Source organism: Cellulomonas gilvus ATCC 13127, assembly GCF_000218545.1.
GTDB classification, from domain to species: Bacteria; Actinomycetota; Actinomycetes; order Actinomycetales; family Cellulomonadaceae; genus Cellulomonas; species Cellulomonas gilvus.
The window spans coordinates 2,166,004-2,223,674 of sequence record NC_015671.1; the positions used below are offsets into that span (position 1 = coordinate 2,166,004).

The window sequence follows — 57,671 nt, forward strand, 5'->3', positions numbered from 1 at the left end:
GAGCGTGTCGACCTCGGCACGCAGCGCGTCGATCCCGGCGTCGGCCTGCACCGAGCGCCGGCGACCCTCGAACGTGAACGGCCGCGTGACGACGCCGATCGTGAGCGCGCCGAGCGAGCGGGCGATCCGCGCGACGACGGGCGCGCCGCCCGTGCCGGTGCCGCCGCCCTCGCCCGCGGTCACGAACACCATGTCCGCGCCGCGCAGGACGTCCTCGATCTCCTCCGCGTGGTCCTCGGCGGCCTTCTTGCCGACCTCGGGGTCCGCGCCCGCGCCGAGACCGCGCGTGAGCTCGCGGCCCACGTCGAGCTTGACGTCGGCGTCGGACATGAGCAGGGCCTGCGCGTCGGTGTTGACGGCGATGAACTCGACACCCTTGAGGCCGACCTCGATCATGCGGTTCACGGCGTTCACGCCGCCGCCGCCGATACCGACGACCTTGATGACCGCCAGGTAGTTCTGCGGAGCTGCCACGGTGGGTGCCTCTCGTTTCGTGCGGGTCCGTCCTGCGGCCGGCTCGCGCCGGTCCCGGGACCGTCGTCCGCGACACGCGAGCGACGGGCTGCAACCTTCACCCTCTAGTTGAGGGTTATAGTTATGTCAGGTGATGCTGTCAGGGCGTGACGCTAGGTCGCGCCCCGCCCTCGATCAACGACCACGCGCGCGTGTCGCGCGCGAGTTCGCCCGCGCCCGGACGGACGTCACTTGATGATCGGCATGCGGGGCGCGGACACGTCGATCACCTTGGCCTTGCGGCCCTGCTCCGACTCGAGCAGCGCGGTCAGGACCGCCGCCTTGAGGTGCGTCTCGGCTGCGCTCCCCCACGCGATCCGCGCGCCCTTGCGCAGCTTCATCGAGATCGTGTCCTGCGTGCGCGCGGACACGCCCCCCACCTGCGCGAGCAGGTCCGGGTCGAGCTGCTCCACGACCGTCAGGACACCGCGCAGCGTGCGGCGGTCCCCCACCGGCACGTCCACGACGGGCAGCTCGGCGGGCGCCTTCGCGACGTGGCCGACCTGCACCCCGTCCTGGTCCAGCAGCGAGTATCCCGAGCGCCCGTCGGCCGGGACGGCCGCGACGGGCTCGCGCGCCACGAGCGTCACCGTGAGCCCGTGCGGCCAGTCGCGCGTGACCGTCGCCTCCCGCACCCCGGGCACGTCGAGCAGGTCGGCCCGCAGCGCACCCGTGTCCAGGCGCGGGAGCGGTGTGCCGTCCCGCTCGTCGACGACGGCCCGCACCGCGTCCACCGCGACGACCGTCCCCGCGCCGTCGACCCGCACGGTCGCGGCGTCGAGCGCCAGGACGGGCGAGCCGAGCAGCAGCCAGCCGATGCCGGCCACCAGGGCCGCGCACACCGAGAGACCGATCACCTGGCGACGCGCGAGCGTCCGGCGGGCGCGCGCACGTTCGGCGAACCGCGCGGCCGACGTCGGCGAGACCACCGGCGCGGTCCGGATCGAGCCGCGGACCGCGGGCGGCGCGACGTCGTCGGGAGCGACCACGCGCGCCGGGGCGAAGGACCGGGGCGCCCCGCCGGCCGTGGGCGGACCCGGCGGCGGCAGGATCTCGGGGCTGATCTCGGCCCGCGCGGCGACACGCGGGACGTCGTCCTTCCCGTCCCCGGGGGCCGGTGTGCCGCGTTCCTGCGGTCCTGCTGCACCCCGCTCGGCAGGGCGCGACGAGGCGGACCGCCGCGGCCGGGCGGGCCGGGCCGCCTCCGGACGCGGCGCGGGAGGGCGCGGCGGCCGGGAGGAGGTCACGCCTGCTCCTGCTCGCGCCGTGTCAGCTCGTCGAGGATCTGCGGCCCGAGCGCGGTCACGTCGCCCGCACCGACCGTGAGGACCAGGTCCCCGGGCCGCGCCTGGGCCGCGAGCGTCGCGGCCGCCTCGTTCCGGTCGGCCACGAACGTGGCGCGCCCCGGCGTCGGGACCCGGTCGACGATCGTCGCGCCCGACACGGTCGGGTCCGGGTCCTCGCGGGCCGCGTACACGTCCGTCACGACGACGAGGTCCGCCTGGTCGAGCGCGGCGCCGAACTCGGCCGCGAACGTCCGGGTGCGTGAGTACAGGTGGGGCTGGAAGAGCACCAGCACGCGGCCGTCCCCGACCACGGCACGAGCGCCGTCGAGCAGCGCCCGCACCTCCGTCGGGTGGTGGGAGTAGTCGTCGACCACGCGCACGCCCGCGGCGGTGCCGCGCAGCTCGAACCGTCGACCCGTGCCGCGGAACGTCCCGATCGCCTCGGCCGCCTGTGCCGGCGCGACGCCCAGCCGCACGCACGCGATCCACGCGGCGGTCGCGTTGAGCGCGTTGTGCGCGCCCGGGAACGCGAGCCCGATGGTCTGCGGGCCCGCCTCGTCCCGCGTCGTGACGTCGACGTCCCAGCCGCCCTCGGTGGGGCGCATCTCGCCGACGCGCACGTCGGCGTCCGGCGTCCGGCCGTACGTGCGGACGGCCACGTCCCGCGCCGCGAGCTCGTCGCGCACGCCCGCCACCAGGCGCGCCGCACCCTCGTCGTCCGCGCACGCGACGAGCAGGCCGCCCGGACGGATGCGCCGTGCGAAGGCCACGAACGCCGCCTCGAAGGCCTCGCGCGTGCCGTAGTGGTCCAGGTGGTCGGGCTCGACGTTCGTCACCACGGCCACGAGCGGCGCGTACGCGAGGAACGAGCCGTCGGACTCGTCGGCCTCGGCGACGAATGCGCGCCCCGCTCCGTCGCGCGCACCGCCGGCCGGCCCGCGCTCGGTGAGCACGGTGCCGCCGATCGCGTACGACGGGTCCGCTCCCGCGGCCAGCAGGCCCGTCGCCGTCATGGCCGACGTCGTCGTCTTGCCGTGCGCGCCCGCGACCGCGACCGCGTCACGGTCCGCCATGAGCGCCGCGAGCGCCTGCGACCGGTGCAGCACGCGCAGGCCCGCCGCTCGCGCGGCCGCGAGCTCGGGGTTGGTCTCGCGCACGGCCGACGAGACGACCACGGTGTCGACGCCCTCGACGAGCGCGGCGTCGTGACCGACGGTCACGGTCACGCCCGCCTCGACCAGGCCGGGCAGCGCCGGGCCCTGCGCCGCGTCCGAGCCGCTCACGTCGAGGCCGCGCGCCGCGAGCAGCAGCGCGACCGCGGACATGCCCGCACCGCCCACCCCGATCAGGTGCACCCGCCCGAGCGACGCCACGGCGGGCGGCTCGTCGGGCGTGCCGGCCGGCGCGTGCGCGTCGGGGCGTCGCTCGTCGGACGACGGCGCGGACGCGGCCGGGACGTCGGCGACGACCGCGCGCGGCCCGGCGGGGGCCGGAGGTCTGCCGGGCAGCTGCGCGAGCACGAGGTCCGCGACGCGAGCCGCCGCGTCCGGAACCCCGACCGACGCGGCTGCCGCGGCCATGCGGGAACGCGTGACCGCGGCCTCCGCGCCCACCAGCAGGGGCAGCACGTGCGAGCGCAGCCACGCCGCGTCGAACGCCGAGTCGGCCACCAGCAGCGCACCCCCGGCCTCGACGACGCCTGCCGCGTTGCGCCGCTGCTCGCCGTTGCCGACGGGCAGCGGCACGTACACCGCGGGCAGCCCGAGCGCGGCGACCTCGCACACCGTCCCCGCACCGGCTCGGCCGAGCACCAGGTCCGCCGCGGCGAGCGCGAGGTGCATGTCGTCCAGGTACTCCCGCACGTGGTACCGCGCGGCCAGGCCGCGGTCCAGGCGACCGACGGCCGCGAGCACGGGCGTCGACTTGTCCCGTCCCGTGAGGTGCAGGACCTGCACGCCCTCGGCCATGAGCTCCGGCGCGGCGGCGGTCACCGCCGTGTTGATGCTGACCGCTCCGAGCGACCCTCCGGTCACCAGCAGCGTGGGCAGCGCGGGGTCGAGGCCGAGCGCCGCGGCGGCGCGGGTGCGCGCCCCGGCGGCGTCGCGCCGACGTTCGGCGACCAGGTCCGCGACCGCACCCCGCAGCGGCAGCCCGGTGAGCTGTGCGCCGCGCAGTCCCGAGCCGGGGAACGTCACCGCGACCGCACGTGCCCAGCGTGCGCCCAGCCGGTTGGCGAGCCCCGGACGCGCGTTCTGCTCGTGCACCACCACGGGCACACCCCGGCGCCGAGCCGCGAGGTACGCGGGCGTGGCGACGTAGCCGCCGAACCCGACGACCACCTGGGCCCCCGACTCGTCGATCGCGCGGCCCGCGGCCTCGACGGCCGCGCGCAGCCGACCCGGCAGGCGCAGCAGGTCCAGCGAGGGCCGGCGCGGCAGCGGGACGCGCGGCACGAGCGCGAGCGGGAGCCCGTGCTCCGGCACGAGACGTGACTCGAGGCCCTGCGCCGTGCCCAGCACCGTGAGCGTCGCGTCGGGGTGCACGTCGCGCAGCGCGTCCGCGACCGCGAGGAGCGGGTTGACGTGGCCGGCCGTCCCGCCGCCCGCGAGCAGGAACGACGGCGGACGGGTCTGGTCAGGCACGTGCTGCTCCTCGACGTGGGGTGCGATCGGCCCGCCGGGCCGACCGGGTCAGGCCGACGACGGCCAACGAACGGCGGACGACGCTCGGCCGCGTGGCGAGCGCCTGTGCGGCTCCCGGCTCGTCGCGCGCGAACGCGACGACGACGCCGAGCGCGGCCAACGTCATGATGAGCGCGGAGCCGCCCGCGGACACCAGCGGCAGCGGCACCCCGATCACCGGGGCGAAGCCGATCACCACGGCGATGTTGATGAGCGCCTGCCCGATGATCCAGGCGACGATCCCCGCGGTCGTGACCTTGACGAACGGGTTCGGGTGGCGCCGGATCACGCGCAGCATCGCGACCGCGAGCAGCCCGAACAGGCCGAGCACGACGAGCGTGCCGACCAGCCCGAGCTCCTCGCCGAGGATCGCGAAGATGAAGTCGTTGTGCGCGGCCGGCAGGTAGGACCACTTCTCACGGCTCTGGCCGAGCCCGAGACCGCCCAGCCCTCCGCTCGCGAGCCCGTACGTGCCGTGCAGCGTCTGGTAGCAGTCCGACGACGCGTTGCAGTCGTCCGACAGCCAGCTGGTGATGCGGTCCATGCGGTTGCTCGAGGTGAGCGCGAGCGTCGCGGCCGCGCCGACAGCCATCGCCGCGGCCACCGCGAACATCCGCAGCGGGACGCCCGCCACGAACAGCGCGCCCGCGACCAGGAGCAGCAGCACCATCGCCGTCCCCAGGTCGTGGCCGATCAGGACCACCCCGACCGCGAGCCCGGCGACCGGGACGGCCGGGATGAACACGTGCTTCCACGACTGCAGGTACGCCTGCTTGCGTGCCAGCACGGCGCCCAGCCACACCGCGAGCGCGAGCTTGACCACCTCCGACGGCTGGGCCGTGAGCGGCCCGAGCCGCACCCAGTTGCGGTTGCCACCGACCTCGATGCCGAGCCCGGGGACGAACACCATGAGCTGCAGCACGACGGCCGCGCCGAGCATCGGCCACGCGAGCCGGACGTAGGTGCGCACGGGCAGGCGCGAGAGCAGGATCGCGACCGGCACGCCGATGAGCGCGAACTTGGCCTGGTCCAGGAACACCGCGAACGCCGACCCGTTGGCGTCGATCGACTCGACGCTCGAGCTCGACAGCACCATGACGAGCCCGATGACGAGCAGGAGCGCGGTCGCCCCGATCACCACGTAGTAGCTCGCGACGACGCTGTTCCAGTGTCCGAGCCGCTGCTGCTCGACCTCGGGCTCGGCGGTCTCGGTGCTCACGGCGCGGGCCTCACGCGGGGCCGCCGGCGCCGCCCGTCACCGCGCGCACGGCCGCCGCGAACGCGTCACCACGCGCGGCGTAGGAGGCGAACTGGTCCATCGACGCGCACGCGGGCGCGAGCAGCACCGTGACGGGTCCGCCCGGCACGGCGCCCGGCACGGCACCCGGCGCGCCGCCGAGCGCACCGCCCGGCGCCTGCGCGAGCGCACGCGCTGCAGCCACCGCCGACGTCATCACGTCCTCAGTCTCACCGGGGACGATCTCCACGGCCGGGACATCCGGCGCGTGTCGGGCGAGCGCGTCCCGCAGGGGTGCGCGGTCCACGCCGACGAGCACCACGCCGCGCAGCCGGTCCCGGCGTGCCTGGACGAGCTCGTCGAACCGCGCGCCCTTGGCGAGCCCACCGGCCACCCAGACCACCGAGCCGGGCGCGAACGCACCCAACGACGCGGCCGCCGCATGCGCGTTGGTCGCCTTGGAGTCGTCGACCCAGCTGATGCCGTCGGCCACCGCGACGGTCTCGATCCGGTGCCGGCCGGGCGTGTACGCGCGCAGCCCGTCCCGCACCGCGACCGGCTCGACGCCGTGCGCGAGCGCGAGCGCGGCCGCGGCGAGCGCGTCCGCGACCACGTGGCGCGGCACCGTGCCGTCGGGTCCCGCGAGCCCGCGCAGGTCGTCGAGCGTGCCGAGCTCGGCGGCGTGCGTGTGCCGCAGGCGGGCGAAGCCACGGTCCACGAGCACGTCCTCGACCAGGCCGACCTGTCCGACCAGCGGCGTGCCCGTGGTGAAGCCGACCGCGACCGCACCGTCGGCCACGTCGGCATCGCGCACCATCTGCTCGGTGCGCGGGTCCGCCAGGTTGTAGACGCACGCGAGCTCGGTGCGCTCGTAGACGCGGGCCTTGTCGGCCGCGTACGCCTCGAGCGAGCCGTGCCAGTCGAGGTGGTCCGGGGCGACGTTGAGCACGGCCGACGCCTGCGCGGCCATGGTGTGCGTGAAGTGCAGCTGGAAGCTCGACAGCTCGACCGCGAGGACGTCCAGCGTGGGGTCCGTCGCGGCGTGCACGATCGGTGCGCCGACGTTGCCCACCGCGAGCGCGCTGCGGCCCGCCGCCGTGAGGATCGACTCGAGCATGCCCACGGTGGTGGTCTTGCCGTTGGTCCCGGTCAGGGCGAGCCAGGGCGCCGGTGCACCCGACGGGCCGGGCACCCGCACCCGCCAGGCCAGCTCGACCTCGCTCCACACGGGCAGGCCGCGCGCGGCCGCGGCCGCGAGCAGCGCGTGGTGCGGGGGCAGCCCGGGCGACGCGACGACGAGGTCGACGCGGTCCAGGCCGTCGCCCGCGAGGTACTCCGAGGTCGGGACCGCCTCGTCGGACGCGTCGTCGACGGGGACGACACGCGCGCCGCGGGACGCGAGCACCTCGGCGGCCGCGCGTCCCGAGACGCCCAGGCCGGCGACGACGACCCGTGCGCCCTCGAGGTCGGCCGAGACGGTCGAGCCGGACGTCGCCACCTAGCCGGCCACCCACTCGGCGTAGAACACCCCGACGCCGAGCGCGACGAACAGGCCCGCGATGATCCAGAACCGGATCACGATGGTCACCTCGCCCCAGCCCTGCAGCTCGAAGTGGTGGTGCAGCGGCGCCATCTTGAACACGCGTCTGCCGGTCAGCTTGAACGAGCCGATCTGGATCACGTCGGACACGACCTCGAGCACGAACAGGCCGCCGATGATCGCGGCCAGGATCTCGGTGCGCGTGAGGATCGACAGGCCCGCGAGCGCGCCGCCGAGCGCGAGCGACCCGGTGTCGCCCATGAAGATCTTGGCGGGGCTCGCGTTCCACCACAGGAAGCCGAAGCAGGCGCCCGTGATCGCCGCGGCCACGACCGCGAGCGCGAGCGGGTCACGCGTCTCGTAGCAGCGCGGGCCCGCCGACGTGAGGATCTGGCACGACTGGTTGAACTGCCAGACGCACACCACGACGTACGCACCGAACACGATCAGCGAGACGCCCGTGGCCAGGCCGTCCAGGCCGTCGGTCAGGTTGACGGCGTTGGACCAGGCCGTGATGAGGAAGTTCGCCCAGATCACGAACGCGACCAGGCCGATGGCCGCGCCCGCGAACGCGAGGTCGATGTTCGTGTCGCGGATGAAGGAGATCCGGGTGGAGGCCGGGGTGCGGAACATCTCGTTCGGGAACTGCAGCGCCGCGACCGCGAACACCACGCCGACCAGGCCCTGCCCGACGATCTTCCACCGCGCCCGCAGGCCGAGCGACCGTTGCCGGCTGATCTTGATGTAGTCGTCGAGGAACCCGACCAGGCCGAGCCCGGTCATGAGGAACAGCACCAGGACCTCGGACACCGAGGGCTGGGTGCCCGTGAGCAGCAGCGCCGCGCCCCACCCGAGCAGCGTGGCCCCGATGATCACGACGCCGCCCATGGTGGGCGTGCCGCGCTTGGTGAAGTGCGCGGTCGGTCCGTCCTGGCGGATGAACTGGCCGTACTGCTTGCGGACCAGCAGCCGGATGAACAGCGGCGTGCCGAGCAGCGCGACGAGCATCGCGACGCCGCCGGAGATCAGGACGGCCCTCACGACGCGGCCCCGTCCGTGGTGGCGGTGAGCGCGTCGCCGAGCTGCCACAGCCCCGAGCCGTACGAGGACTTCACGAGCACGACGTCGCCCGCGCGCAGCTCGTCGGCCAAGAATGCCTCCGCCGTCGCCACGTCGTCCACCAGCACGACCTCGTCGCCCCAGCTGCCCTCGTGGTTGGCGCCGTCGCGGATCGCGCGCGCGCCGTCGCCCACCACGACCGTCAGGTCGATGTTGAGCCGCACCACGAGCCGGCCGATCGCGTCGTGCGCCTCACGCGCGTCCGCGCCGAGCTCGAGCATCTCCCCCAGCACCGCGACCGAGCGCCGGTCGCGGCCCGCGAGCACCGCGAGCGCCTTGAGCGCCGCGCGCATCGAGTCGGGGTTGGCGTTGTAGGAGTCGTCGACCACCGTGACGCCGTCCGCGCGGTCGACGACGTGCATCCGGTGGGGCGAGAGCGCGTCGGCGGCGGACAGCCCCGCGGCCACGTCGTCGAGCGTGAGCCCCACCGCGAGCGCGGCCGCAGCGGCGGCGAGCGCGTTGTGCACGTGGTGCTCGCCCACGAGGCGCAGCGCGACGGGCGCGCGCCGCTCGTCGGCCGTGCCCTCGCCGACCACGAGCGTGAACGACCCGCGGCCGGCCCGGTCGAGCGTCACGTCGACGGCGCGCACACCCGCGCCGCGCGCGGCGCCGAACGTCACGACGTCGCCGGGCGCGAGCGCGGACATGGCCAGCACGCGCTGGTCGTCGGCGTTGAGCACGGCCACGCCGTCGGGCAGCAGACCCTGCACGATCTCGGACTTCGCGCGCGCGACCGCGTCCACGCCGCCGCCGAAGCCGCCCAGGTGCGCCTGACCCACCACGAGCACGACCGCGACGTCGGGCGGCGCGATGCGCGTGAGGTACTCCAGGTGGCCGGGGCCGGACGCGCCCATCTCGAGCACCAGGAACCGGGTCTGCTCGTCGGCGCGCAGCACCGTCAGCGGCAGCCCGATCTCGTTGTTGAACGACCGCACGGGTGCGACGGTCGGCCCGGCCGCACCGCACAGCTGCGCGAGCAGGTCCTTGGTCGTGGTCTTGCCGACCGAGCCCGTCACGCCCACCACCCGCAGGCCGCTGCCGCCGGGCTCGAGCGCGGCCAGCCGCAGCCGCGCGAGGACCGCACGCGCGAGCTCGCCGAGCGCGACCTCGACGTCGGGGACCACGACGCACGGGAGCGGGGCGCCCGCGTCGTCGACGAGCGGCCGTGCGCACAGCACCGCGGCCGCACCCGCACCCACCGCACGTGCGGCGTAGTCGTGGCCGTCCACGTGCTCGCCGCCCAGCGCGACGAACAGCCCGCCGGGCTCGACGTCGCGCGAGTCGGTGACGACCGCACCCGCGATCACGGCGTGCGGGGCGATGCCCTCGAGCGCACCCCCGGTCGCCTCCGCGACCTCGGTCGCCGTGAGCGCGATCACGCGTGCCCTCCGGCGGACTCGTCGCGCACGGCGAGCAGGACGTCACGGTCGTTGTACCGGTGGAACACTCCGGCGATCTCCTGGGTCGGTTCGTGGCCCTTGCCCGTCACGATGACGGTGTCGCCCTCGCGCGCGAGCGCGACGCCGCGGCGGACCGCCTCGGCACGCGGCTCGACCTCGAGGACGTCGGTCAGGTCGGGGCGCACGGTGCGCACCCCGTCGAGGATCGCCGCGCGGATGCTCGCGGGGTCCTCCGAGCGCGGGTTCTCGTCGGTCACGACGAGGACGTCGGCGAGCCGCGCCGCGATCTCGCCCATGATCGGCCGCTTGCCGCGGTCGCGGTCACCGTCCGAGCCGAACACGATGACGAGCCGGCCGGGCGTGATGGGCCGCACCGCCTCGAGCGCGAGCACGAGCGCGTCGGGCGTGTGCGCGTAGTCGACGAGCGCGAGCGCACGCCCGGGCGCGCGCTCGATGACGCGCTCCATGCGGCCCGGGATCGCGTGCGCGGTCGCGACCGCGCCGATCGCCACCTGCAGGTCCACACCCGCGGCGTGCGCCAGCACGATCGCGAGCGCCGCGTTGGAGACGTTGACCAGGCCCGGCAGCGGGCTCACGGCGTCGTGCCGGGCCCCGTCGGGGCCGCGCAGCACGAACGTCGAACCGACGCCGTCGAGCCCGACGTCCGCCGAGACGACGGCCCAGTCCGCATCCGCCGCCGCGGGGTCGCCGACGTGCGTCGCGACCGACTCGACCGGGATCTGTGCCTCGCGCGCGAGCCGGGCGCCCCACTCGTCGTCCACGACGACGACGCCACGCCGGGCCTGACCCGGCGCGAACAGGCGCGCCTTGTCCCGGAAGTAGCCCTCCATGTCGCCGTGGAAGTCCAGGTGGTCGCGCTGCAGGTTGGTGAAGCCCACCACGTCGAACGTGGTGCCCGCGACGCGGTGCAGCGCGAGCGCGTGCGACGAGACCTCCATCGCGACCGCGGTCGCACCGCGCTCGAGCGCGAGCGCGAGCACGCCGTGCAGCACCGGGGCCTCGACCGTGGTGCGCGGGCTCTCGATCGCGTCCTCGCCGATCCGCAGCTCGACCGTGCCGAGCACCGCGGTGCTCGCGTGCGCGGCGCGCAGCGCGGCGTCCACGAAGTACGTCGTCGTCGTCTTGCCGTTCGTCCCGGTCACGCCGACCGTGGTCAGGCGCTCGGCCGGGCGGCCCAGCACGTGGGCCGCGAGCGGGCCCGCGAGCGCGCGGGGGTCGTCGGCCACGAGCACCGGCACGCGACGCACCAGGTCACCGAGGACCGCGACGCCCGCGGCGTCGGTCACGACCGCGGCCGCACCCGCGCCGACCGCGTCGGCCGCGAAGCGCGCACCGTGCACGCGTGCCCCCGGCACGGCCACGAACAGGTCGCCCGGCTGCACGTCGTCGCTCGCCATGCTCACGCCGCGCACGGTGGCGTCGGCCGAGACCGGCGACGCCCCCTCGACGTCCGAGGTGACCAGCGAGAACGTCGCCGCGATCGTCGCGAGCGACCGGTCGACGGCATGCCGAGGCCGCATGGAAGCCGTCGAGGTCATGGGGAGGAATCTACCCCGGCCGGGTCGCTCGGCAGCGCGCGTGGCCGCGGTCACCACGTCGTGGGGAACAGGTGCGCGCGCGTGCCGGACGGCGCGATCCCGAGCTCGCTGAGCGCGTAGGACGCGACGTCCCGGAACACCGGGGCCGCGACCACGCCGCCGTACTCCGACGACCGCGGGTTGTGCAGGATCACGCTCACCGCGAGGCGCGGCTCGTCGGCCGGGACGACGCCGATGAACGACGCGGTGATGCCCTGCTTGCCGTCGACCCAGTTCTGCGCCGTACCGGTCTTGCCCGCGACGCGGTAGCCCGGGATCGCGGCGTTCGACCCGGTGCCGTCGTCGACGACGCTCTCCATCATCGTCATGAGCGTGTCCGCGGTCTTCTCCGAGATGATCCGCGTGCGGGGTGCGGGATCCTGCGCGGTGAACGTGCCGGACGCGTCCGTCCACCCCTTGACGACGTGCGGCTGGACCCGCACGCCGCCGTTGGCCACGGTCGCGAACACCTGCGTGGCCTGCAGCGCGGTCACGGACACGGACTGCCCGAACAGCACCGCCCACTGCGAGCGCGGGTCGTTGAGGTCGGGCTCGTTGAGCCGGCCCGCGGACTCCCCCGCGACGTCGATGCCCGTACGGGTGCCGAAGCCGAACCTCTTGAGCCAGTCGTACCGCTGGTCGACGCTCAGCTTGGCGCCGATCTGCACCGTGCCCGTGTTGGAGGACTCCGCGAGCACCCCGGTGGTGGTCAGGTGCAGCGTGCCGTGCTCGTGCGAGTCCTTGAAGACCTGACCGTTCGGCACCTCGTAGGTGTACGGCACGGTCCACTCGTCGGTGGGTGTGACGAGGCCCTCCTCGAGCACCGCGGCCATCGTGATGACCTTGCCGGTCGAGCCAGGCTCGAAGATGTCCGAGACCGACGACGACAGCGAGCCGCCGGCCGAGTCGCCGGGGTGGTTCGGGTCCGTCGCACCCGAGTCCGCGAGTGCGAGCACCTCACCCGTCTCCACGTCGTACACGACGACGGAGCCGGACTTCGAGCCCGTCGCCTCGACCTGCGCGTCCAGGAGGCTCTGGGCCTTCCACTGGATGTCCGCGTCGATGGTCAGCGTCACCGAGTCGCCCGTGCGGGCCGGCGACTCCTCGACGTGCCCACCCGGCACCTGCTGACCCTTGCGGCCGCCCTCGTAGACCTCGTAGCCCGGCGTGCCCTTGAGCCGGTCGTCGAGCGAGAGCTCGAGACCGTCCAGCCCCTGACCGTTGGAGTTCACGAACCCGATGAGGTTCCCCGCGAGCGCGCCGTTCGGGTAGACGCGGTCGGCCACCTTGTCCACGTTGATGCCGGGCAGCCGCAGCGCGAACACCTCACGCGCGACCTGCGGCAGCACGCCCTTGCGGACGTACTTGAACTCGCGGTCCCCCACGAGCTCGCCGCCCAGCTCGGCGGCGTCCATGTCGAGCAGCACCGCGAGCTTGCGCGCCACGCCCAGCGCACCGTCCGGGTCCTGCGCGGTCCCGTCACCCCGGTACTCGCGCACCAGCAGCTGGTTGACCGACACGTCGTACCGCTCGACCGACGTCGCGAGCGCCACGCCGTCGCGGTCCAGGATCTGCCCGCGGGTCCCGATGAGGTCGACGCTCAGCAGGCGCTTGGCCTGCGCCTCGGCCGCGATCGCGGGTCCGGCGAGCGCCTGCACGTACACGAGCCGTCCGGCGAACACCGTGAGCACGACGATCACGACGACCGTCAGCACGGAGGGTCGACGACGACCCGGCGGGCCGGGCCGCTTCGGGCGTCCGGACGGTGCGCGGCCGGTCCGTCCTGCGCCGGTCCGTCCTGCACCGGTCCGTCCGGAGCCGCTCCGTCCACCCGCCGGCCGCACGCCGCCGTCGACGAGCGTCCGCGGGGTGGTGCCGGGCGTCGCCGGCCCACGCGCTGCGGCGCCTCGGGTCGCGGGTGCACGGGTCACGGAGCCACTGTGCCCCGCGCGGGGGCGCACGGTGCGCTCCCCGCGCGGCGGGTCGGTCAGATCGGTCACTCAGAGCCCTTCGCCGCGGGAGCGCCCTGCACCACCCCGTCGGGCAGCCGGATCCATCCGGTCCGGACGGCGGGCACCATGCCCAGCTCGTCGGCGGCGCGCGCGAGCTCGTGCGGGGACGCCTTCTCGTCGAGCGCCGCGACCAGGTCCTGCGCGTCCTGGTCGAGCCGGCCGAGCTCGTTCGACAGGTCGTACTTCTCGTACGAGCTCGCCGCCATCTGCGTGTTGAGGAGCAGCGCGCTGACCAGGGCAGCGGCCAGGACCGCCATGCACGTCAGCACGAACGGGACGCGCGTGCGGGTGTGCGCCGGGGCGCGCACCACGCGCAGCCGCGGCGTCGGTGCGGACGCGGGCGACGTCGGACGCAGCGGCCGCGCCGGTGCAGCCGTGCTCTGGGCGGGCGCGTAGGCACGCGCGGCCGTGCTGGCGCTCATGCCGTCCTCCGGTTCGTGCGCAGGTGGTCAGGGGTGGGACGCAGCCGTTCGGCCGCCCGCAGGCGGACGGACTGGGAGCGCGGGTTGCGGGCGAGCTCGGCCTCGTCGGCCTCCTCCGCGCCGCGCGTGACGAGCCGCAGGTAGGGCTGGTGCGTGTCGGGCACCACGGGGAGCCCGGGCGGTGCGCTCGTGGTGGCGCCGGCCGCGAGCGCGTGCTTGACCAGCCGGTCCTCGAGGGACTGGTAGGCCTCCACGACGATCCGGCCGCCGACCGCGAGCGCCTCGATCGACTCCGGGAGGGCGTGCTGCAGCGCCTCGAGCTCGCCGTTCACCTCGATCCGGAGCGCCTGGAACGTGCGCTTGGCCGGGTGCCCGCCCGTCTGCCGTGCCGCCATCGGGATGCTCGAGCGGATGAGGTCGACCAGCTCGCCCGTGCGGGCCAGCGGCGCGACGGCGCGTGCCCGGACCACCGACCGTGCGATGCGCGGCGCGAACCGCTCCTCGCCGTACGTGCGCAGCACGCGCACCAGGTCGCGCTCGTCGTACGTGTTGAGCACGTCGGCCGCGGTCAGGCCGGCGGTGGCGTCCATGCGCATGTCCAGCGGCGCGTCCTTGGCGTAGGAGAAGCCGCGCTCGGCCTCGTCGAGCTGGAGCGACGAGACCCCGAGGTCCATGAGCACGCCCTGCACCGCGGGGATGCCCAGGTCGGCCAGGACGTCGCGGATCTCGTCGTACACCGCGTGCACCCCGGTGAAGCGGTCGCCGAACGGCGCGAGCCGCTCGCCCGCGAGCTCGAGCGCCTGCGTGTCCCGGTCGAGGCCCACCACCCGGACGTGCGGGAAGCGGCGCAGCACGCCCTCGGTGTGCCCGCCCATGCCGAGCGTGCAGTCGACCATCACCGCACCGGGCTCCGCGAGCGCCGGGGCCAGCAGCTCCAGGCAGCGCTCCAGGAGGACCGGCACGTGCCGCTCGGCGGCGCCTCGGACGTCGTCGCCGTGCTCGCCCATGCCGGTCCTCCTCTCGCGCGTCGTGGTTGCTGGTCGGTCAGCCCCTCCGCCGTCCGACCAGATCCCCCACCGGCCCTCTGCCGCGGGGAAGTGCGGCAGAGCGGTCGGGAGGAGGTCTCGTCGGGCGGGAGCAGGGCCGGGTCGTGCTCGTCGTGATGGGTCTCGGGGTGTCGTCGGTGGCGTCGCGCGGTCACCAGCGGCCCTGCGGGAAGACCTCCTCGGTGGCGTCGGCGTAGCCGGACTCCTGCTCCGCGAGGTACGTCTCCCAGGCCGCGAGGTCCCAGATCTCGACGCGCGTGCCGGCGCCGATCACGGCGACGTCCCGGTCGAGGCCCGCGTACTGACGCAGCACGGGCGGGATCGAGACGCGCCCCTGCTTGTCCGGCAGCTCGTCGCTCGCGCCGGACAGGAACACGCGCAGGTAGTCGCGCGCCTGCTTGCTCGTCACGGGCGCCTGCCGGAGCTGGTCGTGGTACCGGCGGAACTCGTCGAGCGGGAGCAGGAACAGGCAGCGCTCCTGACCGCGCGTCATGACGAGCCCCTGGGCCAGCTGGGGGCGGAACTTGGCCGGGAGGATGAGCCGGCCCTTGTCGTCCAGGCGCGGTGTGTAGGTGCCCAGGAAGGGCAGGCCGGAGCCGAGCATGCCGACGCTCTCATGCGACACCGCCCCTCCCTCCTGCGCAGCGACCGACCTGTCACTCGCGGGCGTTCCCTCACGGCCACCCGCACGTTGGCCGTGGCGGGCGGACGACGTCCGGAATGCCGTTCAGGTCCCTGCCGGACCCGTCCGCTCCCCGCCTCACCACGTGCCTCCACGGTACTCCACTTCCCTCCACTCACAACCGGACACGCTCCCGTTTTCACCCGATCGGCGCGCGTTTCCGCAGGTCAGACGGGGTGGAGTGAAGTGGGGGGCCGGCGGGGCCGTCGTCCGGGTTGCCCTGGTTCGTCCCGCGCGTCGCTGCGCCGGGCGTGCCGCACACGCCCCGGGTGCCGTGGTCCGTGCCGCAGGCCCCGCCGTGACCTGAAAGGCCAGGTCACCGCGTCGCCGCGGCCTGGCGACCCCGCGGCGACGCCCTGTCCACCGCCGGGGGCGCCGCGACCGGGCGCCGCGCGGGCGTCGCTCGCCGGGTGCGTGGTGGAGCGAAGTGGGGGGCGCTCGACAACGGGCCGGGACGACCGGCGTGGCGATCACCCCCGGAGCCACCGGGTCGCGCCGTAGGCTCTCCCCGACCGCCGAAGGAGGCACCCGTGCAGCAGGCAGCACCCCCGCGCGACCAGCTCGACGAGCTCGTCGCGGTGACCGACCGGATGCGTGCGGCGATCGAGCGGGTGGTCACGGGCCGCACCGAGCTCGTCCGCACCACGCTCGCCGTCCTGCTCGCCGAGGGGCACCTGCTGCTCGAGGACGTCCCCGGGGTCGGCAAGACCACGCTCGCCAAGGCGCTCGCGCGCACGATCGACTGCAGCGTCGGACGCATCCAGTTCACGCCCGACCTGCTGCCGAGCGACCTGACCGGCGTCAACATCTACCGGGCCCAGACCAACGAGTTCGAGTTCCGGCCCGGCCCGGTGTTCGCGCACGTCGTCATCGGCGACGAGATCAACCGCGCATCGCCGAAGACCCAGTCCGCCCTGCTCGAGTGCATGCAGGAGGCGCAGGCGACCGTCGATGGCCGCACGTACCGCCTGCCGCGGCCGTTCTTCGTCGTCGCGACGCAGAACCCGGTCGAGATGGAGGGCACGTACCCGCTGCCCGAGGCGCAGCGCGACCGTTTCATGGCCCGGCTCACGGTGGGGTACCCGAGCATCGAGTCGGAGCTCGACATGCTCGACCTGCAGGAGTCGGCCGACCCGCTCGCGCAGCTGCAGGCGGTGACGGACGCCGCGCAGATCGGGCGGCTGATCGACATCAGCCGCAGGCTGTATGCCGCCCCCGCGGTGAAGCGGTACGTCGTCGACCTGGTCACCGCGACGCGGCACGACAACGGGCTGCGCCTGGGCGCCTCGCCCCGCGCCGCGATCCAGCTCCTGCGCGCCGCGAAGGGCGTCGCGGCCATGGCCGGCCGGGACCACGTGCTGCCCGACGACGTGCAGGGCCTCGCGCCCGCAGTCCTGGCGCACCGTCTGCTGCCGAGCACCGAGTCCCGGCTGGCGGGACGCAGCACCGAGGCGATCGTGTCCGACCTGGTCGCCGCCGTCCCGGTGCCCGCGACCGCCGGGGACGGCGCCGCGCGGCGGGCCTTCGGCTGATGAACCTCCGACCGACGCTGCGCGGCTGGGGACTGGCAGGCGTCGGGCTCGCCCTGGTGCTGCTGGCGGTCGCGCTCGGCTCGGTCGACCTCGCGCGGATCGGTGCGGTCGGCGTGGTCCTGGTCGCCGCGAGCGCGGCCGTGGTCGCGTGGCTCGACGCGGGTCACGTCCGGCGCCCGCTCACCGTCCAGCGCCTCGTGGTGCCCAACCCGGTCCACGCGGGGCAGCGCACGGCCGTGGAGGTCCGCATCACGTCCACCGACCCGGCGGGGCGGGCACGGCTGGCGGGCCTCAGGTTCGCCGAGCAGGCCGCCACCGAGCTGTCCGCAGGACGCCCGCTGCGGGCGCGCGTGCACCGCTCCCCCGGCATCGTGGTCGTCTCCTACGGCGTGCACGCCGCACGCCGCGGACGCTGGCCGCTCGGGCCGCTCGTCGTGACGCGCACCGACCTGTTCGGGACGGTCGCGAGCACGTCCACGCTGGGCGGCCAGGCGAGCGTGACCGTGTGGCCCGCGGTGAGCACGCTGCCCGCACCGAGCGACGTGCTCGTCGGCGAGCCGGACCGCGTCGCGCTCGGTGCGCGCTCGCCGTCGACGGACGACTCGTCGCTGCGGGACTACCGCGAGGGCGACGACCTGCGCCGCGTGCACTGGCGCAGCAGCGCGCGGCGCGGCGAGCTGCTGGTCCGCTCCGACGAGCGTGCCGGGCTGCGACCCGTCTCGGTGCTGCTGGACCTGCCGCACCGCCCGGCGCACGTCGAGTGGACCGTCTCGCTCGCCGCCTCGGTCGCGCTCGCGATGCTCGACGCGGGGCACCCGGTCCGCCTGCTCGACGGCGTGCGGGGCCACGCCACGCCCACCGGGGTGCCGTTCCTGCACACGCGCAACGACGGCGCGCGCGCGGCGATCCTCGACCAGACGGTGGATCTCGAGGGGCCGCGCGGTGCGACCGAGGCCCAGGCACGCGTGATCGCGGGCGCGCACCTGCTCGAGACCACCGGCGCCGACGGCGAGATCGTCCTGGGGGTGCTGGGCCCGTTGGGCGCCGGCGCGCGCGCCGCGCTCGCGCACGTCGTCGACTCCGCACAGGGCTGGGCCATGGTGCTCAGCGACCCGCAGCACGCCGCGGGCCAGCGCGACGCGCGGCACACCGTCGACGCGCTGCGCCGCGCGGGATGGCGCGCGTGCGAGGTCACGCCCGGCGAGCCCGCGCTCGACTGCTGGCTGCGACTGCTCGGGAGCGCACGATGAGCCCGCAGGCCGGATCGCCGCGCGGGTGGCGCGGCGCGCTCACCACGGCCCTGTGCGCGCTCGGCACCGTCGCGTCGCTGCACGCCCTCACGAACCTCCTGGGCCTCGGGCCCTGGCGCAACCCGGTGGTCCTGCTGGTCCTGGTGGTCGCGGCCGTCACCGCGGTCGTGCGCGCCGTGACCAGGTCGGCGTGGGCGCCGAGCGTCCTCGGGCTCGTCGCGGCCGTGGCCGCCGTGCTGCTGCGGTACGGCGCACCGCCCGGGCGCGTCCAGCTGGTGCCCGACCTGAGCTCGTGGGACCGCACCTCCGCGCTGTGGGGTGAGGCGCTGCGCGTCGTCGACGTCTCGACCGTCCCCGTCGACGTCACGCGCCCGCTCGAGCTGCTGCTCGCCGCCGGTGCGCTCGCGGTCTTCCTGGCCGCGGACCTGCTCGCCGCGGGGCTCGGCATGACGGCCTGGACCGGTCTCGCGTTCGCCGCGATGTGGACGCCGACGATCGCGCTCGGGTTCCCGGCGCGCGGCTCCGCCCTGTTCTGGACCGGCCTGGTCTACCTGCTGCTGCTCGCGCTGAGCGCCGCACCCCAGGCCGGTACGCAGGACGACCGTGTGCGGCGCTCGGGCCTCGCGTCGGTCGCCTCGCTCGGCGTCGTCGCGGTCGCGCTCGTGGCGGGCCCGCCGCTCGCCGCGCTCCCCGGATGGAGCTCGTGGGGCCTGCCCGACCTCGGCCGCGGCGGGACCGGGGCGGTCAACCTGTCCTCCGACCTCGACGTCCGCTCGAGCCTCGGCGAGCGCAGCGGCGACACCGTGCTGCGCTACACCACCGAGGTGCTGGCGCCGTCCGACACCGGGGACGACCCGGCGCCGACGGCGAGCCCCACGAGCGCACCCAACGTGAGCGCCGCGACGATCGGCCCGCTGCGCTCGTTCACGCTGCTCCAGTTCGACGGCCGCTCGTGGCGCGCCGACGAGCCCCGCCCGAGCATCGACGCGCCGTTCGACGGCCTGCTCGCGACCGACCCCGACCTCCTCGGCCGCAGTCCCAGCACGGCACGCGGCACGCTCGCGGCCGTGCACCTCGAGGTCGGTGCGCTGCGCGACCGGGAGCTGCCGATCGCGACGTTCCCCCGCACGCTCCAGATCGACGGCCGCTGGTCGTGGGACGCCGCACGCGACTCCATCACCGGCACGCGCCCCACGGACGCCGGCATGACGTACGACATGGTCGTCGAGATCCCCACGCTCACGTCCGACGACCTCGAGGACGCTCGCGTCGGCGACCCCGGAGACGCCCGCGCGCTCGAGGTCCCGCCGACGTCGCACGCGGCCGACATCGCCGCCCTCGCCGCCGACCTCACGGCCGAGGCCGAGACGCCGTACGAGCAGGCGATGGCCCTGCAGAGCTACCTGCGCTCGGCCGCGAACTTCACCTACGACACGCGCGTGGATCCCGCGCGGACCGACGACGCCGTGTGGGACTTCCTCGAGTCGCGCAAGGGCTACTGCGTGCAGTTCGCCACCGCGATGACGGTGATGTCCCGCTCGCTGGGCATCCCCGCCCGCGTGGGTGTCGGCTTCCTGCCCGGCCAGGTGGACGGCGACGAGTACGTGGTCACCGGGCGCCAGGCGCACGCGTGGCCCGAGCTGTACTTCGAGGGCCAGGGCTGGGTGCGCTTCGAACCGACGCCCGCCGTGCAGACCGGGGCCCCGCCCCGGTGGAGCGACCCGTTCGCCAACGTGCCGAACGCCGGGCCGACCCAGGAGGTCGTCCCGACCGGCCGCCCCGGCGCCGTCCCGACGGGCCGCCCGAACTCCCCCACGGCCCCGGGCGAGATCGCGGAGCAGGGCACCGACTGGGTGCCCGCCGCGCTCACCTCGGCGCTCGTCCTGGCCCTGGGCGCGGTCGGGGCCACCGTGCTGGTCCGGCGCCGCGGCCGACTCCTGGCCGACCTGACCCCGGAGCAGGCGTGGGCGCGGCTGCGTCGCGTCCTGGCCCGTCACGGGGTCCGCTGGAGCAGCGCCACCACGCCACGAGCCGCGGCCGCCCTGGTCCCCGAGCGCGTCGCCGACCTGGGCGGGAGCCTGGACGCACCCGCGCTCGAGGCGCTCATCGGGCTCGCCCGTGCGGTCGAGCAGGCCCGCTACGCCCCCGAGGCCGCGAACCCGGAGCCGGGCCGGCTGGCCGCGTGGATCGACGACGTGCACCGCTCCGCGCGCCGGACGCTCGGCCGTCGCACGATCGGGCGCCCGCGTCGCGCGCGCCCCGGTCCGGCCGCCACCGGGAGCCGGCCGGACGACCGCGCGGCACGAGGGGCGAGCAGCTCGCGCTGAGCACAGCCGCACGCGCCCACCGGGCTGCGGGCTGCGCGCGTCACGCCGGTCGGGTGGCGCACCGGAAGCGGGTCGCCGAGCAGGAGTCGGCTCGAGCACACGACGGAGCCGGCGTGCCGCCACGACCGGCGACGGCGGTCAGGGAGACCGGTGCCTGCGCGTGGGCAAGGCGCGTGGGCAAGATCCGTCCGGACGTCGTGCGGTCAGCGGCCGTCCGAGCCGCGGCGCCGCTCCCAGCGCTCCTCGAACCGCGCCATCATGCCGGGCTTCGACGTCCGCCCCGTGGGCCGTGCGCCGCGCGGGTTCCCGGGGCGCGCCCGCACGGTGCCGTCGGCACCGACGGTGCCCTGGGGGCCCGACTCGCGGCGAGGGCTCGCGAACGCGAACGCGACCGCGGCGAACATCACGACGAAGCCGACCACGCCGAGCAGGGCCAGGTCCCCGGCGACGCCGAACACGAGCAGCAGCAGCCCGACGACGGCGCCGATGCCGGCGACGACGTAGCGTCCGACGGTGCGACGAGCGCCGCGCTGGGTCAGCGTGTTCGCAAGCCGCGGGTCGTCAGTAGCGAGCTGGCGCTCCATCTGCTCGAGGACGCGCTGCTCGTACTCGGAGAGAGGCATCCCGACCCCCGGTGGTCCGTTTGATGGGCGTAACAAGGGTCAGGATAGATCGGCCACCTGGAAGGTGGTAGTCGAGCGGTCCCCGGTGGACACCGTGAGTGCGGCTGCCGGACGGATGGCGGCTCCGCCGAACCGGTCCCGGACCTGGTCCATGGCCCGCTCCGCCTCGCGCCGGTCGGCACGCGGGCCGTCACCTTCACCCGCGGCGTCGTCCAGCGTGAGCTGACGCACCGCTCCGTGCGCCGGCTCCAGGCCTTCGACCCGCACGCCCACGAGGCGCACCGGCAGGCCGCGCAGTTCCACGCCCGCGAGCAACGTGCGCGCCTCCAGGTACAGCTCACGGCCCACGTCGGTCGGTGCCGCGAGGGTGCGTGATCGCGTGAGCGTCCGGAAGTCGCTCGTCCGGACCTTGACGCTCACCGTCCGGCCGACGAGCCCACGCTGACGGAGCCGGCGCGCGCAGCGGTCCGCGAGCTCGAGGGCCTTGGCCTGGACCACGCCGAGGTCGCCCTCGTCCACCGCGAACGTCTCCTCCGCGCCGATCGACTTCTCGTCACGGCCCGGCTCGACGGGCCGTGGGTCCCTCCCCCAGGCCAGGTCGTGCAGGTGGGCGCCGGCGACCTTGCCGACGGCCCGCTGGACGGTCGCCACCTCGGTGTCGGCGAGCTCGGCCACCGTGGTGATGCCCCATCGGTGCAGCGCCGCCGCGGTCCGCTCCCCCACGCCCCACAGCGCGCCGACGGGCAGCGCGTGCAGGTAGTCGACGGTCGCGGCGCGCGGCACCAGGAGGACGCCGTCGGGCTTGGCGTGCCCCGACGCGAGCTTTGCCACGAACTTGGTCGACGCGATGCCCACCGAGCACGTGATGCCGTACCGCGCGCGCACCTGGGCGCGGATGTGCGCCGCGATCGCGGTGGGGGGACCCATCCGGCGCCGTGCGCCCGCCACGTCGAGGAAGGCCTCGTCGATGCTCACCTGCTCGACGAGAGCCGTGACGTCGGAGAGGACCTCCATCACGCCGACGGAGACCTCGTGGTAGCTGCGGTGGTCGGGCGGGACCACCACCGCGTTGGGGCACAGCCGGAGGGCCGCCTGCATCGGCATGGCCGCGTGCACACCGAACGCCCTCGCCTCGTACGTCGCCGCGAGGACCACGCCACGCGCCGCCCCGCCGACGATCACGGGCCGGCCGCGCAGCTGCGGACGCCGCGCGAGCTCGACCGAGGCGAAGAACGCGTCCATGTCGACGTGCAGGATCGAGCAGCCGTCCTCGCTGGTCCCCCAGTCCCGGCGGACGTCCGGCCGCGGACCGCGGCTCACGGCGTGCTCACGAGGCACGCACCGCGAGCATGCGGGGAGCGCCCGCACGCGCGGCCGAGCGGGCCTGTTCCAGTGCGGCGTCCTCCGCGGCGATGAGCGTCCGTGCGGCGTCGACGAGGTCCTCGGCGCGGCACAGCGTGCGCTCGGCCTGGTCCTCGTCCACGCGGTCGAACCGGCCGGCGTCCACCGCCGAGCGCAGCGGCGCGCCCTCCGCGAACGACGACGCGAGGTCCGCGAGCTCGGGTGCCACGTCCGCGAGCATGCCCCACACCGTGCGCGGCGCACCGCGCCGCGCCGGGGCTCCGCGCCGCGCGACCACGGCCGCACCCGCGCGCAGGCCCGCCAGGTGGGCGTGGCTGAACCGCTCCCACGGCTCCGAGGAGAACTGCGCAGCGAGCAGCTCGGCATCGGCACGTGCCAGCAGCTCCTGCGGGTGACCCGTCGTCCGGACCGCCATCTCGACCACCTCCCTGTCCAGTATCGAACGCGTGTTCGATCCCGTCAACCCGTCGGCCGCGCCCCGCACTACAGTGGGCGGCACCGCCGCACGCCTGCCCGCCCTGACCCGAAGCCGAGGCCCCGAGACCATGCCCCCCGACCGGTCAGCGGGCCGACGACGTGCAGGCTCCCACCGACCACCCACAGGCACCGGCCCCACCGGGCGCGCGGCGGGGCGGTCCGGGTCCGGCGCGGCGGCCGACCTGCGCGCCGCGTGGCCGCACGGACCCGTGGAGGTGCCCACGGGGACGGTCGAGCTCGTGCCCGACCCCGATCACGCGGCCGGCGTCACGCTCCTGGTCAACGGCGTGCCCAGCTCCTACGTCGACCTGGACGACCCCGGGGTCCTCGCGTTCGAGTACATGCAGCAGATGGCGCTCGTGATCGACACGCTGCGGCCCGGCACGCCGCTCGACGTCGTGCACCTGGGTGCGGGCGGGTGCGCGCTCGCACGCGCGCTCGACGTCCTGCGGCCCGGCTCACGGCAGCTGGCGGTCGAGCTCGACACGCGGCTGCCGGAGCTGGCCCGGCTGTGGTTCGGCCTGCCACGCGCGCCCGCGCTGCGCATCCGTGCGGGCGACGCGCGTGCCGAGCTCGAGCGGCTCGGCACGGCCACGACGGACGTCGTCGTGCGTGACGTGTTCGCGGGCGACCGCACCCCCGCGCATCTCACGACGATCGAGGCGGCCCGTGCGGCGGCTCGCGTGCTGCGCCCCGGCGGCGTGTACCTGGTCAACTGCGCGGACCGGCCGCCGCTCGCGCTCGCGCGCAGCGAGGCGGCCACCCTCGGCCGGGTCTTCGCCGACGTCGTCGTGATCGCCGAGCCGGCGCTCCTGCGCGGGCGCGGCTACGGCAACCTGGTGCTCGCGGCGACCGACGACCCCGCGCTGCTCGCGGTCGCGGGTCTCGCACGCGCCGTGCGCACGCTGCCGGCACCTGCGCGTCTGCTGCGCGGCGAGGAGGTCGCGGCGTTCGCGGCGGGTGCGCCCGTGCTGCACGACCCCGTCACCGGGGACGGCACGCGCGACGCGGCGCCCTGACCCGTCCCGACGCACGGCAGGAGGGGCACCCCCCGCGGGGGCGCCCCTCCTGCCGACGACGCCATGCGGGCGATCAGACCGGGCGGACGTGCTCCGCCTGCGGGCCCTTGGCGCCCTGCGTGATGTCGAACTCCACGCGCTGACCCTCCTCGAGCGTCCGGTACCCCTGGACGTCGATCGCCGAGTAGTGCACGAAGACGTCGGCACCGCCGCCGTCCTGCGCGATGAAGCCGAAGCCCTTCTCGGCGTTGAACCACTTGACTGCACCCTGCGCCATGCTCGTTCCCTGTCTTCCACTCGGTGACGGCCGTGGAGTGCTCCCGCGGCCGTGCCGCAATGTCCTCCGCCTGCACCGGTGGGCCCAGCCTCACGGCTGGTGGGACGACGCCCGACGCTCCGGGGAGACGTCCGGCGGGGCTCCGGTCACACGATCACGCCACTGCAACGCCAGCGATCCTTGCACCGGCGATGTGTCCTGCGCCACGTCTCGAGTCACTGGTTCGCCCCATTTCGGCAACGATTGGGTTAAGGCTGCGCCGGAAGGGTGACGGTGCGCAGCCTCAGGAGTCGTCAGCCTGCGACGCGAGGAACCGCTCGAACTCCGCACCCAGCTCGTCGGCGGTCGGCAGGTCCGAGGTCGGCGCGAGCAGGCTCGTGCGGCCGATGCTCCGGCTGAACGCGTCGTACTGCTCCTCGAGCGCGTGCACGAGCGACCGCACCTCGTCGGACTCCGCCACCTGACGCTCGATCTCGAGCGTCGCCGCGGTCGCGGCGGCGTCGAGCTCACCCGTGCGCAGCTCGAGACCGGTCGCACGCTCGACGGCACGCAGCGCGGCGATGCTCGCCTGCGGGTACTGCGACTGCGCGAGGTAGTGCGGCACGTGCACCGCGAAGCCCATCGCGTCGTGCCCGGCCTCGCCCAGGCGCAGCTCCAGCAGCGCACCCACGCTCGCGGGGACCTGGACCGTCCCGAACCAGGACGGGTGGTCCGCGACGAGCTCGGGCCGCGTGGCGTGCGCCGTGAGCGACGTGGGACGCGTGTGCGGCAGGCCCATCGGGATGCCGTGCACACCGACGGTGAGCGGCACGTCGAAGCGCTCGACGATCTGCTGCACCGCGGCCACGTACCGCTCCCACTGCACGTCCGGCTCGCTGCCGTGCATCAGGAGGAACGGCACGCCGTCCGCGTCGCGCACCATGTCGACGACCAGGCGCGGCTCGTCATAGCTGGCCCACGTGTGGCCGTCGAACGTCATGGTCGGCCGCCGCGAGCGGTAGTCGACCAGCTGGTCGGCGTCGAACGTCGCCAGCCGCTGCGCGTCCAGCTCGGTGACCAGGTGGTCGACGGCGAGCTGACCCGCCGATCCCGCGTCGACGAAGCCACGCACCGCGTGCACCAGCACGGGGCCGGAGCCCTGCGCGGCCGCGCGCGCGTCGACCTCGGCGGCCACGACCGCGTCCAGCTCGTAGATCTCGCTCGGCTCCAGCATGCTCACGCGCTCCTCGTCTGCGGGGGGCGACACGCGTCGCCTCGTCGGACGTGCGGCACAACGCGCAGCGAGCGCGGCCGATTCCCGACCCCGGGACCGCCGGGGTCGGGCGCGCCGGCGTCAGCGCTGCGGGAGCCGCACGACCTCGACGAAGAACTCGTCGATCTGCCGCACCACGGTGATGAACGCGTCGAAGTCGACGGGCTTGGTCACGTACGCGTTGGCGTGCAGCGCGTAGCTGCGCACCACGTCCTCCTCGGCCTCGGACGTGGTGAGCACGACGACCGGGATCATCCGCAGCCGCTCGTCGGCCTTGAGGGCCTCGAGGACCTCGCGGCCGTCCATGCGCGGCAGGTTGAGGTCCAGCAGGATCAGGTCCGGCGTGGGGGCGTCCGCGTGCTCGCCCTCCTTGCGCAGGTACTCGAGCGCGCTCACGCCGTCGGCCATCACGGTGAGCGTGTTGCGCACCTTGTTGTGCTCGAACGCCTCACGCGTCATGAGGACGTCACCCGGGTCGTCCTCGACCAGGAGGACCTCGATGGGCTTGCGCAGCGTGCTCATGGTGTGGCTCCGTCCTGGGCGCGCGGTGCGCCGGTGGGGTCCTGCGGTGCGCCGGGCTGGTCGCCCGTCGGGGAGGGCTGCTCGGGGCGCTCGTCGGGGATCGTCCAGCAGATGCGCGTGCCGACGCCGTCGGCGGGCTGCTCGATCCAGATCGTGCCCCGGTGGAACTCGACGATCTTCTTGCACAGCGCCAGGCCGATGCCCGTGCCGTCGTACACGTCCTTGGCGTGCAGGCGCTGGAAGATCACGAACACGCGCTCGGCGTACTGCTCGTCGATGCCGATGCCGTTGTCGGCGCAGACGAGCTCCCACGCGTCCGTCACGCGGCGCGCGCTCACGTGCACGAGCGGGGTGCGGTCGGGAGAGCGGAACTTCACGGCGTTCCCGACGAGGTTCTGGAACAGCTGGACGAGCAGCGGCTGCTCGCCGCGGACGGTGGGCAGCGGGTCGTGCGTGACGACCGCACCCGTCTCGGCGATCACCTCCGAGAGCTGGTCGGTCGCGGTCGCGAGCGCCGCCGCGAGGTCCACGTCGACGACCTCGGTGCCCGTGCGCCCGACGCGCGAGAAGCCCAGCAGGTCCTGGATCAGGCGCTGCATGCGCTTGGCCCCGTCGACCGCGAACTCGATGTACTGGTCCGCGCGCTCGTCGAGCTGGCCGCCGTACCTCTTCTGGAGCAGCTGGGTGAAGCTCGCGACCTTGCGCAGCGGCTCCTGGAGGTCGTGCGACGCGACGTACGCGAACTGCTCGAGGTCGCGGTTGGAGCGGTGCAGCTCCTCGGCGCGCTCCGCGAGCCGGGCGTGCGCGTCCTCGACCTCGGCGCGCGCGCTCTCGACCGAACGCACCTGGTCGACGAGCGCGACGCGCATGAGCTCGACGTCGCGCGCCATCGCGACGACCTCGTCGGGGCCCTCGGCCCGGACCGCGTGGCCCAGCTCGCCCGACGCGACCTGCCGCACGTCGTGCGCGACGGACTCGAGCGGCTCGACCACCCAGCGGCGCAGCGCGAACCACAGCACCACGCCCACGGTCACGGCGACGACCGCCAGGACGCCCACCACGGTCGACGCGGCACGGGTCCAGGACGTGAGCTCGGCCGAGATCCCCTCGCGCATCTCCCGCAGCTGGTCCACGAACGCGGCGACGTCGAGCCGGACCTGGTCGAACTGCTCCTGACCGCGGTCGACCTGGCCGGGCTGGACCGACTGCGGGCCGTCCGCCTCGATCTGCGCGACGAGCGGCGCGGCGTAGTCCTCGAGCCAGGCCCGCGCCGAGCGGTCGGCCCGGCTCGCGGCCTCGAGCACCGACGGCGCGACGCCCACGCGGTCGATCCCGTCGGCGATCGCGTCGAACGAGATGCCCGACGCGACCGCGTCCTCGTAGGGGGCCAGCGATGCGCGCTCCCCGGTGATCGCGTACCCGCGCAGGCCCGTCTCGGCGTCGATCAGGCGGATGTACGCACCGTCGGACGCGACGATCGCGTTGAACAGGTCCTGCGTGACAGCGTCCTGACGCTGCACCTGCTGCGCGAACGCGACCGCGGCGAGCGCGACGAGGACGGCCAGGAACGTGCCCGTGCCGACGAGCAGCCGGCGCAGGCGGTGGCGCAGCGACGTCGACTGCGGGTGGGCCGCCGTCACGCGCGGCTGCCGATCAGGACGACCGCGGCGTCGTCGACCAGCGGGCCGCCGTGCAGCGCGCGGACGCGCTCGATGACGACGTCCACGAGGTTCGTCGCGGTGGGATCGGCCTGCTCGGCCGCGAGCGCGGCGTCGATCACGTCCCGCAGGCCCGGCTTGCCGAGACGATCGGTGGAGTCGGCGAGCGTCGCCTCCATCAGGCCGTCGGTGTGCAGCAGCAGCCGCCACGCGTCGCCGAGCGCGAGGTGCAGCGGCTGCCACCCGCCCGCGACCGGGATGCCGAGCGCACGTCCGCGGCGGTCGGCGGGGACCAGCGTGGTCGGGGGGCCGAGGAGGAACGGGACCGGGTGCCCCGCCAGGTACAGGTCGGCCGAGCGACGGTCCGGGGCGACCTCGACCATCGCGACGGTCGTGAACACCTCGGTGCGCGCGCGTTCTGCCTCCAGCACGCGCTCGAGGAGCCCGAGCACGTCCCCGGTGGGCGTCCCCGCGATCACGAGCGTGCGCCACGCGGTGCGCAGCGTGGCGCCGAGCGCCGCCTCGTCGGGACCGTGCCCGCACACGTCGCCGACCATGACGAGGACAGAGCCGTCGGGCCGTTCGACCGCGTCGTAGAAGTCCCCGCCGAGCAGGCCGTCCCGGCCGGCGCGGTAGCCCACGCGCAGCTCGACCGACGCGTCCCGCACGGCGGGGCGCGGCAGGAGCGCCTGCTCGAGACGCGTCGTCTCCTGCTCCCGCACACGGCTGCGGTACAGCTCGCGGTCGGCCACCTCGAGCCGGCGGCGCTGGATGGCGTAGCGCACCGACCGGCCCAGACGCTCGCCGTCCACGTCACCCTTGACCAGGTAGTCCTGCGCGCCCGCCGCGACCGCGGCCAGGCCCGTGCGCGTGTCCGCGAGGCCGGTGAGCACCACCACGGCGGGCGCACCGGCCTCGAGCAGCCGCCCGAGCGCGGGCAGGCCCGTCGCGTCGGGCAGGCCCAGGTCGAGCAGGACGCAGTCCACGTCGAGCATGCCGACCGCCTCGTCCAGCGTTCTGGCCCGCGTCAGGTGCGCCTCCAGGCCCGCGTCCTCGAGGTGCTCGGCGACCAGGACCCAGTCGCCCTCGTCGTCCTCGACCACCAGCACGCTCGGCACGGGCTCCGGGGTGGGCACGTCGTCGCCGGTCAGGAGCGGGTCGCGGTCGTCGTCGCGAGGTGACGCCGCGCTCTCGAGATCGATCAACGTCGTCCTCTCTCGCGGCTCGTCCCCAGGGCATTGACGAGCCCGGCGCACCGCAGGATACGACCCCACGCGCGCGCGGGCCCAGCCGGACCGGCGCGTGGCGCCCGCAGGTGCCCTGGTGGTGGAAGAATGGTCGGCCGCTCGCGCCCGTGCGTGGGCGACACCGCGCGCGCGGCCCGGCCGGCCCGTCGACGCCCACGATGCCCAGGAGGACGCCCACGTGACCGCGAGCGGCAACGACCACGAGATCGCGCTCGAGCAGGACCAGGTCGACGTCGTCTACGGCCGCCTGGACGAGCTGCGCGCGCAGACGCGCGGACGGCTCGCGGACGTGCGCCGGCAGGGGCCGTCGGGCTCGCCGCAGAACCGCAGCGAGCGCGACGCGTTCGCGACGCTCTACGAGGACCGGCTCGCGCAGCTCGAGGCGGTCGAGGAGCGCCTGGTGTTCGGCCGGCTCGACCTCGACGACGACTCCCGCCGGTACGTGGGGCGCATCGGGCTCACCGACGCCGAGCAGACCCCGCTGCTCACCGACTGGCGCGCACCCGCGGCGCAGGCGTTCTACCGCGCCACCGCGGCCCACCCGGACGGCGTGCGCCGGCGCCGCCACGTGGTCACGCGGGGCCGCACCGTCACGGGCGTCGAGGACGAGGTCCTGGACCTGGACCTCCTGGACGGCGACGACGACGCGCTCGCCGGGCTCTCGGGCGAGGGCGCGCTGCTCGCCGGGCTGCGGGCCGGGCGCACGGGCCGCATGGGTGACATCGTCGCGACGATCCAGGCGGAGCAGGACACGATCATCCGGTCGTCGCTCACGGGTGCGCTCGTCGTGCAGGGCGGTCCGGGCACGGGCAAGACCGCGGTCGCGCTGCACCGCGCCGCGTACCTCCTGTACGCGCACCGTCGCGTGCTCGAGCGCTCGGGCGTCCTGCTCGTCGGACCCTCGCGCACGTTCCTGCGGTACATCGACCAGGTGCTCCCCTCGCTCGGCGAGACGGGCGTGGTCACCACGACGATCTCCGAGCTCGTGCCGGGCGTGCTCGCGGACGGCACCGAGCCCGACGCGGTCGCACGGCTCAAGGGCCGGGCCGCGATGGCGCAGGTGGTCGCGCGCGCCGTGCGGGCGCGCCAGCGCGTCCCCGCCGAGCCGGTCACGGTGCGCATCGACGGACGCACCGTCGTGGTCCGGCCGAACGACGTCGCGCAGGCGATCGCGCGCGCGCGGCGTCTGCACCGCCCGCACAACCTGGCGCGCGTCGCGTTCGTGCGGGACATGCTGGGCCGGCTCGCCGCGCAGTACGTCGCCCAGCTCGCGTTCGAGGTCCCGCCCGACGAGCGTGCGGAGATCGTCGAGGAGCTCCGCACCACGCGGGAGATCCGAGTCGCGCTCAACCTCGCCTGGATGCCGCTGACCCCCGAGAAGCTGCTGAGCGACCTGTGGAGCAAGCCGTGGCGGCTCGAGCAGGCGGCCCCGCACCTGTCCGCGCGTGAGCGCGCGCTGCTCGCCCGGCCCGCCGACGCACCGTGGACCCCCGCCGACGTGCCGCTGCTCGACGAGGCCGCCGAGCTGCTCGGCGAGGACGACCAGGCCAGTCGTGCGCAGGCCCGCGCAGCGGCCGACGCGCGCCAGAAGGAGGTCGCCTACGCACGGCAGGTGCTCGAGCAGACCGGGGGCGGCGCGTTCGTCTCGGCCGAGCTGCTCGCGGACCGGTTCTCCTCGGGCGGCCCAGCCCTGACCACGGCCGAGCGGGCGGCGGCCGACCGCAGCTGGACGTACGGGCACGTCGTCGTCGACGAGGCGCAGGAGCTGTCCGCGATGGCCTGGCGCGTCCTGCTGCGCCGGGTGCCGACCCGGAGCCTGACGATCGTCGGCGACGTCGCGCAGACCACGTCGAGCGCGGGTGCCCGCAGCTGGGCGGCCATGCTCGACCCGCTGCTGCCGGGCCAGTGGCGGCAGGCGGACCTCACCGTCAACTACAGGACGCCCGCGCAGGTCGCGGACGCCGCGGTACGCGTCGCCGACGCGGCCCGTCTGCCGCGCTCACCGCTCACGTCGGCGCGCGACGTGCCCGGGTCGCTCGTCGTGACGCGCACCGACGCGCACGCGCTCACGGACGCCGCCGTGGACGCCGCGCGCGCCGCGCTGGCCACGGTGCTCGACGAGACGGGCGCCGGGCGGGTCGCGGTCATCGCCTCAGGTGCGCGGCGCGACGACCTGCGCACCGCCGCCGCGGCCGGCGGGCTCCCCGTGGCGGGTGGGACGGGTGCGCCGGACCTGGACGCGCCCGTCGTCGTGCTCACGCCGCTCGAGGCCAAGGGGCTCGAGTTCGACGTCGTGGTGCTCGTCGAGCCGGCGGAGGTGCTCGCGGGATCGGCCGGCGACCTGTACGTGGCGATGACCCGACCCACGCGGGCGCTGCACGTGCTGCACGCGCGGGAGCTGCCCGCGGGCCTGTGACCGGGCCGCTTCCTGACCTGCGCGCACGTCGTGCAGGTGCGTGGTGCCACCGTGTCCGTTGGGCGGACACCGACCCGCCCAGCACCCGGACAGGCGCACGATAGGCCCGTGCCCAAGGCCCTGTTGCTCGAGAACCTCCACCCGCAGGCCCGCGCGATCCTCGAGACCGCGGGCTTCGACGTCGTCACCCGTACCGGTGCACTCGACGAGTCCGAGCTCGTCGACGCGCTCGACGGGGTCCACCTGCTCGGCATCCGGTCCAAGACCCACGTGACCGCCGACGTCCTGGCGCACGCCCCCGACCTCGTCGCGATCGGCGCGTACTGCATCGGCACCAACCAGATCGACCTGCGCGCCGCGGCCTCGCTGGGCGTCGCGGCGTTCAACGCGCCGTTCTCCAACACGCGCTCCGTGGTCGAGATCGCGATCGCCGACATCATCGCGCTGACCCGCCGCCTGACCGTCTTCGACAAGGAGATGCACGCGGGCACGTGGAACAAGTCCGCGACGGGCGCGCACGAGGTGCGCGGGCGCACGCTCGGGATCATCGGCTACGGCAACATCGGCACGCAGCTGTCGGTCCTCGCCGAGAACCTCGGCATGTCGGTCGTGTTCTACGACGCGGCCGAGAAGCTCGCGCTCGGCAACGCGCGCCGCGCCGCGACGCTCGAGGAGCTGCTCGCGGTCTCCGACGTCGTGACGCTGCACGTCGACGGGCGGCCCGGAAACGCCGGCTTCTTCGGGGCGCCCCAGATCGCCGCCATGAAGCCCGGGTCGATCCTGCTCAACCTGTCGCGCGGGTTCGTCGTCGACCCGGCCGCGGTGCGTGACGCGATCGTCTCCGGCCACCTGTCGGGTGCGGCGATCGACGTGTTCCCCGTGGAGCCCAAGCGCAAGGGCGACCCGTTCGAGTCCGAGCTGTGCGGGCTGCCGAACGTCATCCTCACGCCCCACACGGGCGGCTCGACCGAGGAGGCGCAGGAGTCGATCGGCCAGTTCGTCTCGAACAAGGTGCGCGACTACCTGTCGACCGGCTCGACGACGCTGTCCGTCAACCTGCCCAACGTCGCGCTCGACCAGCCGCCGGGCGTGCACCGCCTCGCGTTCCTGCACCGCAACGTCCCGGGGGTCCTGGCCGACGTCAACGCCACGCTCGCCGAGCACGGCGTGAACATCGAGGGTCAGCTGCTCGCGACGCGCGGCGAGCTCGGGTACGTGGTCACCGACGCGGGCTCGCCCGTGTCCGACGACGTGGTCGAGGCGCTGCGCGCGCAGCCCGAGGCCGTGCGCCTGCGCCTGCTGTCCTGACCGCCGGCACCGCCGACGACGACGAGGCCCGCGCCCGGATCACCCGGGGGCGGGCCTCGTCGTCGGTCCCGGGCGGTGACCCGGTCAGAGCGCGTCGGTCACGACGCGCCGGACTTGCGCTGGAAGCGCCGCTGCGCGGGGCCGGAGGTCTCCGAGCCGTGCACGGCGCCCGTGTTCGTGGAGCCGTCGGCCACGCGGTGACCGCCGGCCTTCTTGCGCTCGAGCGCCTCGCGGAACTTCGCCTTCTGGTCCTCGATCGAATCGCCTGCCTGGCGCTGGTCGTCCGTCATCGGCCGTCCTTCCCTCCGCGTTGGTCGTCCCAGCCTGTCCGAGACCGGCGCCGCGCGCCAACTCGATTCGTCACGCGTCGGCCGTGACCCGCGCGGCTCCGACCGGCAGGTGACGCGCCCACCACCGCAGCACGTGCTCGAACCGCGCGACGCGGTGCGACGGCAGCCCGGACCGGGACAGCTCGTGCCCCTCGCCCGGGAACAGGAGCAGCTCGGCCGGCACGCCGCGCAGCCGCAGCTCGGTGAACCAGCGCTGCCCCTGCTCGACAGGGCACCGCCAGTCCTGCTCCGAGTGGATGACGAGCGTCGGTGTGCGGACCGCGCCCACATGGGCCATGGGCGACTGCGCGGCGACCAGCTCGGGTTCGACCGCCGGGTCCCCCACGTTCTCCTGCCCGAAGAACCAGCCGATGTCGCTCGACCCGACGAAGCTGACCGGGTCGAGGAAGCCACGCTCCACGATCGCCGCCGTGAACCGCTCGGTCCGCGTGGTCAGCCACGCCGTCAGGTAGCCGCCGTAGGACCCGCCCATCACGCCCGTGCGCGTCGCGTCCAGGCGCTCGTCCGCGAGCACGTGGTCGAGCAGCGCGAGCACGTCGTCCGCGTCGACCGTGCCGAACGCGTGCCGGATCGCCCGTCCGTGCGCACGTCCCCGGCCCGCCGAGCCGCGCGGGTTGCCGTGCACCACCGCGTACCCGGCCGCCGCGAGCACCTGCACCTCGTCGAACAGGGCGTGCGTGTACTGCGCGAACGGCCCGCCGTGGATCATCAGGATCGTGGGGTGCGGACCCGCACCGAAGCGTTCCGGGTCCGGCGTCGTGAGCCATCCCTCGACGCGGTAGCCGTCGGGTGCCAGGGCCGTGACCGGCTGCGGCCTGCGCAGGCGCCCGGTCGCCCGCAGCCGCGCCGACAGGTCCGTGAGAGCGCGCGCGCCGCCGTCCGTCACGACGACCAGGTCGCCCGCGCTGTCGGGCGTCGCCCGGACCGCGACGGTCCGCCCCGCCGCGTGCGTGGCCGACGTGACGACGTCGGTGCCGCCGAGCAGCTCGGCCACCGTCGCGTCGGGCTCGACCCGGACCAGGTGCACGGCACCCTCCCGCAGCGGCGCGACGAGCACGCCGCCATCCGCGGCGACGAGCACACCGGGGTCGAGGTCCACCCTCTCCGGGTCGGTCAGCCGGACGGGCGCGCCGACGGGCGTGCCGTCCGCGGCGACCTCGAGCACGAACAGCCCGGTGAGCGCCGCGACGCAGTCCCGCCCGGACGCGCCCATGTCGGCGGCGAGCAGCCACACGCGCGCGCCGTCCGGGTCCGGGAGCACCGCCCCGACCGCGAGCGTCGAACCGGCGTCCGCGTCCGTGACGGGCCGCACGGCGCCGAGCACGGGCGCGGCCTGGTCCTCGGCCGCGACGTCCGGTGCGGGCGACGGCGGGACCGGGAGGACCACGGCGTCGCGCCGCAGGTCCACCTCGCGCGCGCCGTGCCGGGCGGCGACCACCGTCACCCCCGAACCGTCCGGCAGCCACCGGGGGCCGTTCACGTCGAGCCCCGCGGGCGAGATGCGGACGGGCTCGGGGGCGTCCTGGGGCACCCCCGCCCCCGGCGACGCGAGCGGTGGCAGGTCCACCACGAACACCGCACGCTCGCGGTCGCGCACGTAGCCGAGCCCGTCGGCCCGGTAGCGCAGCTCGGTCACCAGGCGCGGCGGCTCAGCACCCGGCTTGCCCCCGCGCTCGTACCGGCCGGGCTCGGGCACGCGGGCCACGTAGGCGACACGGCGCGAGTCGGGCGAGACCACGGGCTGCTGCGCGCCCAGCGGCGCGTCGGTCAGCGCGACGGGCTCACCGCCCGCCGCCTCGACCACGTGCACCTGACCCGGACCGTCGGCCGTGCGACGGATGAACACCACCCATCTGCCGTCCGCCGACACCTGCGGTGCGGAGTCGGCGAAGCCACGGGTGAGCACGCGCGGTGCGCCGCCGTTCAGCGGGACGAGCCACAGCCCGCCCGTGACGGCGTCCGCCGCCGCATCCGGCCCGTGCACGGCGATCACCGCCGCCGATCCGTCGGGCAGCAGCGCGGGCGCCCCCGGGGCGCACCACAGGTACAGGTCGTCAGGGAGCATGACGCGACGCTATCGCGCAGCCCTGACCGCGACGGACGCGCGCCGCCGGTCCCGATCAGTCGTCGACGTGGGTGGCGGCGGCGGGCTCGTCGCCCCGCGCCGCGGCACGCTCGGCGCGCTCGGCGCGCAGCACCGTGATCGCGGCCTCGAAGTCCTCGAGCGAGTCGAACGCCTGGTAGACGCTCGCGAACCGCAGGTACGCGACCTCGTCGAGCTCACGCAGCGGCCCCAGGATCGCCAGCCCGATCTCGTAGGCGTCGATCTCCGCCGAGCCCGACGAGCGCAGCGTCTCCTCGACCTTCTGCGCGAGCAGCGCCAGGTCGTCCTCGCTGACCGGGCGCCCCTGGCACGCCTTGCGCACGCCGCCCGTGATCTTGTCGCGGCTGAACGGCTCGGTCGCCCCCGAGCGCTTGACCACCGAGAGGCTCGTGGTCTCGACCGTGGTGAACCGTCGGTTGCAGGACGGGCACTGCCGGCGGCGCCGGATCGAGGCGCCGTCGTCCGACGTGCGCGAGTCGACGACGCGCGAGTCCGGATGACGGCAGAACGGGCAGTGCACCTGGGCCTCCGGTGATCGGGCGAGACCTGGCGGCCTCCGAGCGGGGCGCGGGCCGGGCTCCGCCCCGTCACGCGCCCCCGCGACGCTAGGCCACACGCCCGCGGCATCGCAAGGCGGCCACCGCCGGACGGCTGAGGGGCGGCCACCCGCAGGTGACCGCCCCTCCGGGACGCCCCGTCCCGGGCCGCGGGCCGACTCGCCTCGGCTGCGCGGTGTGCTGCGGGTCCGCGCGGGACCGGGTCCCGCCGATGGCGGCGCCGAGCGCCACCCCGCCCCTCGCCTCTGAGCCCCCCAGCTCTCGAAGTGAGGTGTGCCTAACCTAACGGACCGCTTGCGCGTGCACAAGGCCAGGTACGCCCCGGCGCGGACGCGCGCCGGGGGGCGTCCCCGTCAGCCCCGCGGCACCACCAGCTCCTGCCCCGCCGTCAGGTGCGCGCCCGACAGCCCGTTGACCCGGACGAGCTCGCGCACCTGGTCCTGCACGGACTCGCCCGCACCCCGCGACGACTCGGCGATCGACCACATGGTCTCGCCCGGTTGCACGACGTGCCGGTCGATCCGCACGTCGCCGTCGCCCGCCGCGACCGCCGCCCGCGCACCCAGGGCGACCGCGAACGCGACGAGCACGAGCGCCAGCCCCACGAGGACGGCACGCCCGCGACGCGTCAGGTGCAGCGCGGGCTGCGAGGAGGTGCGCCGCGCACGAGCCGGCCGCACGAGGACGGGCATGGCAGCACCGCCGCCGCGCACTGCTCCACCGATCACCATCGCGCTCATGCCGACTCCTCTCCGCGGCGTCCGTGTCCGAACACCCGTTCGTCATACACCTGTTCGTCGTACGTCTGTACGATGTCTACCAGAGCCGTCCGACACGCGTCCACAGATGTCGAACAGATGTTTGAGATCCCTGTCCGCGCTGCGTAGGCTCACCGACGAGGAACAGCGCACCATCGACCACCGACACGCCCCGGTCCCGGCCACCGGAACCACCGGGCGCGGGCGGTGGGCCGTCGCAGGGGACGGCGCGGTGGGCGCTCGGACAGGAGGGCTGGACGTGACGGACGCAGTGGGAGCCACGCAGGACGAGCGAGCGACGGTGCACGAGCTGCCGGAGACCCCGGCGGGCCCCGACGGCCTGACCGCGCGCCAGCGCCTGGTGCTCGAGACCATCCGCGCGTCGGTCGAGTCCCGCGGCTATCCGCCGAGCATGCGGGAGATCGGCGAGGCCGTCGGGCTGACCAGCCCGTCGAGCGTCAAGCACCAGCTCACCGCGCTCGAGCGCAAGGGCTACCTGCGCCGTGACCCCAAGCGGCCGCGCGCGATCGAGGTCGTGCACCCGGACGACTCGCGCAGCGTCGCGGGATGGGCCACGGCGGGGGCGGACACGCAGGTGGACCTCGTCGGCGGCGCGGGTGCCGAGCGCGTACCCGCACCCTCCTACGTGCCCGTCGTCGGGCGCATCGCCGCTGGCGGGCCGATCCTCGCGGAGCAGGTCGTCGAGGACGTGTTCCCGCTCCCCCGACAGCTCGTGGGCGACGGCGACCTGTTCCTGCTCAAGGTCAGCGGTGACTCGATGGTGGACGCGGCGATCTGCGACGGCGACTGGGTCGTCGTCCGGCGCCAGCCGGTCGCCGAGAACGGCGAGATCGTCGCCGCGATGATCGACGGCGAGGCCACGGTCAAGACGCTGCGGCGCGCCGAGGGTCACGTCTGGCTGATGCCGCACAACACCGCCTACGCACCGATCCCGGGCGACGACGCGACGATCCTCGGCCGGGTCGTCAGCGTGCTGCGCAGCCTCTGAGCCATGCCCGGCCGCCGCCCCGACCCGCCGCGCGACCTCGCGCGCCGGCTCGCGGAGCGGCTCGGCCGGCCGGCGGGCGCGCGTCGTGACGACGAGCCGCCCACCCAGGACGCCCGGGCGGACACGGCACCGGCCGCCTCAGAGGAGGATCCCCGAGGCGGCCGGTCCGGCGGACGTCAGTAGCCGAAGCGCTTGGCGACCTCACGCACCGCGGTGGCCGACGCGCGCATGCCCGAGAGCTCGTCGACCGACATCGGGATCGGCAGCTGCTCGAGCACCCCGGCCGAGCCGACGATGCTGGGCACCGAGAGGCACACGTCGCTGATCCCGTGGTAGTCGGTCAGCAGCGAGGACACCGGCAGCACGCGCCGCTCGTCCTTGATGATCGCCTCGATGATGCGCGACCCGGCGAGCGCCACCGCGTAGTTCGTGGCGCCCTTGCCCTCGATGATCCGGTACGCCGACTCGACCACCTCGCGCGCGATCTGGTCCCGGACGGCTCCCGTCAGCGACGCGCCCTCGCCCACGCCCTGCCACTCGAGCAGCGGGATGGAGCCGATCGACGCCGAGCTCCACAGCGGCAGCTCCGTGTCGCCGTGCTCGCCCGCGATGTACGCGTGCACGTTCTGCACGGCCACGCCGGTGTGCCGCGCCAGGAGGTAGCGCAGGCGGGACGAGTCGAGCACCGTGCCCGAGCCGAACAGCTGCTGGGGCGGCAGGCCCGAGATCTTCAGGGCGGCGTACGTCACCACGTCGACCGGGTTCGTCACCATGACGTACACCGCGTGCGGCGCGACCTCGACGATCGAGGGCAGCACCTTGGAGACGAGGTTGATGGTCGCCTCGGCCAGGTCCGTGCGGGTCTGCCCGGGCTTCTGCTTGGCACCCGCGGTGAACATCACGACGTCCGCGTCCGCGCACACCGCGATGTCGTCGGAGCCGACGACCTCGGCCATCGACATGAACTGGATGCCGTGGCCCAGGTCGAGCGCCTCGGCCTCGACCTTGGCCTTGTTGATGTCGAACAGCGCCACGTGCCGCGCGGCGCCGCGCATGAGCGCCGCGTACGCCATGGTCGAGCCGACGGCGCCCGCGCCCACGATCGCGAGCTTCGACGTACGCCGCTGGGCGGGTCCGGCGTGCGCCGGCACCTCTCCGCTGGCGGCGGGTGCGATGTCCTGGTCAGGCATGATGCCTCCTTCTGGGCCGACGGTCCGGTCGAAGGCTATCGGCTCACGCGTCACGCAGCCGTGACAGCGCGGCGATCACCACGTCCCGGTCGTCGGTCCGCCAGAACGGCGGCATCGAGCGCGCCAGGTACTCGCCGTACCGCGCGGTGGCCAGCCGTGGGTCGAGCACCGCGACCACGCCGCGGTCCTGCGGCCCACGGATCAGGCGTCCCGCGCCCTGTGCCAGCAGGAGCGCGGCGTGCGTCGCCGAGACCGCCATGAACCCGTTGCCGCCCGCACGGGCCACGACGTCCGCACGCGCCGACCGGACCGGGTCGTCGGGACGCGGGAACGGGATCCGGTCGATGAGCACCAGACGGCAGGAGCGACCCGGGACGTCGACGCCCTGCCAGAGCGCGAGCGTCCCGAACAGGCATGTCGGCTCGTCGGCGGCGAACCGCGCCACGAGCGTCGGGAGCTGGTCGTCGCCCTGCAGCAGCACGGGCACGTCGAGCCGCTCGCGCATCGCCTCGGCCGCCGCGGTGGCCGCGCGTCGCGACGAGAACAGCCCGAGCGTGGCACCGCCCGACGCGCGCACGAGCGCCTCGATCTCGTCGAGCTGCGCATCGGTCGCGGGTTCGCGACCGGGTGGCGGCAGGCGGCGCGCGACGTAGCAGATGCCCTGGCGCGGGTAGTCGAACGGGCTGCCGACGTCGAGCCCGGTCCAGCGCAGGGGCCCCTGGGGCGCCGCGGGGGCCGGGTCCGCCCCGGGGACGGTCGTCGGGCCCACGGGCTCGGCGTCGGGCCGCAGCTCGAGACCCACGGACCGGGCGGTGGGTTCGAACGTGCCCCCGAGCGCGAGCGTCGCCGAGGTCAGCACACCCGTGCGACCCGCGAGCAGCTGCGTGCGGATCAGTCCGTTGACCGCGAGCGGAGCGGCGTGCAGGCGCGTCGTGATCGCGCCGGACCGGTCCTCACCGCGCGCGCACCACAGCACGGTCCGCGCGGCGTCCTCGGGTTCCGCGGTCATCCGCTCGGCGGTCTCGAACAGCGTCAGCACCGCGGACTGCGCCATCTTGCGGCCGCCCTCGGCCGCGCCGGGCGCGGTGCCTCCCCCGCCCGCCTCGGGGCGCAGGAGCGAGAGCAGCGTGCGCGCGGCGTCACGCACGGTCGCGACCGCGTCGAACACCGCGGGCGGCAGACCGTCGGGGAACCGGCCCTCGGGCAGCGCGACGAGCACGCCCGCGAGCGCCTCACCCGCGGCCTCGAGGTCCGTCGGCGGCACACCGCCGTGCCGGCGCGCGACCCGGGCGGCGTGCTGGACCACGGGGAGCGAGATCTCCGCGGTCGCCTGCGCCGTGACGCGGTCGGCGAGCTCGTGCGCCTCGTCGACCACCAGGACCTGGTGCTCCGGCAGCACGTGCGGCGACCCCGACGCCGCGATGCCGAGCATCGCGTGGTTCGTCACCACCACGTCCGCTTCGCGGGCCAGGGCCCGCGCACGTTCGGGGAAGCACTCCTCGAGGCGCGGGCAGTGCGAGCCCATGCACTCGAGCGACGTCACCGACACCTGGCGCCACGCACGGTCCGTGACGCCCGGGACCAGGTCGTCGCGGTCGCCCGTCTCGGTGGTCGCCGCCCACTCGCGCAGGCGCACCACCTGGGCACCCAGCGCCTCGCGTCCCTCGCCCGCCGCGGCGCTCGTCGCGGGGTGCTCGGCCGCGCCGCCGCGCTCCGGCAGGTCGAACAGCGCGCCCTGGTCGTCCTCCGGGTAGCCGCCCTCGAGCTTGTGCAGGCACGTGTAGTTGTGCCAGCCCTTGAGCAGCGCGATCCGGGGCCGTCGCGGCAGGTGCGGCTCGAGCGCATCGGCGACCAGCGGGAGGTCGCGTGTCAGCACCTGGCGCTGCAGCGCGAGCGTCGCGGTCGAGACGACGACGCGCTCGTCGGCGTGCACGGCGTGCCGGACGGCCGGCACCAGGTAGCCGAGCGACTTCCCGGTGCCCGTGCCGGCCTGGACCAGCAGGTGCTCGCCGGTCGCGAGCGAGGCCGCCACCGCGCGCGCCATGAGGTGCTGACCCTCGCGGCGTCCGCCGCCCAGCACGCCCACCGCGACGTCCAGCAGCTCGTCGACCTGACGGTCGCGCTCCTGGTCCCTGCCGCGCTCGTCCGTCTCGGACGCCGCGCGGGCCGTCTCGTCGGACGACTCGGGGGCGGCGGGCATCGGGCAAGCCTAGTGCCGCCCGGCGCGCGCCGACCGCACGCGCACCCGGGTGGTGGGCGAGGTGTCAGGCGCGCCGGGCCGCCGACGTCTCGAGCTCGGCCGCGAGCGTCTCGTCGACGCGCGCGCGCAGGTGCGTGCCGTCGGGCGTGTGCTCCTCGAGCTCGATGTCGCCGTGCTCGTGCACGCGGCTGACGAGGTCGCCGCGTCCGTACGGCACGACGAGGTCGACCGCGACACCCGGGCGCGGGAGCTGGTCGGCGATGAGGTCCTGCAGCTCCTCGATGCCTTCGCCGCTGTGCGCGGAGACGACGATCGAGTGCAGCTCACGCGAGCGCAGGCGCGCGATCGCCTCGGGGGTCGCCAGGTCCGCCTTGTTGAGCACGATGATCTCGGGCACGTCCATGGCCCCCGGGATGTCCGCGAAGACGTGCCGGACCGCGGCGATCTGACCCTCGGGGTCGGGGTGCGACGCGTCGACGACGTGCAGGATGAGGTCCGCGTCCGCGACCTCCTCGAGCGTCGAGCGGAACGCCTCGACCAGCTGGTGCGGCAGTGCTCGCACGAAGCCGACGGTGTCCGCGAGCGTGTAGACCCGCCCGTCGACCGTCTCCGCGCGACGCACGGTGGGGTCGAGCGTGGCGAACAGCGCGTTCTCGACGAGCACGCCCGCGTGCGTCAGGCGGTTCAGCAGCGAGGACTTGCCCGCGTTGGTGTACCCCGCGATGGCGACCGACGGGATCGCGTTCCGCTTGCGCGACGCACGCTTGGTCAGGCGCGCGGGCTCCATCGCGGCGATCTCCCGGCGCAGCTTGGCCATGCGGTTGCGGATGCGCCGGCGGTCGAGCTCGATCTTGGTCTCACCCGGGCCACGCGAGCCCATGCCCGCACCCGCGCCGCCGACCTGACCACCCGCCTGCCGCGACATCGACTCGCCCCAGCCACGCAGGCGCGGCAGGAGGTACTCGAGCTGCGCGAGCTCGACCTGCGCCTTGCCCTCACGCGACTTGGCGTGCTGCGCGAAGATGTCCAGGATCAGCGCGGTGCGGTCGACCACCTTGACGCGCACGACGTCCTCGAGCGCGCGGCGCTGCGACGGCGCGAGCTCGCCGTCGACGACCACCGTGTCGGCGCCGACCGCGGCCACGACCGTGGCGAGCTCGGCGGCCTTGCCCGAGCCGAGGTAGGTGCTCGGGTCCGGCTTGGCGCGACGCTGCAGGACGCCCTCGAGCACGCGCGAACCCGCGGTCTCGGCGAGCGCGGCGAGCTCGCGCAGCGACACCTCGGCGTCCTGCACGGTGCCCTGGCCCCACACGCCCACCAGGACCACGTTCTCGAGCCGCAGCTCGCGGTACTCGACCTCGGTGACGTCCTGCAGCTCGGTGGACAGGCCCGCGACGCGGCGCAGCGACGTGCGCTCCTCGAGGTCGAGCTGCTGCCCGTCGTACGACGAGTGCACGGTGCCGCCGGCCTGCAGCGCGGTCCCCGCCCGTGCGAGCACCCGCGCCACCACGTCGTCGGCCACCTGCTGCGGCGAGCGGGGCTCGTCCGGGGTGCGGCTGGGGGTGGTGGTGTGGTGCGTCTCGCTCACGCGGCTCCTCGCGTCGTTCGTGCGGCGCGCGGGAGCACGCCTGCTTCCAGGGTCGCACGCGCACGGGAGGCGGTCGAGGCGTTTCGCTGCGGGCCGACGCCGCTGGGTAGGGTCGGCGCGTGGCTGGGGACGGGACGACGCACGACGAGGGCGAGCACTACTTCACGGCACGACCCGCCTCGCCCGACGAGCGCCGCACGCTCGTGGTGCACCTGGCCGGGCGCGACGTCGAGGTCGAGACGGCGGGCGGTGTGTTCTCCCCCGACCACGTCGACCACGCGACGCGGATCCTGCTCGACCACGTGCCCGAGCCGCCGACCGCGGGAGACCTGCTGGACCTGGGCTGCGGGTGGGGACCGATCACGCTCGACCTCGCGCTGCGCTCGCCCGACGCGCGCGTGTGGGCCGTCGACGTCAACGAGCGCGCGCTCGACCTGGTCCGGCGCAACGCCGAGCGCGCCGGGGCCACGCACGTGCGGGCGGTCGCGCCCGACGACGTCCCGGCGGACGTGCGGTTCACGGCGATCTGGTCCAACCCGCCCATCCGGGTGGGCAAGCCGGCGCTGCACGCGCTGCTCGCGCACTGGCTGCCGCGTCTGGTCCCGGGCGGGGCGGCGCACCTCGTCGTCGGCAAGAACCTGGGCGCGGACTCGCTGCAGCGGTGGCTGGCCGACGAGCTCGCGGGACGCGCGGACGTCGAACGGGTCGCGACCGCCAAGGGCTTCCGGGTGCTGCGCGTGACGGCACGCACGCCGGCGGACGGTGTCGGCGCCCCCGGCTAGTGTGCTGCGGTGCCTCCCGCCGTCGCCGCCGTCCTGACCGGCGAGGAGGCCGCCGCCGCGTGGCGCCGGCTGCGCGCGACGACGTGGGCGCTGTGCGCGCTCGTGTTCCTGGCCGCGTTCGAGAGCCTCGCGGTGACCACGGTCATGCCCACGGTGTCCGAGGCGCTCGACGGCGCCTCGCTGTACGCGCTCGCATTCGCCGCGCCGCTCGCGACCGGCGTGGTCGGGATGGTGGTCGCGGGCGCCTGGGCGGACCGGGCCGGGCCCGCGCGGCCGCTCGCGGCCGCGGCCGGCCTGTTCGTCGCCGGGCTCGTCGTCGCGGGCACCGCGGTCTCCATGGAGCAGCTCGCCGCCGGGCGCCTGCTCCAGGGCCTCGGCGGCGGCTCGTTGACCGTGGTGGCGTACGTCGTCGTCGCGCGGCTGTACCCGGGGTCGCTCCACCCGCGGGTGTTCGCCGGCTTCTCGGCGGCGTGGGTGGTGCCGTCGCTCGTCGGTCCGCCCGTCGCGGGGTTCGTCGCCGAGCACCTGCACTGGCGGTGGGTGTTCCTGGCGGTCGCGGTGCTGGTGCCCGCGGTCGCGGCGGTCGCGCTGCACCGCGTCCGGACCCTGGGTGCGCCCGACGCGCCCGCCCAGGAGGAGGACGCCGTACGGCGCGTCGAGCCGCCGGCGACCGGGCGGCGGATCGCATGGGCGTCACTCGCGGCCGTCGCGGTCCTCGCGCTCGGGCTCGGCGCCGAGGTCGAGGGACGCGCGGCGTTCGTCGTGGCGGCGCTGGGCGTCACGTGCGCGCTCGTGGCGCTGCGTCCCCTGGTCCCGCACGGCACGCTGCACGCGGCGCGCGGCCTGCCCGCGGTCGTGGCCACGCGCGCGCTGCTCGCCGGTGGGTTCTTCGCCGCCGAGGTCTACCTGCCCTACCTCCTGACGCGGCGCTACGGCATCGCCGCGTCGCTCGCGGGCGTCACGCTGACCGCCGCCGCCATCGCGTGGGCCGGCGCGTCGTGGCTGCAGGGGCGGCTGGGCGACCGCCTGCCCCACACGCGCGCGATCCGCATCGGCACCGCGACCGTCGCGCTCGCGATCGCGGCGACCGCTGCGGGGGCCGCGACGCATGCCCCCGTCGTCGTGCTCGTGGTCGCGTGGGCGACGGCGGGGTTCGGGATGGGTCTGACGTACGCGCGTCAGACGGTGCTGGTGCTGCGCTACTCCGCGGCGGGTGCCGAGGGCGCCAACAGCTCGGCGCTGTCGGTCGCCGACTCGCTCGGCGCGGCCCTCGCGCTGTCCGTGACGGGGGTGCTGTTCGGCGCGGCGGCCGACCGCGGCGGCGACGTCCCGTACGCGGTGTGCCTCACGCTCACCGCGGTCCTCGCGCTCGCGGCGGCGCTCGTCGCACCCCGCGTCGCACCGCGTGCCGGCTACGGGCCGGGTGCCGTCGCGGACCCGAGCACGTCCGCGAGCACCGCACGCACCTGAGCCAGCCGGGGCACGCCGGTCATCCGGTGCCGCACCGCACCACGTGCGTCGAGCACCAGCACCGTGGGCGTCGACAGCACGCGCAGGCGCTCGCCCAGCGCCAGGTGGTCGGCGACGTCGAGCACGACGACCCGCACCCCGGGCTGGGTCGAGGCCGCGTGCTCGAGCACGAGGCGCGCGGCCCGGCACGGCTGGCAGAACGCGCTCGCGATCTCGACGAGCGTCGCGCCCTCGCCCAGATCGGCACCCAGCTCCCGGGCGGTGAGCCGCTCCACGGGCGCCACGGTCTCGCTCACGCCGTGAGGAGCGCAGCCACGTCGACGTCCAGCTCGGCCACGAGCACGGCGGGCCCCGCGAGCTCGGCGTGGTCGGCACCGAGGGCACGGACGCGCACGGTGCCGCCGGGGACCTCGACGAACCAGTCGTCGGGCGCGGTCGCGCCCGCCCAGGACCGCACCGCCATCGCGGCGGCCACCGCACCCGTGCCGCACGACCGCGTCTCCCCCACGCCACGCTCGTGCACGCGCATCCGGAGCCGACCCGTGGGCCGGCCGTCGACGACGCTCTCGCCCAGCGGGACCACGATCTCGACGTTGGTGCCGTGCGGGGGCGTCGGCGTGACGCGCGGCGCGCGCGCCAGGTCCGCGAGCGCGAGCTCGGCCTCGTCCCGCAGCGCCAGCACGCTGTGCGGGTTGCCGACGTCCACGGACAGCGCGGGCCGGTCGACCGCGAGACCCGCGACCTCGACCTCGGCGTCGAAGCCCGCCTCCACGGCCGCGGCGCCTCCGGGCAGGTGCCAGCGGCCGATGTCGAACGCGAACCACTGCGCGTCGTCGACCCCGTCGGGCACGGGCTCGCGCCGCACGCGCATGGCGCCGGCGCGCGTCCCGACCACCAGGTCGCCCTCGGCGGGCCACAGCCCGAGCCGGTCCAGGTACAGCGCGAAGACCCGGACGCCGTTGCCGCACATCTCCGCGATCGACCCGTCGGCGTTGCGGTAGTCCATGAACCACTGCGCGGCGGGCTCGTCGACCAGCAGCGGAGCACCCTCGGGCACGTGCTGCGTCGCCACCAACCGGATGACGCCGTCCGCACCGACGCCCGCGCGGCGGTCGGCCAGGGCACGGACCAGGGGCGCACCGAGCTCGAGCGTGCCTGCGCGGTCGTCGACCAGCACGAAGTCGTTCTGCGTCCCGTGACCCTTCGTCACGTGCAGCACACCCGCCGCGGCGGCCGTGCTCGTGATCGAGGACGTGGTCGAGGGGGCCGTCATGAGCCCAGGGTACGGCGCGTGCTCGGTGCGTCCGTGGCGGGTCCGAGGCTGCCAGCATCGGCCTGCGCCACCAGGTCGAGCGCGCGTGGCACCAGCTCGGGGTCCTGCGCGTCGAGCCAGTGCACGCGCGGGTCCCGCCCGAACCAGCCCATCTGCTTGCGCGCGAGGCGTCGCGTCCCCGCGCTGATCGCCGCGCGTGCCTCGTCGGACGAGAACTCACCCGCGAGCAGCGACACGACCTGCGCGTAGCCGACCGCGCGCGCCGCCGTGCGGCCCAGGCCGTGCTCCAGCAGGCGCTCGACCTCCTCGACCAGGCCCTGGTCGAACATGCGCGCGGTGCGGGACTCGATGCGCGCGTCGAGCACCGCACGGTCGCAGTCCAGCCCGATCTGCACGGCCGGGACCTCGTACACGTGCTGCGGCAGCGACGACGAGTAGCGGCGCCCCGTGAGCTCGATGACCTCGAGCGCGCGCACGATGCGGCGTGCGTTGCGCGGGCCGATCGCGGCGGCCGCGACCGGGTCCACGCGGTCCAGCTCGGCGTGCAGCGCGCGGGCGCCCTCCGCCTCGACCCGCTGCTCGAGCCGTTCACGCACCGCGGCGTCCGTGCCGGGGAACTCCATGTGGTCGAGCAGCGCGCGGACGTACAGCCCCGAGCCACCCGCGGCGACGGCACGCGCCCCCCGGCGGTCGATGTCCTCGAGCGCCGCACGCGCGAGGCGCTGGTAGTCCGCGACCGAGGCCTCCTCGCGCGGGTCGAGCACGTCGAGCAGGTGGTGCGGGACGCCGCGGCGTTCGGCGGGCGTGAGCTTGGCGGTCCCGACGTCCATGCCCCGGTACAGCTGCAGCGCATCCGCGTTCACGACCTCGCCGCCCAGCGCGATCGCGAGCTCGAGCGCGAGGTCCGACTTCCCCGTGGCGGTGGGCCCGACCACCGTGACGACGAGGCCGCTCACGTCCGGTCCGCCGCGTCGTGCGTGCGCCAGGTGCCGACGACGTGCTGCGCACCGAGCAGCACGGGTGCGGCGACCTCGGCACGCAGCGGCACGTCTCCGACCGCGCCCACGAGCACCTGCCAGCACGGTCGGCCGGACACGGCGAGCGTCGACGCCGTCCCCGCGTCCAGTGCCGCGACCTCGTCCAGCGACCGTGCCGTCGGCGCGGCGAGCGCGGACGTGAGCATCGCGTCCACGTCGAGGGCCGCCGGGTCGTCCGCGAGCGGAGCGTCGGGTCCGTGGCGGCCCGAACCGGACCCGACCACCACGAGCGCGACGCGTCCGGCACCCGCGACCACGTCTGCCCCGAGCGCGCGCAGGGCCGCGGGGTCCGGCTCGGGCGCGCCGCGCGTGACCTCGAGCGCGTGCACCGGTCCCGGCCACACGGGTGCCAGCAGGTGCAGCGCGACCGACGTGGCCACACCGGGCACGACCGCCGCGTGCGGGTCGACCCCGGAGCCCCCGGGCGCGTCGTCGGGCCCGACGAGGCGCACGGTCGGGAGGACCCCGGCGAGCATCGCATCGGGCACGCCGACCGCTGCGAGGGTCGCGTGCGCCACACCGATCAGCCAGGACGCGCCGCCACCCGTCCCCGCGGGGACACGCCCCGCCGGCCGCGCTGACGTCGTCGACCGGACGGCGTCGGCCGGCGCCACGACGACCACGCGGTCGGCATCCGTGAGCGCGTCACGGACGGCGTCGCGCGCGGCGGCACGCAGCTGCGCGGCCGCGTCGCGCGCACCGGACGCACCGGGCACCACGAGCGCGGTGTCCGGGACGAGCGCGGCTGCGACGAACATGCGGCCGACGCTAGCCGAGGTCGCGCGCGAGCTCGTCGGCCTGGTCACCGCGGCCGAGCTCGCGCAGCAGCGCGATCAGGTCACCCGCCGCGCCCGCGCGCCGCGCACGGTCGCGCGCGATGCCGAACCCCTCGACCGCGGACTCCAGGCTCCACACGGCGTCCTGCGCACGACCCTCCCCGCGCTGCAGCCGCCCTGCGAGCCAGAACGCGTCCGCGGCCTCGGCCGGCAGACCGGCACCCGCGAGCTCCTGCGCCGCGGCCGTGGCCACGTCGATCGCCGCGGCCACCTGACCGACCGTCGCGAGCGTGCGCGCACGCACGTCCTCGAGCCGCGCCGCCTCGGCACGCCGGGCGCGGAGCACGCGTTCGGCGCTCGCCTGCTCGTCGTCGGCGGGCGCGGCCGTCAGGTCGGCCGTGAGCGCGTCGAGCTCGGCGAGCAGCGCCGGCGAGCGCTCGTGCTCGGCCGCGACGGGCGCCCACGCGCGCACCACGTGCGCGCGCACGAGGGGGTCGGCACCCCCCGCGCGCAGCAGCGCGACCGCCTCCTCGTACGCCCAGCCCGCGCTGCGCTCGTCATGCAGCTCCTGCGCGCACCGCGCGGCCTCGGCGTGCGCCATGCCCGCGTCGACGAGCAGACCCGCCTCCCGGGCCGCCGCCGCGAGCTCGAGGTAGGCGGCGGCTGCGTCGGCCAGGTCGCCTGCGCCGCGTGCGCGCTCGGCACGGTCGGCCAGCGCGGGCAGCCCGCCCGCGTCCGGCGCCGTGCCCGGTCGCACCGCCGGCGCAGCGGCCGGTCCGGTGCCGTCGGCCGGCCGCGGGATCACGGCGAGGTCGAGGGGCTCGTCGACCACCCGCAGCGCGAGGGCCGCCGCGAGGCTGCGCGCCGCGCCGTCGGACCCGTCGCGCGCGTCGAACTGCGCGCCCAGCGCCTGCGCCTCACGCAGGACCCAGTCGTCGAGGTCCGCGATCGTCGCGGCGGGCACGCCCGGGACGTCGGCGGGTGCGCCCGGGTCCGCGGTGCGCAGCAGGCGGGTCACGCCTGCGACCTGCTGGAGGAAGCCGAGCCGCTGGAACGGGGTCGGCGCCTCGCGCAGCAGGTGCGCCTCGGCCCGCAGCCGCGCGAGCGCCTCCTGCGGGTGCCCCGCCCGGGCCAGGAACACGACGTGCCGCGCCCGCGCACCCGTCATGCCGCCCGTCGCCGCGTCCAGGGCCGCGAGCGCGCGACGGTGCGTCCGCGCGGCCTGCGCGTGCCGTCCCGCATCGAGGTAGCCGAGCTGCAGCCGCGCGAGCATGTCCGCCGGCTCGGTCGCGCACGTCGGGTCCTGCTCGAGCGCGGCCTCGACGATGCGGATGCCCTCCTCGGTGCGACCCACGTCGAACAGGTACGCGGCCCGGTCCCCCGGCTCGCACGCCTCGCACTGCGAGTAGTCGTCCCGCGGCGTGGTGACCCACGCGTCGTACGCCGCGCCGGTGTCCGGGTGGTCCTGCGCCCACGCCCACAGGAAGTGCTGGTGGCGCACGGCGTTCATGCCGTTGCCCGCGAGCGCGTACCGGCGCTCCATGTCCGCGAGCGTCCGCTCGATCTGGTCGCGCGAGACCGTGGGGTAGTCCATCAGGTCGGCGACCATCCACTTGAACGACCAGAACAGCAGGTGCCAGTCGTCGTCGTCGAGGTGCTCGGGGTGCTCGTCGGCCCACCGCATCCAGCGCGTGAACGGCACGAAGGCCTTCTCGACCTCCTGCCCCCACACGAGCGACTCGACCAGGCCCGCGTACGCGTAGGCGCGCGCCGGGTCGGGGCCCTCGGCCTCGATCCGCGCCACGAGCTGCTCGAACGCGGCCGTGCGCGCGACGCCGTAGGGCAGGTCGCGCAGGCGGCTGATCTCGCGGTTGGTGCTCTCGAGCGAGGGGGTCACCGTGGTCCTCCGGTCTCGTCGGGGTCGGGGACGCCGGACGCGTCCGTGCCGGGCGCGTGCGGATCGCCCGCGGGCGGAACCGCGCCGTCCGCGACCGAGGCCTGCGCGACGCCGGCCCGCAGCAGCACGGCGAGCGCCGAGGTCATCAGCTCGGCGTCCCGCGCACGCAGCGGCTCGCCCGCCAGGAGAGTCGCGGACACGTACAACGAACGGACTCCCGCGTCACGCACGTCACCCGCGGGCGCGTCCACGAGGTCCGCGACCACGGGGTTGGCGCAGTTGAGGACCAGACGGCGGGGCTGGGCGTCCCGTGCGAAGCCGGTGAGCAGCTCGCCCCACAGGTCGTCACCCTCCGCGACCGTGCGTGCGAGGTTGCGCTGGTGGTCGCCCTCGCGGTCCTGCAGCAGCAGCGCCGGCAGCGAGGTCGGCTCGAACTCGCGCAGCTGCAGCTCGCACTCGAGCGGCTCGAGCAGCGCGTTGGCCGCGGTCACGAACCCGGCCAGCTCGATCTCGCGCACGGGTGGGAGCAGGCCGAGCACCTGCGCGACGTCGCTCGTGCTCAGGGGGCGCACACCCCACGACGGGTGACGCGCGGCCAGGCGCTCGAGGATGTCGGAGTCGTAGGCGTAGCCGCCGTTGACCACCACGAGGCCCTCGGCGCGCGCGACGGGCGCGATGCGGCGGTACTCCTCGACCGTGGCCGCGTAGACGATCGAGCCGGTCGCCTGCCGCACCTCCTCGAGCGTGTGCGTGCCGTCCGTCGTCTCGTACGGGAGCACCTGCGCGGTGAGGTCGAGCACGTCGTCGTCGCTCGTCGCGAGCGCACGCAGCGCCAGGTGGTGCGCCTCGACGAACCGGCGCCGCAACCCCGACGACGAGCGCAGCGTCTCGATGGTCCACGTGCGGACCGCGGCGCCGAGCGCGTCCCGGGTGGCCAGCAGGACCTCGTCCTCGTACAAGGCCTCGCGCGAGGCCGTGGGCCGCAGCGCGCTCGCATCCAGCACGCACCGGGCGAAGAACGCCCAGTCCGGCAGCACGGTGGGTACGCGCGTGCCCAGCAGCATGCGCTTGAGGTACACGCGGTGCACCGCGGCCGAGGCCGGCGCGCTGCTCGGCAGGATGAACGCGACACCGTCGACCCCCGCGACCGGGACGTCCAGGTCGAGGTGCGCGAGCGGTCGGAAGCCGAACGTGCGCTCGCAGTAGTCCGCGAGCTCGGCATCGCGCTGCTCACCCGTGCGGCCCGTGCGCCACGGGAGCGCGGGTGCGCTCGTCCTGCGCCACACGCGCTCGGCGCCCTCCGGCGCCCCGTCGTCCGGTCCGCCCACGGCGACCAGCGGGACCTGCACCGCGACGTCGACCGGCAGGAGGCCGCCGAACTCCTCGGCGAGCGCGACCACCGTCGTGGGCTCGAGCCAGTGCTCGGCGTCCCGCCGCGGGAGCAGCCGGACCGTCGACCCGACGTCCTGCCGCGCCGCGTCGGCGCCCGTCAGCTCCTCCAGCGTGTAGCTGCCGTCGTCGTAGCCGCACCAGCGCACCACGGGCGCGTCCGGGTGCACCGCCGAGCGCGAGACCAGCTCGATGCGTTCGGCGACCATGAACGCCGAGAGCAGCCCGATGCCGAACTGCCCGAGGAACTCGTCCCGGCCGACGCCCAGGTCCAGGTCCCGCTTCGAGGACCGGCCGATCGTGGCGAGCAGCTCGCGCGCCTCGTCGGGCGTGAGCCCCACCCCGGTGTCCGTGACCTCGAGCCCGCCGCCGTCGAACGGTCGCAGCCGCACCCGTGCGGGTGCCGCCGGATCGACCGCGCGGCGCGCGGTGATCGCGTCCACGCCGTTCTGCAGCAGCTCACGCAGGTAGACGCGCGGACCCGAGTACAGGTGCCGGGCCAGCAGGTCGACGACGCCGCGGAGGTCGACCTGGAAGTTCGTCGCGTCCGGGCCGTTCACTCCTGCTCTCGCCGCGCCGCGTCCATCGCCCGGAACTGCTCGACCGCCTCGGGGAACCGCTCGTCGAGCAGACCGAAGAACGACAGCGCGGTCGAGACGCCGCACGCGAGGTGCTGGTCGAGCTGCTCGTCCGTCAGACCGGGCTCGTAGTCCACGGTGTGCTCGGCGTACACGCCCAGGTCGCCGTCCTCGACGCGCACGTACGTCTTGGGGAACAGCTTGTTGATGTTCCACTCGTTGGCGAGCTCGAGCACCGCCGTGTAGTGCGCGGCCGAGAGCGGGCGCGACCAGCGGCCGCGCACCTGCAGGTGCTCCTGCTCGCTGCCGATCCGCAGGAAGTAGAACAGGTGGTCGTCCCAGATGCCCCCGATGTCGCCGTCGCCGTCGACCCCGTAGTTGTAGCCGCGCGCGTCGAGGACCGCCTTGATCCGCGCGTCGCTGAGCGGTGCGAGCCCGCTCGGCTCGGCCGGCAGGGCGTCGGGCTTGTTGAAGAACCCCATCAGGTCACCGTCTTCCTCGTCGTCGTGCACCGCCATGACCGGCCGGGCGCCGCAGCGACCTTAGCCGTCCTCGCTCGCAGCCGGGTGTCTCGCCCCGGTCTCGGCGGAAGCGTCCCAGTTCCTGGACGCCGCCCGGGGCATGTGTCAGCGGGCGCGGGTAGGGTCCACCTCATGGCAGGGCTTCCCGAACCGCACCGGCCCTGGTGGCGCCGGGCGGGTCGTCGCGCCACCTCGTCGTCGCCCGCCCCGCAGCGGCCCGAGCCGTCCGACGACGAGCTGCAGGACAGCGTGGCGCGCCTGCTGGCGCGTGAGCTGGGCGCGGTCGAGGTCGCGGGCGACAACCCGACGCCGCTGTCACCCGCGCGCATCGCGGCGTGGATGGCGCAGAACGACTTCAGCTACTTCATCGACAACGACGGCGACCTGGGCGGCCTGTGGCGCGGCCGCCTGTTCTACTTCTTCCTGTTCGGCGAGCAGTCCGAGATCCTGCAGGTGCGCGGGCAGTGGCACCGCGAGATCGCGATCGAGCGCCTCGAGGAGGTGCTCGACGTGTGCAACGAGTGGAACGCCGACCGCATCTGGCCCAAGGCGTACGTGCGGGTGCGGGACAACGGCCGCGTGCACGTCGTCTCGGAGGTCGCGACCGACCTGGAGCACGGCGCGACCGACGAGCAGCTCTCGCAGCTGCTGTTCTGCGGCCTGTCCACCGGCAGCATGTTCTTCGACGCGCTCGACGAGCTGTACCCCGACCCGGCCGGGACGGCGCCGTGAACGGCCCCGGGTGGCTGCTGCGGGCGCTGGGCGGACTGCCCACGCCCGCCAAGCGCGCGCCCTCGGACGATCAGGTGCCGCGTCCCGTCACACGTGACCGCGTGGGCGACTACCTCCTGGCGCGGGGCTACCGGTTCGTGGTGGACGACGACGGCGACCTCACGGGGACCTGGGACGGCAGCCGCTTCTGGTTCCTGCTGCTGGGCGAGAACGCCGAGATCATCCAGATCCGGGGCCGCTGGCACCGCCAGCTGCCGCTCGAGCAGCGCGCCGCGGTCTCGCTCGCGCTCAACGACTGGAACCGCGAGCGCATCTGGCCCAAGGCGTACCTCCGCGAGGAGGAGGGCATGCTCGCGCTGTACAGCGAGGTCTCCGCGGACCTCGAGCCGGGGGCCACGGACAACCAGCTCGAGCAGATCCTCGCGTGCGGGCTCGGCACGGGTGTGCAGCTGTTCGCCGCGCTGGAGTCGACGCTGCCCGCCGGGGGCGGCCCCCCGCCGGACGTCCCGGACAACTGACGGGCCACGGCGTGGGGCGTCCGGACGCCCCACGCCGTGATCCTGCACCATCAGGGTGCGGTGACCGTCCCCGTGAGCGGGATGCTGCCCGGCTCGAACGGCTCGGTGACCACCTGGAGCGCGACCGCGCGCGTGCCGCTGAACGACACGTCACGACGCACCGGGATCTCGAGCAGCGCGCTCGTCGCGTACGGCGGGATCGTCACCATGAGCTCGAGGCCCGCCTCCGACAGCGTCGCCTCGGGCCGACCTACGACGCCCACCGACGTCAGCCACCCCGTGGGCAGGTCGCCGAGCGTCAGCTCGCCCCCACCTGGCGCGGTCGCGCGCACCTGCAGGTAGATCTCCTGCGCCGAGGGTTCGGTGAGCCGCAAACGCCAGCTGAGGTTCTCACCGGGCACCGCGGCAGCGGCGGCGTCGTCGACCGACAGCTCCGGACGCGGCGTGCGCGAGAGCGTGCGCACGGCACCCGCGTACGAGTCGACGACCGCGTTGCGCTCGGCCCGGACCGCGAGCTGGTAGCCGAGGAACGGGCTGTCGGGGTCGGCGTACCCGTCGTCGCCCGAGAAGCGGATCGGGATCCGCACGGAGTCCTGCCCGGGCCGGATCACCACCTCGCGGACCTCGGGCAGCGCGCTGCGGCCGGACTGGTCGATCACGACGACCTGCACCCGCGACGACTCGGTGCGCGTCCCGGCGACGGGGATCACCACGTAGCCGGTCTGCGTGCCGTCCGTGGTCGCGCGGAGCACGGTCGACTCGGGGACGTCCAGACGCGCGACCGTCCGGACGCTCGCGGTCGACGTCGCGAGGCCGCTCGACGCGGCGCTCGCGTCGAGCAGGTACACCGTCCCGCGTGGGCTCAGCGCGCGGAGCGTCACCGAGGCGATCGCGCTCCGGTCGAGCCCTGCCGGGAACGGGACGCGGACGTTCTGCGCCCACAGGTGGCCCGCCATGGTCAGCGGCAGGACGCCCGCCTGCCGCACCGGGGCCGAGGCCAGACGCCGCCCCGCGTCGTCCCGGAACACGACCTCGACGCGCGGCGTGCCCTGCTGCGGCGGTGCGATCAGCCGCAGGTCCAGGTAGCGCCGCGACGTCAGGTCGGCGTCCGCGACGCCGATCCGCGCCGTGGCCCCCGCCGACGTCCAGCGCAGCCGGTAGAGCTGCACGTCCTCCGACAGCCACGACTGCGCCTGCGGCGACCAGTGGGGTGAGCCGTGGTCCCGTCCGCACCGGTTCGCGGCCGTGCCACCCGTGCCGAGGCACAGCGTCGAGGTCATGTCCCCCGACGCGGTGACCTTGCCGACCTCGCCCGGCACGACGAGCGCCGTGCGGCGCCCCCCGACCGCGTGCGAGAGCACGACCGCCGGACCCGCGGACGCGGCGCGGACGGGCGTGCCGTCCAGCAGCGGGAGCGCGGACGTGCTCGTCGTGAGGTAGGTCCGGGCGGCGGCGGCGACGTACGTGGCGCCCACCGACCGCTGCTGGGCCGCGGTGAGGCGCTGCGGCGCGGACGTGCCGCACACCTTGTCGCTCGGCTCGTACCAGTCGTCCCACGCCGGTGCGGCCGCGACACCCGGGGTCCACTCGGAGTTGAAGTAGTTGTGGTTCGCGCCCATCACCAGGACCGCCGACCGCGTCGCGCGGTCGCCCGCCGTCGCGCGGGAGGCCTGGTCCACGTACATCTGGCCCTGCAGGTCGGAGACGTCGCCGTCGCAGTAAGGCAGCAGGGTGGTCGTCGGCACGCCCACCGCGACCTGCTGGCCGAAGTCGGTCGGTGCGACGAGCACCTGGCCCACGATGCGGAACCGGTCGGACGCCTGCGCCTGGATCGCGGCGCGCTGCACGCCCTCACCACCGCGCGAGTGGCCGACGGTCATGACCTTGCGCAGCGCCAGCCGGTCCTTGAGCGTGGTGCGCTTCGCGGGGCCCGCGCCGGTCCCGGCGTCCCAGTCCGCGAGGACGTCCAGGTGCGCACGCACGAGCTTCGCACGGGCGTCGGCGCCCGCGTCGAGCAGGTCGCCGTCCTGACCGTTGATGCCGTTCGCGGCCACCGAGACCGTGACGTAGCCCTGGCTCGCGAGCAGCTTCTGCGTCTGCGTGTACCCGCGGTGGCTCGGGATGGGGCGCAGTGCCGGCGGGCACGGCCAGTCGATCGACAGCTCCTCGCCGCCGGGCGCGTAGCACGTGGTGTGCCGCCCGTGCAGGAAGAGCACCACGGGTCGGCGGCCGGTGGCGCCGACGGGCGCGACGACCTGCCCCACCATCTCGACCTTGGCCGGCAGCCCGTCGAGCCGGATGGACGGCAGCCGGTAGGACCACGTGGTGGTGGCGTACGTGCCCGCGCGGCCCGGGTCCTGCGGCAGGAGCGCCGTGACCGGTGGCACCCGCGGGCTGGTCGCGGCGGGGGCCTCAGCCCCCGTGCCCGGTCCGGCCAGGACGCGCCCGCCGAGCGTCACCTGGACGTCGGCACGCGCGACGTCGGTGCGGCCCGGGACCCGGAGCACGTACGCCGCGCCGACGCTCGTCGGGACACCCAGCAGGCCGTCCTGCGTGCGGAACTCGACGCGCGCGTCCCCGTACGCCCGCAGGTCGCGCGGCGACCAGCTGATCGTGCTGCCCTCGTCGTCCGTGGCGACGCGGACGTCGCCCGGTGACGTGACAGCGGCCGCGACGTCGCCCGTGCCGCTCGTCGACGTCCCCGCGGGGTCGTCCTGCGCGGAGGCGGGCCATGCGGCCCCCCACGCGAGCCCGCCCGCGAGCACCGCGACGAGCGCGGTCCGTCCTGTCCATGCACGCATGCGTGCTCCCCTGTTCGCACGGCCGCGACGGCGCGGCTCCCGGTCACGACCAGACGCCGCGACGCGTTCGACCCTAGCGGCCCGCTCCGGCACCGCGGGCGGGTTTCCCCGCTGGTCAGCGTGTCGCGAGGACCGGGATGCCGAGGCTCACGGGACCCGCGGGCGCGGTGCCGCAGCCGTCGCCGTGCGCATGCGCGTCGTCGCCCGCCTGCCGTGCCTGCCATGCCTGCGACGCGCGTGTGCTGCGCACCTCGAACGTCCCGCCGAGCGCACCCGAGTCCGCGACCAGGTGGTGCGGTGCGGCCTGCGTGACCTCGACCGTCACCATGTCCCCCGGTCGCGGCGGCTGGGCCCAGCCGTCCGGCAGCGCGAGGTGCACGAGCCGGTTGTCGGGCGCACGCCCGGACAGCCGGCGCGTCTCGGCGTCCTTGCGGCCGTCCCCGTGCGAGACGAGCACCTCGATGCGACGGCCGACCTGCGCCTGGTTCTCCTCGAGCGAGATGCGCTCCTGGAGGGCGACGAGCCGCTCGTACCGCTCCTGGACCACGGCCTTGGGCAGCTGGCCGGGCAGGTCGGCGGCGGGCGTGCCCGGGCGCGGCGAGTACTGGAACGTGAACGCGGACGCGAACCGCGACGCCTCGACCACCTCGAGCGTCGCGGCGAAGTCCTCCTCGGTCTCGCCCGGGAAGCCGACGATGATGTCCGACGTGATCGCGGCGTGCGGGATCGCGTCCCGGACGCGGTCCAGGATCCCGAGGAACCGCTCGGCGCGGTAGGACCGGCGCATCGCGCGCAGCACCCGGTCAGAACCGGACTGCAACGGCATGTGCAGCTGCGGCATCACGGTCGGCGTCGCGGCCATCGCGGCGATCACGTCGTCGGTGAACGCCGCGGGGTGCGGCGACGTGAACCGCACGCGCTCGAGCCCGTCGACCGCACCGACCGCACGCAGCAGCTTGGCGAACGCGCCCCGGTCACCGAAGCCGACGCCGTAGGAGTTGACGTTCTGTCCCAGCAGCGTCACCTCGATCGCACCCGTCGCGACGAGGGCCTCGACCTCGGCGAGCACCTCGCCCGGCCGCCGGTCGCGCTCCTTGCCGCGCAGGTGCGGCACGATGCAGAACGTGCACGTGTTGTTGCAGCCCACGCTGATGGACACCCAGCCCGCGTAGGCGGACTCACGCCGGGTCGGCAGCGTCGAGGGGAAGACCTTGAGCGACTCCTCGATCTCGACCTGGGCCGCCGCGTTGTGGCGTGCGCGCTCGAGCAGCGCGGGCAGCACGTCGAGGTTGTGCGTCCCGAACACCACGTCGACCCACGGCGCCCGCTCGACGA

The 57,671-nt window shown here is 75.2% G+C and carries 47 protein-coding genes (2 of these 47 only partly in view); 11 read left to right on the forward strand and 36 right to left on the reverse strand.

Translation table 11 applies throughout. The features are described 5' to 3' along the window. The 12 genes from ftsZ to mraZ all read right to left on the reverse strand — a co-directional run. Nucleotides 1-474: the start of a cell division protein FtsZ gene (gene ftsZ / locus CELGI_RS10045; RefSeq protein ID WP_013884011.1), read on the reverse strand. Its footprint begins 759 nt before the window's first position; only the first 474 of its 1,233 coding nucleotides appear in the window; it begins with the start codon at nucleotides 472-474; its stop codon lies beyond the left edge, outside the window. Nucleotides 475-701: 227 nt separating this feature from the next. Continuing rightward, nucleotides 702-1,760: a cell division protein FtsQ/DivIB gene (locus tag CELGI_RS10050; RefSeq protein ID WP_013884012.1), complete on the reverse strand. Its 1,059-nt coding sequence runs from the start codon at nucleotides 1,758-1,760 to the stop codon at nucleotides 702-704. After that, a complete protein-coding gene (murC, locus tag CELGI_RS17770; RefSeq protein WP_013884013.1) occupies nucleotides 1,757-4,441 on the reverse strand; it encodes a UDP-N-acetylmuramate--L-alanine ligase in 2,685 nt (894 codons plus the stop codon). The genes CELGI_RS10050 and murC overlap by 4 nt, the downstream gene beginning before the upstream one ends. Then, entirely contained in the window at nucleotides 4,434-5,699 is a 1,266-nt protein-coding gene (gene ftsW / locus CELGI_RS10060) for a putative lipid II flippase FtsW (RefSeq protein WP_013884014.1), read from the reverse strand. The genes murC and ftsW overlap by 8 nt, the downstream gene beginning before the upstream one ends. A 10-nt stretch (nucleotides 5,700-5,709) precedes the next feature. Continuing rightward, on the reverse strand, nucleotides 5,710-7,215 hold the full coding sequence (gene murD, locus CELGI_RS10065; protein ID WP_013884015.1) for a UDP-N-acetylmuramoyl-L-alanine--D-glutamate ligase: 1,506 nt from the start codon (nucleotides 7,213-7,215) through the stop codon (nucleotides 5,710-5,712). Then, nucleotides 7,216-8,298: a phospho-N-acetylmuramoyl-pentapeptide-transferase gene (gene mraY / locus CELGI_RS10070; RefSeq protein WP_013884016.1), complete on the reverse strand. Its 1,083-nt coding sequence runs from the start codon at nucleotides 8,296-8,298 to the stop codon at nucleotides 7,216-7,218. Next, complete coding sequence (locus tag CELGI_RS10075; protein WP_013884017.1) at nucleotides 8,295-9,755, reverse strand: UDP-N-acetylmuramoyl-tripeptide--D-alanyl-D-alanine ligase; 1,461 nt, start codon at nucleotides 9,753-9,755, stop codon at nucleotides 8,295-8,297. The genes mraY and CELGI_RS10075 overlap by 4 nt, the downstream gene beginning before the upstream one ends. Continuing rightward, nucleotides 9,752-11,335, reverse strand: a complete 1,584-nt coding sequence (locus CELGI_RS10080) for a UDP-N-acetylmuramoyl-L-alanyl-D-glutamate--2,6-diaminopimelate ligase (protein WP_041574173.1) — start codon at nucleotides 11,333-11,335, stop codon at nucleotides 9,752-9,754. The genes CELGI_RS10075 and CELGI_RS10080 overlap by 4 nt, the downstream gene beginning before the upstream one ends. A 50-nt stretch (nucleotides 11,336-11,385) precedes the next feature. Continuing rightward, nucleotides 11,386-13,089, reverse strand: coding sequence for a peptidoglycan D,D-transpeptidase FtsI family protein (locus tag CELGI_RS10085; protein WP_013884019.1), 1,704 nt, complete (start codon nucleotides 13,087-13,089; stop codon nucleotides 11,386-11,388). A gap of 281 nt (nucleotides 13,090-13,370) precedes the next feature. Then, nucleotides 13,371-13,808, reverse strand: a complete 438-nt coding sequence (locus CELGI_RS10090) for a hypothetical protein (RefSeq protein ID WP_013884020.1) — start codon at nucleotides 13,806-13,808, stop codon at nucleotides 13,371-13,373. Further along, nucleotides 13,805-14,815, reverse strand: coding sequence for a 16S rRNA (cytosine(1402)-N(4))-methyltransferase RsmH (gene rsmH / locus CELGI_RS10095; RefSeq protein ID WP_013884021.1), 1,011 nt, complete (start codon nucleotides 14,813-14,815; stop codon nucleotides 13,805-13,807). Before rsmH ends, CELGI_RS10090 begins: the two co-directional genes overlap by 4 nt. A 190-nt stretch (nucleotides 14,816-15,005) precedes the next feature. Continuing rightward, nucleotides 15,006-15,458 (reverse strand): division/cell wall cluster transcriptional repressor MraZ, encoded by a 453-nt coding sequence (mraZ, locus tag CELGI_RS10100; protein WP_041574633.1) that lies wholly within the window; start codon nucleotides 15,456-15,458, stop codon nucleotides 15,006-15,008. Nucleotides 15,459-16,066: 608 nt separating this feature from the next. Here mraZ and CELGI_RS10105 point away from each other — a divergent pair. Genes CELGI_RS10105 through CELGI_RS17370 form a run of 3 tightly spaced genes read left to right on the forward strand, consistent with a single transcriptional unit; the run spans nucleotide 16,067 to nucleotide 20,645 of the window. After that, nucleotides 16,067-17,068 (forward strand): AAA family ATPase, encoded by a 1,002-nt coding sequence (locus tag CELGI_RS10105; RefSeq protein ID WP_013884023.1) that lies wholly within the window; start codon nucleotides 16,067-16,069, stop codon nucleotides 17,066-17,068. Further along, nucleotides 17,068-18,318 carry a DUF58 domain-containing protein gene (locus CELGI_RS10110; RefSeq protein ID WP_013884024.1) on the forward strand — a complete coding sequence of 417 codons (1,251 nt, stop codon included), beginning with the start codon at nucleotides 17,068-17,070 and terminating at the stop codon, nucleotides 18,316-18,318. Before CELGI_RS10105 ends, CELGI_RS10110 begins: the two co-directional genes overlap by 1 nt. Next, nucleotides 18,315-20,645 carry a DUF3488 and transglutaminase-like domain-containing protein gene (locus tag CELGI_RS17370; protein ID WP_013884025.1) on the forward strand — a complete coding sequence of 777 codons (2,331 nt, stop codon included), beginning with the start codon at nucleotides 18,315-18,317 and terminating at the stop codon, nucleotides 20,643-20,645. The genes CELGI_RS10110 and CELGI_RS17370 overlap by 4 nt, the downstream gene beginning before the upstream one ends. A 203-nt stretch (nucleotides 20,646-20,848) precedes the next feature. On the opposite strand, the gene CELGI_RS10120 is transcribed toward CELGI_RS17370, so the two are convergent. The 3 genes from CELGI_RS10120 to CELGI_RS10130 are packed head-to-tail and all read right to left on the reverse strand — an operon-like array spanning nucleotide 20,849 to nucleotide 23,045. Further along, the gene (locus CELGI_RS10120) at nucleotides 20,849-21,268 is read right to left on the reverse strand and encodes a DUF3040 domain-containing protein (protein ID WP_013884026.1); all 420 of its coding nucleotides are present in this window, start codon (nucleotides 21,266-21,268) and stop codon (nucleotides 20,849-20,851) included. 39 nt (nucleotides 21,269-21,307) lie between these two features. Beyond that, nucleotides 21,308-22,588 (reverse strand): DNA polymerase IV, encoded by a 1,281-nt coding sequence (gene dinB, locus CELGI_RS10125; protein ID WP_013884027.1) that lies wholly within the window; start codon nucleotides 22,586-22,588, stop codon nucleotides 21,308-21,310. A gap of 7 nt (nucleotides 22,589-22,595) precedes the next feature. Then, nucleotides 22,596-23,045, reverse strand: coding sequence for an SAV_6107 family HEPN domain-containing protein (locus CELGI_RS10130; protein ID WP_013884028.1), 450 nt, complete (start codon nucleotides 23,043-23,045; stop codon nucleotides 22,596-22,598). A 271-nt stretch (nucleotides 23,046-23,316) separates the two neighbouring features. Here CELGI_RS10130 and CELGI_RS10135 point away from each other — a divergent pair, with 271 nt between their 5' ends. After that, nucleotides 23,317-24,126: a spermidine synthase gene (locus tag CELGI_RS10135; RefSeq protein WP_150104714.1), complete on the forward strand. Its 810-nt coding sequence runs from the start codon at nucleotides 23,317-23,319 to the stop codon at nucleotides 24,124-24,126. A gap of 73 nt (nucleotides 24,127-24,199) precedes the next feature. On the opposite strand, the gene CELGI_RS10140 is transcribed toward CELGI_RS10135, so the two are convergent. From CELGI_RS10140 to CELGI_RS10160, 5 genes are all read right to left on the reverse strand, one after another. After that, nucleotides 24,200-24,403 carry a cold-shock protein gene (locus CELGI_RS10140; RefSeq protein WP_013884030.1) on the reverse strand — a complete coding sequence of 68 codons (204 nt, stop codon included), beginning with the start codon at nucleotides 24,401-24,403 and terminating at the stop codon, nucleotides 24,200-24,202. Nucleotides 24,404-24,686: 283 nt separating this feature from the next. Beyond that, a complete protein-coding gene (locus CELGI_RS10145) occupies nucleotides 24,687-25,616 on the reverse strand; it encodes a proteasome assembly chaperone family protein (protein ID WP_013884031.1) in 930 nt (309 codons plus the stop codon). 120 nt (nucleotides 25,617-25,736) lie between these two features. Further along, nucleotides 25,737-26,177, reverse strand: coding sequence for a response regulator (locus CELGI_RS10150; protein ID WP_013884032.1), 441 nt, complete (start codon nucleotides 26,175-26,177; stop codon nucleotides 25,737-25,739). Continuing rightward, nucleotides 26,174-27,817: a sensor histidine kinase gene (locus CELGI_RS10155; RefSeq protein WP_013884033.1), complete on the reverse strand. Its 1,644-nt coding sequence runs from the start codon at nucleotides 27,815-27,817 to the stop codon at nucleotides 26,174-26,176. Before CELGI_RS10155 ends, CELGI_RS10150 begins: the two co-directional genes overlap by 4 nt. Continuing rightward, nucleotides 27,814-29,040, reverse strand: a complete 1,227-nt coding sequence (locus tag CELGI_RS10160; RefSeq protein WP_013884034.1) for a PP2C family protein-serine/threonine phosphatase — start codon at nucleotides 29,038-29,040, stop codon at nucleotides 27,814-27,816. The genes CELGI_RS10155 and CELGI_RS10160 overlap by 4 nt, the downstream gene beginning before the upstream one ends. Before the next feature lie 220 nt (nucleotides 29,041-29,260). On the opposite strand from CELGI_RS10160, the gene CELGI_RS10165 reads away from it, so the two are divergent. Continuing rightward, nucleotides 29,261-31,498: a HelD family protein gene (locus CELGI_RS10165; RefSeq protein ID WP_013884035.1), complete on the forward strand. Its 2,238-nt coding sequence runs from the start codon at nucleotides 29,261-29,263 to the stop codon at nucleotides 31,496-31,498. 108 nt (nucleotides 31,499-31,606) lie between these two features. Then, nucleotides 31,607-32,806: a phosphoglycerate dehydrogenase gene (gene serA / locus CELGI_RS10170; RefSeq protein WP_013884036.1), complete on the forward strand. Its 1,200-nt coding sequence runs from the start codon at nucleotides 31,607-31,609 to the stop codon at nucleotides 32,804-32,806. Between the two features lie 98 nt (nucleotides 32,807-32,904). Here the strand turns inward: serA and CELGI_RS10175 are convergent, their stop codons facing one another. From CELGI_RS10175 to CELGI_RS10190, 4 genes are all read right to left on the reverse strand, one after another. Then, nucleotides 32,905-33,096, reverse strand: a complete 192-nt coding sequence (locus tag CELGI_RS10175; protein WP_013884037.1) for a DUF5302 domain-containing protein — start codon at nucleotides 33,094-33,096, stop codon at nucleotides 32,905-32,907. 70 nt (nucleotides 33,097-33,166) lie between these two features. Further along, nucleotides 33,167-35,221 (reverse strand): S9 family peptidase, encoded by a 2,055-nt coding sequence (locus tag CELGI_RS10180; RefSeq protein ID WP_013884038.1) that lies wholly within the window; start codon nucleotides 35,219-35,221, stop codon nucleotides 33,167-33,169. A 55-nt stretch (nucleotides 35,222-35,276) separates the two neighbouring features. Further along, a complete protein-coding gene (gene nrdR, locus CELGI_RS10185; protein ID WP_013884039.1) occupies nucleotides 35,277-35,780 on the reverse strand; it encodes a transcriptional regulator NrdR in 504 nt (167 codons plus the stop codon). Nucleotides 35,781-36,170: 390 nt separating this feature from the next. Next, nucleotides 36,171-36,557, reverse strand: coding sequence for a LysM peptidoglycan-binding domain-containing protein (locus CELGI_RS10190; protein ID WP_013884040.1), 387 nt, complete (start codon nucleotides 36,555-36,557; stop codon nucleotides 36,171-36,173). 277 nt (nucleotides 36,558-36,834) lie between these two features. On the opposite strand from CELGI_RS10190, the gene lexA reads away from it, so the two are divergent. Beyond that, the gene (gene lexA, locus CELGI_RS10195; protein WP_013884041.1) at nucleotides 36,835-37,584 is read left to right on the forward strand and encodes a transcriptional repressor LexA; all 750 of its coding nucleotides are present in this window, start codon (nucleotides 36,835-36,837) and stop codon (nucleotides 37,582-37,584) included. Between the two features lie 176 nt (nucleotides 37,585-37,760). Here lexA and CELGI_RS10205 read toward each other — a convergent pair whose 3' ends face one another. From CELGI_RS10205 to hflX, 3 genes are all read right to left on the reverse strand, one after another. Further along, nucleotides 37,761-38,774: an L-lactate dehydrogenase gene (locus CELGI_RS10205; protein ID WP_013884042.1), complete on the reverse strand. Its 1,014-nt coding sequence runs from the start codon at nucleotides 38,772-38,774 to the stop codon at nucleotides 37,761-37,763. A 43-nt stretch (nucleotides 38,775-38,817) separates the two neighbouring features. Beyond that, complete coding sequence (locus CELGI_RS10210) at nucleotides 38,818-40,974, reverse strand: ATP-dependent DNA helicase (protein ID WP_013884043.1); 2,157 nt, start codon at nucleotides 40,972-40,974, stop codon at nucleotides 38,818-38,820. Nucleotides 40,975-41,038: 64 nt separating this feature from the next. Further along, nucleotides 41,039-42,562 (reverse strand): GTPase HflX, encoded by a 1,524-nt coding sequence (gene hflX / locus CELGI_RS10215; protein WP_013884044.1) that lies wholly within the window; start codon nucleotides 42,560-42,562, stop codon nucleotides 41,039-41,041. Between the two features lie 119 nt (nucleotides 42,563-42,681). On the opposite strand from hflX, the gene CELGI_RS10220 reads away from it, so the two are divergent. Next, complete coding sequence (locus CELGI_RS10220; protein ID WP_013884045.1) at nucleotides 42,682-43,344, forward strand: class I SAM-dependent methyltransferase; 663 nt, start codon at nucleotides 42,682-42,684, stop codon at nucleotides 43,342-43,344. A 9-nt stretch (nucleotides 43,345-43,353) separates the two neighbouring features. After that, nucleotides 43,354-44,814 (forward strand): MFS transporter, encoded by a 1,461-nt coding sequence (locus CELGI_RS10225; RefSeq protein ID WP_013884046.1) that lies wholly within the window; start codon nucleotides 43,354-43,356, stop codon nucleotides 44,812-44,814. Here the strand turns inward: CELGI_RS10225 and CELGI_RS10230 are convergent. From CELGI_RS10230 to CELGI_RS10260, 7 genes are read right to left on the reverse strand one after another with little or no spacing between them, the layout of a single operon-like run. Beyond that, nucleotides 44,757-45,110: a thioredoxin family protein gene (locus tag CELGI_RS10230; protein ID WP_245528086.1), complete on the reverse strand. Its 354-nt coding sequence runs from the start codon at nucleotides 45,108-45,110 to the stop codon at nucleotides 44,757-44,759. The two genes, CELGI_RS10225 and CELGI_RS10230, sit on opposite strands and share 58 nt — an antisense overlap. After that, nucleotides 45,107-46,087, reverse strand: a complete 981-nt coding sequence (gene dapF, locus CELGI_RS10235) for a diaminopimelate epimerase (RefSeq protein ID WP_013884048.1) — start codon at nucleotides 46,085-46,087, stop codon at nucleotides 45,107-45,109. The genes CELGI_RS10230 and dapF overlap by 4 nt, the downstream gene beginning before the upstream one ends. Beyond that, nucleotides 46,084-47,043 carry a tRNA (adenosine(37)-N6)-dimethylallyltransferase MiaA gene (gene miaA / locus CELGI_RS10240; RefSeq protein WP_013884049.1) on the reverse strand — a complete coding sequence of 320 codons (960 nt, stop codon included), beginning with the start codon at nucleotides 47,041-47,043 and terminating at the stop codon, nucleotides 46,084-46,086. The genes dapF and miaA overlap by 4 nt, the downstream gene beginning before the upstream one ends. Beyond that, a complete protein-coding gene (locus CELGI_RS16525; RefSeq protein WP_013884050.1) occupies nucleotides 47,040-47,882 on the reverse strand; it encodes a class III extradiol ring-cleavage dioxygenase family protein in 843 nt (280 codons plus the stop codon). The genes miaA and CELGI_RS16525 overlap by 4 nt, the downstream gene beginning before the upstream one ends. A 10-nt stretch (nucleotides 47,883-47,892) precedes the next feature. Beyond that, a complete protein-coding gene (locus CELGI_RS10250; RefSeq protein ID WP_013884051.1) occupies nucleotides 47,893-49,797 on the reverse strand; it encodes a hypothetical protein in 1,905 nt (634 codons plus the stop codon). Next, complete coding sequence (locus tag CELGI_RS10255) at nucleotides 49,794-51,746, reverse strand: HSP90 family protein (RefSeq protein WP_013884052.1); 1,953 nt, start codon at nucleotides 51,744-51,746, stop codon at nucleotides 49,794-49,796. The genes CELGI_RS10250 and CELGI_RS10255 overlap by 4 nt, the downstream gene beginning before the upstream one ends. Further along, nucleotides 51,743-52,246 (reverse strand): YbjN domain-containing protein, encoded by a 504-nt coding sequence (locus tag CELGI_RS10260; RefSeq protein WP_041574639.1) that lies wholly within the window; start codon nucleotides 52,244-52,246, stop codon nucleotides 51,743-51,745. The genes CELGI_RS10255 and CELGI_RS10260 overlap by 4 nt, the downstream gene beginning before the upstream one ends. A 171-nt stretch (nucleotides 52,247-52,417) precedes the next feature. On the opposite strand from CELGI_RS10260, the gene CELGI_RS10265 reads away from it, so the two are divergent. Together CELGI_RS10265 and CELGI_RS10270 are read left to right on the forward strand one after the other, a co-directional pair. Continuing rightward, complete coding sequence (locus CELGI_RS10265; protein WP_013884054.1) at nucleotides 52,418-53,017, forward strand: type III secretion system chaperone family protein; 600 nt, start codon at nucleotides 52,418-52,420, stop codon at nucleotides 53,015-53,017. Continuing rightward, a complete protein-coding gene (locus CELGI_RS10270; RefSeq protein ID WP_013884055.1) occupies nucleotides 53,014-53,535 on the forward strand; it encodes a type III secretion system chaperone family protein in 522 nt (173 codons plus the stop codon). The genes CELGI_RS10265 and CELGI_RS10270 overlap by 4 nt, the downstream gene beginning before the upstream one ends. 50 nt (nucleotides 53,536-53,585) lie before the next feature. Here CELGI_RS10270 and CELGI_RS10275 read toward each other — a convergent pair whose 3' ends face one another. Both CELGI_RS10275 and miaB read right to left on the reverse strand, forming a co-directional pair. Next, the gene (locus CELGI_RS10275) at nucleotides 53,586-56,336 is read right to left on the reverse strand and encodes an alpha/beta hydrolase (RefSeq protein WP_013884056.1); all 2,751 of its coding nucleotides are present in this window, start codon (nucleotides 56,334-56,336) and stop codon (nucleotides 53,586-53,588) included. Nucleotides 56,337-56,451: 115 nt separating this feature from the next. Next, nucleotides 56,452-57,671 carry the 3' portion of a tRNA (N6-isopentenyl adenosine(37)-C2)-methylthiotransferase MiaB gene (miaB, locus tag CELGI_RS10280; RefSeq protein WP_013884057.1) on the reverse strand. The gene runs 337 nt beyond the window's last position, so the window shows 1,220 of its 1,557 coding nt (coding positions 338-1,557); the start codon falls outside the window, past its right edge; its stop codon occupies nucleotides 56,452-56,454.

Coding starts and splice junctions, on each gene's coding strand:
- CELGI_RS10080 (WP_041574173.1), bottom strand. CDS start 11,335: ATGACCTCGACGGCTTCCATGCGGCCTCGGCATGCCGTCGACCGGTCG.
- CELGI_RS10090 (WP_013884020.1), bottom strand. CDS start 13,808: ATGAGCGCCAGCACGGCCGCGCGTGCCTACGCGCCCGCCCAGAGCACG.
- rsmH (WP_013884021.1), bottom strand. CDS start 14,815: ATGGGCGAGCACGGCGACGACGTCCGAGGCGCCGCCGAGCGGCACGTG.
- mraZ (WP_041574633.1), bottom strand. CDS start 15,458: ATGCTCGGCTCCGGCCTGCCCTTCCTGGGCACCTACACACCGCGCCTG.
- CELGI_RS10110 (WP_013884024.1), top strand. CDS start 17,068: ATGAACCTCCGACCGACGCTGCGCGGCTGGGGACTGGCAGGCGTCGGG.
- CELGI_RS17370 (WP_013884025.1), top strand. CDS start 18,315: ATGAGCCCGCAGGCCGGATCGCCGCGCGGGTGGCGCGGCGCGCTCACC.
- CELGI_RS10120 (WP_013884026.1), bottom strand. CDS start 21,268: ATGCCTCTCTCCGAGTACGAGCAGCGCGTCCTCGAGCAGATGGAGCGC.
- CELGI_RS10130 (WP_013884028.1), bottom strand. CDS start 23,045: ATGGCGGTCCGGACGACGGGTCACCCGCAGGAGCTGCTGGCACGTGCC.
- CELGI_RS10140 (WP_013884030.1), bottom strand. CDS start 24,403: ATGGCGCAGGGTGCAGTCAAGTGGTTCAACGCCGAGAAGGGCTTCGGC.
- CELGI_RS10145 (WP_013884031.1), bottom strand. CDS start 25,616: ATGCTGGAGCCGAGCGAGATCTACGAGCTGGACGCGGTCGTGGCCGCC.
- CELGI_RS10150 (WP_013884032.1), bottom strand. CDS start 26,177: ATGAGCACGCTGCGCAAGCCCATCGAGGTCCTCCTGGTCGAGGACGAC.
- CELGI_RS10175 (WP_013884037.1), bottom strand. CDS start 33,096: ATGACGGACGACCAGCGCCAGGCAGGCGATTCGATCGAGGACCAGAAG.
- CELGI_RS10180 (WP_013884038.1), bottom strand. CDS start 35,221: ATGCTCCCTGACGACCTGTACCTGTGGTGCGCCCCGGGGGCGCCCGCG.
- CELGI_RS10190 (WP_013884040.1), bottom strand. CDS start 36,557: ATGAGCGCGATGGTGATCGGTGGAGCAGTGCGCGGCGGCGGTGCTGCC.
- CELGI_RS10205 (WP_013884042.1), bottom strand. CDS start 38,774: ATGCCTGACCAGGACATCGCACCCGCCGCCAGCGGAGAGGTGCCGGCG.
- CELGI_RS10210 (WP_013884043.1), bottom strand. CDS start 40,974: ATGCCCGCCGCCCCCGAGTCGTCCGACGAGACGGCCCGCGCGGCGTCC.
- dapF (WP_013884048.1), bottom strand. CDS start 46,087: ATGACGGCCCCCTCGACCACGTCCTCGATCACGAGCACGGCCGCCGCG.
- CELGI_RS16525 (WP_013884050.1), bottom strand. CDS start 47,882: ATGTTCGTCGCAGCCGCGCTCGTCCCGGACACCGCGCTCGTGGTGCCC.
- CELGI_RS10260 (WP_041574639.1), bottom strand. CDS start 52,246: ATGGGGTTCTTCAACAAGCCCGACGCCCTGCCGGCCGAGCCGAGCGGG.
- CELGI_RS10265 (WP_013884054.1), top strand. CDS start 52,418: ATGGCAGGGCTTCCCGAACCGCACCGGCCCTGGTGGCGCCGGGCGGGT.
- CELGI_RS10275 (WP_013884056.1), bottom strand. CDS start 56,336: ATGCGTGCATGGACAGGACGGACCGCGCTCGTCGCGGTGCTCGCGGGC.